General features: G+C 59.2%; 48 protein-coding genes, 6 tRNA genes, 3 rRNA genes and 3 pseudogenes (2 of these 60 running past the window's edge). 48 read left to right on the top strand and 12 right to left on the bottom strand.

The window, feature by feature from the left end:
- The 3 genes from pdxA to P5704_009910 all read right to left on the bottom strand — a co-directional run.
- Nucleotides 1–289: the 5' portion of a 4-hydroxythreonine-4-phosphate dehydrogenase PdxA gene (gene pdxA, locus P5704_009920; protein WOF80762.1), read on the bottom strand. 704 nt of this gene lie to the left of the window's left edge; the window shows 289 of its 993 coding nt (coding positions 1–289); the start codon lies at nt 287–289; its stop codon lies beyond the left edge, outside the window.
- Nucleotides 290–397: 108 nt separating this feature from the next.
- On the bottom strand, nt 398–1,705 hold the full coding sequence (locus tag P5704_009915; GenBank protein WOF80761.1) for a peptidylprolyl isomerase: 1,308 nt from the start codon (nt 1,703–1,705) through the stop codon (nt 398–400).
- Complete coding sequence (locus tag P5704_009910) at nt 1,686–4,460, bottom strand: LPS-assembly protein LptD (GenBank protein WOF80760.1); 2,775 nt, start codon at nt 4,458–4,460, stop codon at nt 1,686–1,688. Before P5704_009910 ends, P5704_009915 begins: the two co-directional genes overlap by 20 nt.
- Nucleotides 4,461–4,589: 129 nt before the next feature.
- Here P5704_009910 and P5704_009905 point away from each other — a divergent pair, with 129 nt between their 5' ends.
- Genes P5704_009905 through P5704_009895 form a run of 3 tightly spaced genes read left to right on the top strand, consistent with a single transcriptional unit; the run spans nt 4,590 to nt 7,046 of the window.
- The gene (locus P5704_009905; GenBank protein WOF81199.1) at nt 4,590–5,609 is read left to right on the top strand and encodes a phosphotransferase; all 1,020 of its coding nucleotides are present in this window, start codon (nt 4,590–4,592) and stop codon (nt 5,607–5,609) included.
- The gene (locus P5704_009900; GenBank protein WOF80759.1) at nt 5,606–6,277 is read left to right on the top strand and encodes a nucleotidyltransferase family protein; all 672 of its coding nucleotides are present in this window, start codon (nt 5,606–5,608) and stop codon (nt 6,275–6,277) included. The genes P5704_009905 and P5704_009900 overlap by 4 nt, the downstream gene beginning before the upstream one ends.
- A gap of 1 nt (nt 6,278) precedes the next feature.
- Nucleotides 6,279–7,046, top strand: a complete 768-nt coding sequence (locus P5704_009895; protein ID WOF80758.1) for a TerB family tellurite resistance protein — start codon at nt 6,279–6,281, stop codon at nt 7,044–7,046.
- 7 nt (nt 7,047–7,053) lie between these two features.
- On the opposite strand, the gene P5704_009890 is transcribed toward P5704_009895, so the two are convergent.
- Nucleotides 7,054–8,079: an alpha/beta hydrolase family protein gene (locus tag P5704_009890; protein WOF80757.1), complete on the bottom strand. Its 1,026-nt coding sequence runs from the start codon at nt 8,077–8,079 to the stop codon at nt 7,054–7,056.
- 96 nt (nt 8,080–8,175) lie between these two features.
- Between P5704_009890 and P5704_009885 the strand changes: the two are divergent.
- From P5704_009885 to trpC, 8 genes and pseudogenes are all read left to right on the top strand, one after another.
- Nucleotides 8,176–8,916: pseudogene (locus tag P5704_009885) on the top strand (transporter substrate-binding domain-containing protein).
- Between the two features lie 277 nt (nt 8,917–9,193).
- Entirely contained in the window at nt 9,194–10,474 is a 1,281-nt protein-coding gene (gene gabT, locus P5704_009880; GenBank protein ID WOF80756.1) for a 4-aminobutyrate--2-oxoglutarate transaminase, read from the top strand.
- Between the two features lie 102 nt (nt 10,475–10,576).
- Nucleotides 10,577–11,251: a ribulose-phosphate 3-epimerase gene (rpe, locus tag P5704_009875; GenBank protein WOF80755.1), complete on the top strand. Its 675-nt coding sequence runs from the start codon at nt 10,577–10,579 to the stop codon at nt 11,249–11,251.
- Nucleotides 11,248–12,058: pseudogene (locus P5704_009870) on the top strand (phosphoglycolate phosphatase). The gene rpe and the pseudogene P5704_009870 overlap by 4 nt, the downstream one beginning before the upstream one ends.
- 70 nt (nt 12,059–12,128) lie before the next feature.
- A complete protein-coding gene (trpE, locus tag P5704_009865) occupies nt 12,129–13,613 on the top strand; it encodes an anthranilate synthase component I (protein ID WOF80754.1) in 1,485 nt (494 codons plus the stop codon).
- A 2-nt stretch (nt 13,614–13,615) separates the two neighbouring features.
- Nucleotides 13,616–14,209: an aminodeoxychorismate/anthranilate synthase component II gene (locus tag P5704_009860; GenBank protein WOF80753.1), complete on the top strand. Its 594-nt coding sequence runs from the start codon at nt 13,616–13,618 to the stop codon at nt 14,207–14,209.
- Nucleotides 14,209–15,255 (top strand): anthranilate phosphoribosyltransferase, encoded by a 1,047-nt coding sequence (trpD, locus tag P5704_009855; GenBank protein WOF80752.1) that lies wholly within the window; start codon nt 14,209–14,211, stop codon nt 15,253–15,255. Before P5704_009860 ends, trpD begins: the two co-directional genes overlap by 1 nt.
- On the top strand, nt 15,252–16,094 hold the full coding sequence (gene trpC / locus P5704_009850; GenBank protein WOF80751.1) for an indole-3-glycerol phosphate synthase TrpC: 843 nt from the start codon (nt 15,252–15,254) through the stop codon (nt 16,092–16,094). Before trpD ends, trpC begins: the two co-directional genes overlap by 4 nt.
- Before the next feature lie 45 nt (nt 16,095–16,139).
- Here the strand turns inward: trpC and crp are convergent.
- A pseudogene (crp, locus tag P5704_009845) lies at nt 16,140–16,783 on the bottom strand (cAMP-activated global transcriptional regulator CRP).
- A 212-nt stretch (nt 16,784–16,995) separates the two neighbouring features.
- On the opposite strand from crp, the gene P5704_009840 reads away from it, so the two are divergent.
- A complete protein-coding gene (locus P5704_009840) occupies nt 16,996–17,418 on the top strand; it encodes an OsmC family protein (GenBank protein ID WOF80750.1) in 423 nt (140 codons plus the stop codon).
- 205 nt (nt 17,419–17,623) lie between these two features.
- Nucleotides 17,624–18,424 carry an adenosylmethionine decarboxylase gene (gene speD / locus P5704_009835; GenBank protein ID WOF81198.1) on the top strand — a complete coding sequence of 267 codons (801 nt, stop codon included), beginning with the start codon at nt 17,624–17,626 and terminating at the stop codon, nt 18,422–18,424.
- 57 nt (nt 18,425–18,481) lie between these two features.
- Here speD and coq7 read toward each other — a convergent pair whose 3' ends face one another.
- Nucleotides 18,482–19,129 (bottom strand): 2-polyprenyl-3-methyl-6-methoxy-1,4-benzoquinone monooxygenase, encoded by a 648-nt coding sequence (gene coq7 / locus P5704_009830; protein ID WOF80749.1) that lies wholly within the window; start codon nt 19,127–19,129, stop codon nt 18,482–18,484.
- Between the two features lie 64 nt (nt 19,130–19,193).
- The gene (locus P5704_009825; GenBank protein ID WOF80748.1) at nt 19,194–19,535 is read right to left on the bottom strand and encodes a histidine triad nucleotide-binding protein; all 342 of its coding nucleotides are present in this window, start codon (nt 19,533–19,535) and stop codon (nt 19,194–19,196) included.
- A gap of 78 nt (nt 19,536–19,613) precedes the next feature.
- Between P5704_009825 and P5704_009820 the strand changes: the two genes are divergently transcribed.
- Nucleotides 19,614–21,092 carry an AAA family ATPase gene (locus P5704_009820; protein ID WOF80747.1) on the top strand — a complete coding sequence of 493 codons (1,479 nt, stop codon included), beginning with the start codon at nt 19,614–19,616 and terminating at the stop codon, nt 21,090–21,092.
- A 16-nt stretch (nt 21,093–21,108) separates the two neighbouring features.
- Here the strand turns inward: P5704_009820 and P5704_009815 are convergent, their stop codons facing one another.
- Entirely contained in the window at nt 21,109–22,065 is a 957-nt protein-coding gene (locus P5704_009815) for a DUF805 domain-containing protein (protein WOF80746.1), read from the bottom strand.
- 131 nt (nt 22,066–22,196) lie between these two features.
- The gene (hemJ, locus tag P5704_009810; protein ID WOF80745.1) at nt 22,197–22,625 is read right to left on the bottom strand and encodes a protoporphyrinogen oxidase HemJ; all 429 of its coding nucleotides are present in this window, start codon (nt 22,623–22,625) and stop codon (nt 22,197–22,199) included.
- A 128-nt stretch (nt 22,626–22,753) separates the two neighbouring features.
- Here hemJ and argC point away from each other — a divergent pair, with 128 nt between their 5' ends.
- On the top strand, nt 22,754–23,788 hold the full coding sequence (gene argC, locus P5704_009805; protein WOF80744.1) for an N-acetyl-gamma-glutamyl-phosphate reductase: 1,035 nt from the start codon (nt 22,754–22,756) through the stop codon (nt 23,786–23,788).
- 115 nt (nt 23,789–23,903) lie between these two features.
- Entirely contained in the window at nt 23,904–24,254 is a 351-nt protein-coding gene (gene erpA / locus P5704_009800; protein ID WOF80743.1) for an iron-sulfur cluster insertion protein ErpA, read from the top strand.
- Between the two features lie 51 nt (nt 24,255–24,305).
- Here the strand turns inward: erpA and P5704_009795 are convergent, their stop codons facing one another.
- Both P5704_009795 and P5704_009790 read right to left on the bottom strand, forming a co-directional pair.
- On the bottom strand, nt 24,306–25,397 hold the full coding sequence (locus P5704_009795) for an anhydro-N-acetylmuramic acid kinase (GenBank protein ID WOF80742.1): 1,092 nt from the start codon (nt 25,395–25,397) through the stop codon (nt 24,306–24,308).
- 3 nt (nt 25,398–25,400) lie between these two features.
- Nucleotides 25,401–26,813, bottom strand: coding sequence for a peptidoglycan DD-metalloendopeptidase family protein (locus P5704_009790; protein ID WOF80741.1), 1,413 nt, complete (start codon nt 26,811–26,813; stop codon nt 25,401–25,403).
- Between the two features lie 170 nt (nt 26,814–26,983).
- On the opposite strand from P5704_009790, the gene tyrS reads away from it, so the two are divergent.
- Complete coding sequence (tyrS, locus tag P5704_009785; protein WOF80740.1) at nt 26,984–28,183, top strand: tyrosine--tRNA ligase; 1,200 nt, start codon at nt 26,984–26,986, stop codon at nt 28,181–28,183.
- 95 nt (nt 28,184–28,278) lie between these two features.
- On the opposite strand, the gene P5704_009780 is transcribed toward tyrS, so the two are convergent.
- Nucleotides 28,279–28,656: a hypothetical protein gene (locus P5704_009780; protein WOF80739.1), complete on the bottom strand. Its 378-nt coding sequence runs from the start codon at nt 28,654–28,656 to the stop codon at nt 28,279–28,281.
- A gap of 97 nt (nt 28,657–28,753) precedes the next feature.
- On the opposite strand from P5704_009780, the gene P5704_009775 reads away from it, so the two are divergent.
- The 31 genes from P5704_009775 to rpsS form a co-directional block, all read left to right on the top strand.
- A 16S ribosomal RNA gene (locus P5704_009775) occupies nt 28,754–30,288 on the top strand.
- A gap of 90 nt (nt 30,289–30,378) precedes the next feature.
- Nucleotides 30,379–30,455, top strand: a tRNA-Ile gene (locus P5704_009770).
- Between the two features lie 30 nt (nt 30,456–30,485).
- A tRNA-Ala gene (locus tag P5704_009765) sits at nt 30,486–30,561 on the top strand.
- Nucleotides 30,562–30,814: 253 nt separating this feature from the next.
- Nucleotides 30,815–33,698: ribosomal RNA gene (locus P5704_009760) — 23S ribosomal RNA — on the top strand.
- A gap of 134 nt (nt 33,699–33,832) precedes the next feature.
- Nucleotides 33,833–33,948 (top strand): 5S ribosomal RNA (gene rrf / locus P5704_009755).
- The 16S, 23S and 5S rRNA genes sit together here with 2 tRNA genes alongside, the layout of an rRNA operon.
- A 121-nt stretch (nt 33,949–34,069) precedes the next feature.
- Nucleotides 34,070–35,017: a bifunctional biotin--[acetyl-CoA-carboxylase] ligase/biotin operon repressor BirA gene (birA, locus tag P5704_009750; protein ID WOF81197.1), complete on the top strand. Its 948-nt coding sequence runs from the start codon at nt 34,070–34,072 to the stop codon at nt 35,015–35,017.
- Entirely contained in the window at nt 35,014–35,751 is a 738-nt protein-coding gene (locus P5704_009745; GenBank protein ID WOF80738.1) for a type III pantothenate kinase, read from the top strand. Before birA ends, P5704_009745 begins: the two co-directional genes overlap by 4 nt.
- A 24-nt stretch (nt 35,752–35,775) precedes the next feature.
- A complete protein-coding gene (locus tag P5704_009740; protein WOF80737.1) occupies nt 35,776–36,447 on the top strand; it encodes an SPOR domain-containing protein in 672 nt (223 codons plus the stop codon).
- Nucleotides 36,448–36,587: 140 nt separating this feature from the next.
- A tRNA-Tyr gene (locus P5704_009735) sits at nt 36,588–36,672 on the top strand.
- Between the two features lie 25 nt (nt 36,673–36,697).
- A tRNA-Gly gene (locus P5704_009730) sits at nt 36,698–36,771 on the top strand.
- A gap of 26 nt (nt 36,772–36,797) precedes the next feature.
- Nucleotides 36,798–36,873 (top strand) — tRNA-Thr (locus P5704_009725).
- Nucleotides 36,874–36,957: 84 nt separating this feature from the next.
- Nucleotides 36,958–38,151 carry an elongation factor Tu gene (gene tuf / locus P5704_009720; protein WOF80736.1) on the top strand — a complete coding sequence of 398 codons (1,194 nt, stop codon included), beginning with the start codon at nt 36,958–36,960 and terminating at the stop codon, nt 38,149–38,151.
- Nucleotides 38,152–38,202: 51 nt separating this feature from the next.
- Nucleotides 38,203–38,278: transfer RNA gene (locus P5704_009715), tRNA-Trp, on the top strand.
- 42 nt (nt 38,279–38,320) lie between these two features.
- Nucleotides 38,321–38,689 carry a preprotein translocase subunit SecE gene (gene secE / locus P5704_009710; protein WOF80735.1) on the top strand — a complete coding sequence of 123 codons (369 nt, stop codon included), beginning with the start codon at nt 38,321–38,323 and terminating at the stop codon, nt 38,687–38,689.
- A 9-nt stretch (nt 38,690–38,698) separates the two neighbouring features.
- Nucleotides 38,699–39,232 carry a transcription termination/antitermination protein NusG gene (nusG, locus tag P5704_009705; protein WOF80734.1) on the top strand — a complete coding sequence of 178 codons (534 nt, stop codon included), beginning with the start codon at nt 38,699–38,701 and terminating at the stop codon, nt 39,230–39,232.
- Nucleotides 39,233–39,342: 110 nt separating this feature from the next.
- Complete coding sequence (gene rplK / locus P5704_009700; GenBank protein WOF80733.1) at nt 39,343–39,774, top strand: 50S ribosomal protein L11; 432 nt, start codon at nt 39,343–39,345, stop codon at nt 39,772–39,774.
- A complete protein-coding gene (gene rplA / locus P5704_009695; GenBank protein WOF80732.1) occupies nt 39,774–40,469 on the top strand; it encodes a 50S ribosomal protein L1 in 696 nt (231 codons plus the stop codon). Before rplK ends, rplA begins: the two co-directional genes overlap by 1 nt.
- Nucleotides 40,470–40,657: 188 nt before the next feature.
- A complete protein-coding gene (rplJ, locus tag P5704_009690; protein ID WOF80731.1) occupies nt 40,658–41,158 on the top strand; it encodes a 50S ribosomal protein L10 in 501 nt (166 codons plus the stop codon).
- A 74-nt stretch (nt 41,159–41,232) separates the two neighbouring features.
- Nucleotides 41,233–41,601, top strand: coding sequence for a 50S ribosomal protein L7/L12 (rplL, locus tag P5704_009685; protein WOF80730.1), 369 nt, complete (start codon nt 41,233–41,235; stop codon nt 41,599–41,601).
- 213 nt (nt 41,602–41,814) lie between these two features.
- Nucleotides 41,815–45,885: a DNA-directed RNA polymerase subunit beta gene (gene rpoB / locus P5704_009680; GenBank protein WOF80729.1), complete on the top strand. Its 4,071-nt coding sequence runs from the start codon at nt 41,815–41,817 to the stop codon at nt 45,883–45,885.
- A 65-nt stretch (nt 45,886–45,950) separates the two neighbouring features.
- Complete coding sequence (rpoC, locus tag P5704_009675) at nt 45,951–50,150, top strand: DNA-directed RNA polymerase subunit beta' (GenBank protein WOF80728.1); 4,200 nt, start codon at nt 45,951–45,953, stop codon at nt 50,148–50,150.
- A 140-nt stretch (nt 50,151–50,290) separates the two neighbouring features.
- Nucleotides 50,291–50,662 (top strand): 30S ribosomal protein S12, encoded by a 372-nt coding sequence (rpsL, locus tag P5704_009670; GenBank protein ID WOF80727.1) that lies wholly within the window; start codon nt 50,291–50,293, stop codon nt 50,660–50,662.
- A 98-nt stretch (nt 50,663–50,760) separates the two neighbouring features.
- Nucleotides 50,761–51,231: a 30S ribosomal protein S7 gene (gene rpsG, locus P5704_009665; protein WOF80726.1), complete on the top strand. Its 471-nt coding sequence runs from the start codon at nt 50,761–50,763 to the stop codon at nt 51,229–51,231.
- Nucleotides 51,232–51,261: 30 nt separating this feature from the next.
- Complete coding sequence (gene fusA, locus P5704_009660; protein WOF80725.1) at nt 51,262–53,382, top strand: elongation factor G; 2,121 nt, start codon at nt 51,262–51,264, stop codon at nt 53,380–53,382.
- 30 nt (nt 53,383–53,412) lie between these two features.
- On the top strand, nt 53,413–54,606 hold the full coding sequence (tuf, locus tag P5704_009655; protein WOF80724.1) for an elongation factor Tu: 1,194 nt from the start codon (nt 53,413–53,415) through the stop codon (nt 54,604–54,606).
- Nucleotides 54,607–54,756: 150 nt separating this feature from the next.
- Nucleotides 54,757–55,068: a 30S ribosomal protein S10 gene (gene rpsJ, locus P5704_009650; GenBank protein WOF80723.1), complete on the top strand. Its 312-nt coding sequence runs from the start codon at nt 54,757–54,759 to the stop codon at nt 55,066–55,068.
- Between the two features lie 82 nt (nt 55,069–55,150).
- On the top strand, nt 55,151–55,786 hold the full coding sequence (gene rplC / locus P5704_009645; protein ID WOF80722.1) for a 50S ribosomal protein L3: 636 nt from the start codon (nt 55,151–55,153) through the stop codon (nt 55,784–55,786).
- A 12-nt stretch (nt 55,787–55,798) separates the two neighbouring features.
- On the top strand, nt 55,799–56,401 hold the full coding sequence (rplD, locus tag P5704_009640; protein WOF80721.1) for a 50S ribosomal protein L4: 603 nt from the start codon (nt 55,799–55,801) through the stop codon (nt 56,399–56,401).
- Nucleotides 56,398–56,697: a 50S ribosomal protein L23 gene (gene rplW, locus P5704_009635; GenBank protein WOF80720.1), complete on the top strand. Its 300-nt coding sequence runs from the start codon at nt 56,398–56,400 to the stop codon at nt 56,695–56,697. Before rplD ends, rplW begins: the two co-directional genes overlap by 4 nt.
- Nucleotides 56,698–56,711: 14 nt before the next feature.
- Nucleotides 56,712–57,533, top strand: coding sequence for a 50S ribosomal protein L2 (gene rplB, locus P5704_009630; GenBank protein WOF80719.1), 822 nt, complete (start codon nt 56,712–56,714; stop codon nt 57,531–57,533).
- A gap of 16 nt (nt 57,534–57,549) precedes the next feature.
- Nucleotides 57,550–57,671 carry the 5' end (the start) of a 30S ribosomal protein S19 gene (gene rpsS, locus P5704_009625; protein ID WOF80718.1) on the top strand. 154 nt of this gene lie beyond the right edge of the window, so only the first 122 of its 276 coding nucleotides appear in the window; the start codon lies at nt 57,550–57,552; its stop codon lies off the right edge, out of view.

Genomic DNA, 57,671 nt, shown 5'->3' with positions numbered 1-57,671 from the left:
AGTGGCCGTTGCGCGCGTCGAGCTGGCCTGCGGTCACCGGGGCATCCAGCGGAGTATCCCAGACATATAGACAGTTGGCCGGCGCCGGTTGGCTTGGCCAGTCATGTGGTCCGACGTCCCGCAGCTCGATCGTCAGCCCCAGTTGCGAGGCGCGCTCTGCCAGCAGCGAGCGGCTGGCGATGGCTACCAGAATCCGAGGTTGGGCCTCGCGTGCCAGCAGCAGACACAGATCCGGGCCGATGCCGGCCGGTTCGCCGGGGGTGAGAACGAAGGGGCGGGGAGCGGTCATCAGGCTTCTCTCTTGGCGTGTGGCGTTCAACCGCCTGAAATGAAAACGGGGTGGCGACCCTTCGGCCATCACCCCGCGTTCCTGTTGCTTGTAGATACAGCGTGAAGCTTAGAGCTTGATCTCGACGTAGGCTTCGTCGCGGATCTGGCGTAACCACGCCTGCAGCTCTTCGTCATACTTGCGGTTGCGCAGCAAACTCAGCGCCTGTTGCTCGCGGAACTGCTCGCTGGCGTCGGTCGCGCGGCGGCCGAGCACCTCGAGGATGTGCCAGCCGTAGGGCGACTTGAACACCGGGGACAGTTCGCCGCTCGCCGTATTGGCCATGACTTCGCGGAACTCGGGCACCAGAGAAGCTGGGTCGATCCAGTTCAGGTCGCCGCCGTTGAGCGCCGAACCGGGGTCTTCGGAAAAGCTCTTGGCCAGCTCGGCGAAGTTTTCGCCAGCACTGATGCGATCACGCAGGCGCTGCACCAGCAGGCGTGCTTCTTCCTCGCTACGGATCGCACTCGGCTTGATCAGGATGTGGCGGACATGCACTTCGTCGCGCACCTGGGTTTCGCCACCACGCTTGTCCAGCAGTTTGACCATGATGAAGCCTGGCGGCGTGCGGACCGGCTCGGTGACCTCGCCAACCGACAGCTCGCGCACGGCGGTATCGAACGGCGGTGGCAGCTGAGCTGCTTTGCGCCAGCCCATGTCGCCGCCTTCCAGCGCGTTCTCGCTACCGGAGCGCGAGACGGCCAGGCGAGCGAAGTCTGCGCCCTGCTGAAGCTGCTGGTAGGTATCCATGGCGGTGCGTTCGGCGGCCTGGATGGTCGCGGAATCTGCCGCTTCCGGTACCGGGATGAGGATATTGGCCAGGTGGTATTCCTCGGACAACTGCAGCTTGCCGAGGTCGGAGGCCAGGAAGTTCTGCACTTCCTGATTGGACACCTGGATGCGTTCCGCCACTCGGCGCTGCCGCACGCGGCTGATGATCATCTCGCGGCGGATCTGCTCGCGGGCCGTCTCCAGACTCAGGCCGTCGCGCACCAGGGCTTCACGAAACTGTTCCGGTGACATGTTGTTGCGCTGGGCAATGGTGCCCATGGCCTGATTGAGTTCTTCATCGGAAATGCGAATGCCGGAGCGCTCACCGATCTGCAGCTGCAGGTTCTCGGTGATCAGGCGCTCCAGCACCTGCTGTTGCAGCACATCCATCGGCGGCGCATCGGCGTCACGCTTTTGGATGGTTTGCTGCACTTCACGAATCCGTTGTTCGAGCTGGCTCTGCATGATGACGTCGTTATCGACGATCGCCACCACGCGGTCGAGGGGTTGAACCTGGGCGAGGGCTGCAGGCGCGAGGCTCGCGCCGCTCAGCAGCAGAGCGCCGAGCGCGAGCGGGCGCAGTACTTCAGAAAGCTTGATCTTCACGTTCACGGTAGCCTTGGATGCCTTCGTCGAGGAAAGTTTCGGTCGCATTGCCGACTACGCCGCCGAGCCCCTTGAGCACGATCTGCAGGAAGATGCCGTTATCCGGCTCGTCGTTGCGATCAGGGTTGAGGCTGGTCTCGTCGTAGTCGATCCAGTAGCGATTGATCAGGCGCAGTTTCCAGCAGCAGCTGTCGTACTCGAAGCCACCGAAGGCTTCCAGGGTGCGACTGCGGCTGTAGTCATGCTGCCAGCGGGCGATGACGCTCCATTGCGGGACGATCGGCCAGATGACGGAGAAGTCGTGCTGGTTGATCTTGTAGTAGTCCTTGATGCAGTTAGCCGGGTCGGTTTCGCAGTTGCCGTAGTCCCCGCCGTAGGTCCACTCGCCAGTTGCCTGGTCGAAGCGCATGGTGTCGTTACGATAGCGATAGCCAACGTTGACGATCTTGCCGGGATTGTCCGCTGGCTGGTAATGCCACATGGCACTGCCAGAGCGGGTGCTGTGGCTGTCCGGATCCCAGTTGAACGTCGAGGTGAAGCGCCAGTCGCGGTTGTAGCGATACATATACTCCAGCGCATACGGCGATACGTCGGCGGTGGCATTGGAGCGGGTGCGGTAGTCGATGCCACGCAGCTGCACCTTGCGGTCTTCGAAGTAGAACGCCTGGCCGATGCTCAGGCGCTGGCGCTCGAAGCCGTTGGGCTCGACCCAGCGGCTGGTGACGCCGAGCGATACCTGGTTGGCATCGCCGATGCGGTCCTTGCCGGAGAAGCGGTTCTCGCGCCACAGCGAGGAGTAGCTGAAGCTGCTTTCGCCGGTATCGAAGATCGGAATGTCGTCCTGATCCTCCTCCGGAACATAGAGATAGAACAGGCGCGGTTCCAGTGTCTGGCGATAGTCCTTGCCGAACCATTGGGTGTCGCGGTCGAAGTACAGGCCGCTATCGACGCTGAAGATCGGCACGCTGCGATTCTGGCTGCTGTCGAACGATTCGTAGCTGGCCAGCGTGCTCTGGCCGCGATCATCCAGGTCCAGGTCGTACTGTGTATAGGCATATTTCAGCGAAGGCTTGAGGAAGCCCCAGGACCAGTTCAGCGGCAGGCTGACGCCTGGCTCGAGATGTATGCGCTCGCCTTCGGCGCGAGTCAGGCCACGCAGGCGATCGTCGTACCACTGCTCCGGATTGCCGTCTTCGTTGATGAAGTTGCCGTTGCGCAGGCTGCGCTGGAAGCTGACGAACTCGGTGTTGTAGGTGAAATTCAGGCCGCCCGGCTGGAAGGGCAGGCGTCCATCCAGGGTCAGCTGCGGGAGCCGCTCATACGGGGTGATGTCGGCGACGGTGGCGCGCTCGTAGGCATGCACGTTGAGGCGGGCGGTGTAGCTGTCGCCGCGGTAGGTAAGCGTGCCGCGCTGATCGAGGTGATCCGGCTGATCGATATCCAGGTTGGTGTTCAGGTCCTGGAAGTAGTACGGATCGCTGAGATCGGTGTAGTCCACTTCGGCGAGCCAGCGCGAGTCCAGCCCGGTACGGTTCTGCCAGCTGTACATCCAGCGTTGGTCTTCATACTCGGATTGCCGCTCGCGGTCGTCGTTGCTGTCATCCAGATAGGCCGCGCCGAATTGTCCCTCGCTGCTGCGCGTGAGGTAGCGGAACTCGCCTTCCATCAGCAGGCCGCGGTCGGTCATCAGGTGCGGATACAGGGTCGCGTCGAAGTTCGGCGCCAGGTTGAAGTAATAGGGCGTCTGCAGCGAAAAACCGGTATCACTGGACGAGCCGATGCTCGGCGCGAGAAAACCCGACTGGCGACGGTCGTCGATGGGGAAATGGATGTAGGGGGTGTAGAACACCGGAACATCCTTGACCCGTAGCGTGACGTTGGTGGCCGAGCCAAAGCCGGTGGCTGGGTTCAGCGTGACGTTGTTGCCTTGCAGGTGCCAGCTGTTTTCGCCGGGCTCGCAGCTGGTGTAAGTACCGTCCTTGAGGCGAATGATCGCGGTTTCTTCACGCTTGGCGTATTGCGCGCTGCCACGCACCTTGCCGGAGTGCACGACGTACTCGGCGTTTTCCACCTTGGCTTCGCCGCTGTCGAGGAAGATCTCGGCGCGGTCGCCGACCAGCAATGCGTCGCGGTCGCGGAAGCGGACATTGCCGGTCAGCTCGCCGCGATTTTCCAGCTGGTGCAGGCTGGCTTCGTCTGCCTCCACCTGAATGCTGCCCTGACGCAGCAGCACGTCACCGGCGAGGGTGGCGACTTCCTGTTCCTGCTCGTAGCGGGTGGCTTTGGCCGATACATAGGTCGGCGCTTCGCTCATCGGAGTGGTGTCGAACTTGCCGGGACGGTCGGGCTCGACATAGGTGCCGGTGCAATAAGGGCCGGTTTCGGCGAGCTGAGCCGGGGTCAGCTGCTCGCGCGGAACCCAGTCGAGATGGCTGTAATCGGCGCTGCGCGAGGCGAGGGCACGGCCCTTGCTTTCGGTGACCAGCTTGGTCGTCGCCGTTGGCGCTTGCACTTTGCTGCTCGTCGATTTGGCGGTGCTCGATGTGCTCACGGCGCTGCCGCTGTGTACCGGGCGCGGTGGCAGGGTCTGACTGGCTTCGTTGGACGCACAGTTCCAGCCGCCGGAAGCGTCGGGCTGGCAGGCGAACTGCTCGGCTGCAAAGGCAAAAGGTACAGCTACCGGTTGCAATGCAAGCAGACCGCCAGTAACCAATAGAGGGAATTTTTTACGAAACGCGGGGTATTTGACTGCCATCTTGTTTTTTGGTCCGTGCTTGCGGCGAGCCATCGGCCGGCTGGGCCGCACGCCTCTCGATGGGCTGAGAAAGATGCAGGATAATAAAGCATGACCCGCCTATCGGCTAGCGCCGTGGAGACCCCCTGGATGCCGCATCAAGATCAACGTCTGCTGGACCTGAGCGCCTGGCTGGAACAGCAATTACCCGAAGTCTTCGCCCGTTGCGGCTGGGGCGAAGTGCCGGTTGCACAGCTTACTGCCGCCAGCAGCGATGCCAGCTTTCGGCGTTACTTTCGCTGGCAAGGGGCTGAGCGCAGTCTGATCGTGATGGATGCGCCGCCGCCCCAGGAAGACTGCCGGCCCTTCGTCAAGGTCGCGCAGATGCTGGGTGACGCCGGTGTCCATGTGCCGCAGATACTGGCCTCCGATCTCGAGCGTGGCTTCCTGCTGCTGAGCGATCTGGGCCGCCAGACCTATCTGGATGTCATCGATCAGAGCAATGCCGAGCAGCTGTTCGAAGACGCCATGGAGGCCTTGCTGAAGTTCCAGCTGCATCCAGTGACGCAGCCGATGCCAGCCTATGACGAGGCGCTGCTGCGCCGTGAACTGCAGCTGTTCCCCGACTGGTACGTGCAGCGCCACCTTGGCCACAGCTTCAGTGAGAAGCAGCAGGCCGCGTGGGAGCGTATCTGCCGGCAGCTGATCGACTCGGCGCTGGCGCAGCCGCGGGTGCTGGTGCATCGTGATTACATGCCGCGCAATCTGATGATCAGCGAGCCCAACCCAGGTGTGCTGGACTTTCAGGATGCGGTGCTCGGCCCGGTCAGCTACGACATCACCTCGCTGTTCAAGGACGCCTTTCTCAGCTGGCCCGAAGCGCAGGTGCAGGCCTGGCTCGAAGGCTATTGGCACAAGGCGCGCGCTGCTGGCGTGACGCTGCCCGAATCGCTTGACGAGTTCCTGCGTGCCAGTGACCTGATGGGACTGCAGCGCCACCTCAAGGTGATCGGCATTTTCGCGCGCATCTGCCATCGCGACGGCAAGCCGCGTTACCTCGCCGATGTGCCGCGCTTCTTTGCCTATATCGAGGCCGTGTTGGCACGGCGGCCAGAGCTGGCCGAGCTGCAGCAGCTGCTGGTCGAACTGCCGCAGGCGCCGCAAGCATGAAGGCGATGATTCTGGCTGCCGGTAAGGGCGAGCGGTTGCGGCCACTGACGCTGCACACGCCCAAGCCATTGGTTCGTGCCGCGGGCGTGCCGCTGATCGAGTACCACGTTCGTGCCCTGGCCGCCGCGGGTTTCCAGGAACTGGTGATCAACCATGCCTGGCTCGGCCAGCAGATCGAAGACTATCTCGGCGACGGCAGCCGTTTCGGCGTGGCCATCCATTATTCGGCCGAAGGCGAACCCCTCGAGACCGGCGGCGGCATTCACCGGGCGTTGGGGCTACTCGGCGATGAGCCGTTCCTGGTGGTCAATGGCGATATCTGGACCGACTACGATTTCGCCCAGCTGAGACGGCCGCTTCACGGGCTCGCGCACCTGGTGCTGGTGAGCAATCCGCCGCACCACCCAAAGGGTGATTTCAGCCTGGTCGGATCGGCCGTCACGGAGCCCGAGACCAATGGCGACGCGCTGACCTACAGTGGCATTTCCGTTTTGCACCCTGCGCTGTTCGAAGGCTGCCAGCCGGGAGCGTTCAAGCTGGCGCCGTTGTTACGCCGCGCCATGGCTGGTGGGCAGGTGTCCGGCGAGTGCTTTGGCGGGGCCTGGATCGACGTGGGTACCCACGAGCGCCTGGCGGAAGTCGAGCAAACACTGGAGGCGCGGCGCTGACATGTTCTGGCCCATCACGCTGTTGGGGCTGTTGATCGGCTGGTTGCTGGCGAGCATTCCGGGTGCTTTGCTCGGCGCACTGCTGGGGCAGGTGCTGGATCGTCGCCTGGGGCTCGATTCCTGGGCCAGCCTGCGTGCGCGCCTGGCCGGCAAGTCGGTGCTGCAAGGCCAGGATTTGCTGTTCTTCCTGTTGGGGCGTCTGGCCAAGAGTGGCGGGCGCGTGAGTCCGGTGCACATCCAGGTCGCACGTGACGAGATGCGCCGGCTGGGGCTCGATGCCGCCGCGCAGCAGCAGGCCATCGCCGCTTTCAACCGCGGCAAGGCCAGCGGTGATGGCCTGCGCGATACCCTGCAACGGCTGCGCAGCCAGCGCGAAGAAAGCCGCCGCCTGATCCAGGCCTGCTGGCGTATGGCGCGGGCGCAGGGAAGCATGGGCGCACGCGAGCACGAACTGGTGCTGCTCTGGGGCAAGTGGCTGGGTTGGGATGTCGCCGAGGTGGCAGCGCTCGATCCGGGCGCGACCCGGCGCAAGGAGGCCCCGGCCGGTCGGGGTGGTGCATACGAGCAGGCCATGCAGCTGCTGGGTGTGCGTCCGGACAGCGACCCGCAGCTGATCAAGCGCGCCTATCGGCGCCTGCTGAGCAAACACCATCCGGACAAGCAGGCGGGGGCGGGTGCGAATGCCGCCCAGGTTCGCGACGCCACCGAGCGCACCCGCGAGTTGCACAGTGCCTACGCATTGATTCGTGAGCGCCGCGGCTTTCGCTGACGTGTCGTCACTGCGCTGGCTTGCGCTCCAGCCAGCCCCGCACGCGCCGCACCAGTTGTTCCTGTTCGGCATTGCGGTCACCCGTCAGACCTGGCAGCACGACCAGGCGGTAGTCCGGGTGCCCGCCACGGCGCGCCGCGTTGCGGCGTTGCAGCGCCTGCTGTTTCGCCGCTGCACGGGTGTCGGTATAGAAGTCGCCGATGGCCGCTGGTAGCGTCGCGAGATAGCTCTCCAGCGGTTGTTCCGCCTGCAACGGCGCTCGTGGATCGATCATCACCATTTGCCCGACATCCTTTGGCTGAAACTGCGCCAGATACTGGCTCGCCCAGTAGGCGCCGGTGCCATGGCCGAGCAGAACGATCATGGGCACCTGCAGTGTGCGCGCATGCTCGATGGTTGCATCCAGGCGCGCCAGCATGCGTTCGGCATCCGTTGGCGGCGGCGTGTCCTGCTCGACTTGTGGCGGCATCGATTCGTCGTTGTCCGTGGCTGCCGTCTGCTCAGGCAGGTAGCCCGCCGAAGTCGTTTGCGTCGCGGCCGGCTGGGCATCGGTGGCGTCAGGCTCAGCGCCTTCATCCGTTTCGGACTTTTCTTCCGCAGCCGGGGCTTCTGCCGCTGGCAGGCGCGGGCCAGGGCTCAACGTCGAGTCAGCGGGCGTCAGGCTCAGGGTATGCCAGCCATGCTCGGGCAGGCCGCGCCGTAGCGGGCCGATTGCGCGTGGCCAATCGGCGGTTTCGCCTTCGCTTGGCACGATGACGAGCACGCCGCGGGCCTTTGGAGTGTTGGCCGGCTGCCAGAGCGCGAGAAACTTGTCTTCGTCGCCCAGTTGCAGTTGGGCTGCGGCATCGAGCTGCCGTTGCAGCCCTTCTGCCAGCGCCTCGCTGCGTGTTTGTGGCGATGGTCGTGGTGTCGCTGCGGGCTCGTCCGCCGGTGCTTGCTGAGGCGCCTCCGGCTCCTGCGCCGCTGCCATGTACGGCACGCCGCCGCCAAGCGCGACGCCGAACAAAAGCACTAGAGCAGGCAAGCGACGCATGGTTTGTCTCCGCTATGGGTGTCGGCGCCACGCTGGCGCCGGCAGGGGTTATGCATTACAACAGCGTGTCGGCACGCCCATCAATTGCGTGAATATATGCTCGCGTTATCCCTGCGCCTCCTGCTTCTACTTGGCCTGACGCTGCCGTTCGCGGCCGGCGCCGTGACGCTCGACGACGACAGCCGGGCCTGGCTGGAGCGGCATCCCGAGTGGCGCGTCGGCGTGGTGATGGGCGCGCCCTACGCTGAGTATGACCAGCGCCAGCGGCGCCTGTCAGGCTTTCATGTGCAGCTGATGGCGCATCTGGCGGACGACCTCGGCGTGCGCCTGCAATGGCGCCGCTTCGCTGACGAAGACGCGCTGGTGAAGGCCGCGCGCGAAGGCCTCATCGATGTGGCGCCGGGGTTGCGCCAGACGCCTGCCGGTTTGCGACTGTGGCGCTACAGCGATCCCTTCCTGCGCATCCCGCGCTTGCTCGTCGGTGACCGTGGCGGTCCGCGTGCCATCGACCTGGAGTACCTGCACCCGAGCGAACTGGTTTCCGCTGTCGGGCCGGGCCCGATCACCGAATTCCTCGCCAGCAACTATCCCAATATCACCGTGCTGACCGCGACCAGCCAGGCCGAGGCGCTGCGTCAGGTGCTGGAAGCCAAGGCCAGTTATGCCGTCATCGACGAGCCGGTGTTCGGCCGCTTGTCGCAGCAGGTGGAGTACGACTCGCTGGCGGTGGTCGGTGATCTGGGCAACCCGCAGCTGCTGCGTATCGCCTCGCGGCGTGACAGTCCCGAACTCGCCGCCGTGCTCGAGGCGGCGATACGGCAGTTTCCGGCGCGGGAATTATCTGGTGGTATTTCTTGCTGACATCACCGAGCGGCGTCGGGCCTCGGCCGTGAAGGCTCGAAGTACGGCCTGGATGAATACGTGGAAATCAAATACCTGTGCCTGGGCGGCATCTGACCAGACCATTTAAATCAGGCGTGCAAAATAATGCACGGAGTTTTACTGTAATCCGAACGCTCTGGATGGCGCGGCAGTCGATCATCGTATGCTGCCGCGCCCGCTTCCTGGCGTTCTTTCCGACCCGTGCCGACGATGAGCGGCTACCGAGGAGCTTATGAGCAAGACCAACGAATCCCTGATGCAACGCCGTGTCGCCGCCGTTCCCCGTGGCGTCGGCCAGATCCACCCGATCTTTGCCGACCACGCCAAGAACAGCAGCGTGGTCGATGTGGAGGGCCGCGAGTTCATCGATTTCGCCGGTGGCATCGCCGTGCTGAATACCGGTCACCTGCACCCGAAGATCGTCAAGGCGGTGGAAGACCAGCTGCACAAGTTGACCCACACCTGCTTCCAGGTGCTGGCCTACGAGCCCTATGTCGAGCTGTGCGAGAAGATCAACGCGCGGGTGCCGGGTGATTTCGCCAAGAAGACCCTGCTGGTCACCACAGGCTCCGAGGCCGTGGAAAACGCGGTGAAGATCGCCCGCGCCGCCACCGGCCGCGCCGGCGTGATCGCCTTCACCGGCGCCTATCACGGTCGCACCATGATGACCCTCGGCCTGACCGGCAAGGTCGCGCCTTATTCGGCGGGTATGGGCCTGATGCCGGGCGGCATCTTCCGTGCGCTGTACCCCTGCGCGATCCATGGCGTCGGCGTCGATGAATCGATCGCCAGCATCGAGCGCATCTTCAAGAACGATGCCGAGCCGCGCGATATCGCCGCGATCATCATCGAGCCGGTGCAGGGTGAGGGCGGCTTCAATGTCGCGCCGAAGGACTTCATGGTCCGCCTGCGTGCACTCTGCGACGAGCACGGCATCCTCTTGATCGCCGATGAGGTGCAGACCGGCGCCGGGCGCACCGGCACCTTCTTCGCCATGGAGCAGATGGGCGTGGTCGCCGACCTGACCACTTTCGCCAAATCCGTCGGCGGTGGCTTCCCGATCGCCGGCGTCTGCGGCAAGGCCGAGATCATGGATGCCATCGCGCCCGGCGGCCTTGGCGGCACCTACGCTGGCAACCCGCTGTCCTGTGCGGCGGCGCTGGCGGTCATGGAAATCTTCGAGGAGGAGCATCTGCTCGATCGCTGCAAGGCGGTGGCGGAGAAGCTCACCACCGGCCTCAAGGCGATCCAGGCCAAGCACAAGGAGATCGGCGAGGTGCGCGGCCTCGGCGCGATGATCGCCATCGAGCTGTTCGAGGACGGCGCCCATGCGCGCCCAGCCGCGGCGCTGACGTCGCAGATCGTCGCCCGGGCGCGGGAGAAGGGGCTGATCCTGCTGTCCTGCGGTACCTACTACAACGTGCTGCGCGTGCTGGTGCCGCTGACCGTCGAGGACGAGCTGCTCGAGCGCGGCCTGGCCATCCTCGGCGAGTGTTTCGACGAGCTGACCTGATCCGACCTGGCGCGCCGGCATCCGTGGCGGATGTCAGGCGCGCCGCAACCCTGACCCCTCGGGTACAATGCGCGGCATCTTGCCGTGCTACCCGAGGTCGTCATGCAGCCGTTCGCCATCGCCCCTTCGATTCTTTCCGCCAATTTCGCCCGCCTGGGCGAGGAAGTGGACAATGTGCTGGCCGCCGGCGCCGACATCGTCCATTTCGACGTGATGGACAACCACTACGTACCCAACCTGACCATCGGCCCGATGGTCTGCTCGGCCCTGCGCAAGCACGGCGTCACCGCACCCATCGACGTGCACCTGATGGTCAAGCCGGTGGACCGCATGATCGGCGACTTCCTCGAGGCCGGCGCCACTTACATCACCTTCCATCCGGAAGCCTCCGAGCACATCGATCGTTCACTGCAGCTGATCAAGGACGGCGGCGCCAAGGCCGGCCTGGTGTTCAATCCGGCCACGCCGCTGGACGTGCTCAAGTACGTCATGGACAAGGTCGACATGGTCTTGCTGATGAGCGTCAACCCCGGCTTCGGCGGGCAGAAGTTCATCTCCGGCACGCTGGACAAGCTGCGCGAGGCCCGGGCGCTGATCGATGCCAGCGGCCGCGAAATTCGCTTGGAGATCGATGGCGGCGTCAATCCGAAGAACATCCGCGAGATCGCCGCAGCAGGCGCCGACACCTTCGTCGCCGGCTCGGCCATCTTCAATCAGCCGGACTACAAGGCGGTGATCGACCAGATGCGCGCCGAGCTGGCGCTGGCCCGCCCATGACGCGCCTGGAACAACTGTTCGACGGCACGCTGCCACGGCTGGTGATGTTCGATCTCGACGGCACCCTGATGGATTCGGTACCCGATCTGGCCGCTGCGGTGGACAAGATGCTGATGCTGCTCGGTCGTGAGCCTGCAGGCATCGCACGGGTGCGCGACTGGGTCGGCAATGGCTCGCGTGTGCTGGTGCGCCGCGCATTGGCCGGTGGGCTGGAGCACGAGGGTGTAGCGGACGAGCTGGCCGATGAGGCGCTGGCGCTGTTCATGCAGGCGTACGCCGGCGGCCACGGGCTGACGGCTGTCTATCCGGGCGTTCGTGAATGCCTGGATTGGCTGCGCGAGCGCGAGGTGAAGCTGGCGATCATCACCAACAAGCCGGCGCAGTTCATCGAACCGCTGCTGGAGGAAAAGGGCCTGGGCGGTTACTTCGATTGGCTGGTCGGCGGCGATACCTTGCCGCAGCAGAAGCCCGATCCGGCGGCGTTGTTCTGGGTGATGGACAAGGCGGGCGTTGCGGCCGGCGAATCGCTGTTCGTGGGTGACTCGCGCAACGACGTGCGGGCTGCCAAGGCCGCGACAGTTCGCTGTGTCGCACTCACCTATGGCTACAACCACGGCGAGCCCATAGCCGATGAGCAGCCAGCGCTGGTGCTCGACGACCTGCGCGAGCTGGTTGCTTCGGCTCCGGGGCTGCGCTAGTGTGGCCGGACTCTTTTTGACCCACCGAAGAGATCAGCTCGTGGTGCTCACCCGCAGACAATGGATGAAAGTCATCAAGGCCCTGGCCCGTTGGCGCTGGCGCGCCTGACTTTTCCTGCCGGCCCGGCCGGCGCGTTTGCCGTTGTTCGTTCGAACCCTCCTCAGACCACGAGGCTGACATGACCCGCGAAGAATTCCTGCGTTTGGCCGGCGAAGGCCATAACCGCATCCCCCTGTCGTTCGAAACCCTTGCCGACTTCGACACGCCGCTGTCGCTGTACCTGAAACTGGCCGATGCGCCGAACTCCTATCTGCTCGAATCCGTTCAGGGCGGCGAGAAGTGGGGACGCTACTCGATCATCGGCCTGCCGTGTCGCACCGTACTGCGCATACAGGGCCACCGCATCAGCGTGACTACCGATGGCATCGAGACCGAGGCCTGCGAGGTCGAGGATCCGCTGGCCTTCGTCGAATCCTTCCAGCAGCGCTACCGCGTCGCGCCGGTCGAAGGCCTGCCGCGCTTCAATGGCGGGCTGGTCGGCTATTTCGGCTACGACAGCGTGCGTTATGTCGAGCGCAAGCTGGGCAATTGCCCCAACCCGGATCCACTGGGCACACCGGATATCCTGCTGATGGTTTCCGACGCCGTGGTGGTATTCGACAACCTCGCCGGCAAGCTGCACTGCATCGTGCTGGTCGACCCGTCGCAGCCGGAAGCCTACGAGGCAGGTCAGGCCCGCCTGCAGGCGCTGCGGGCGAAGCTGCGTCAATCGATCACCCCGCGCCTAGGCCTGGATTTCGAAAAGAGCAACGGCGCCGAGCCGACCTTCCGCTCCAGCTTCAGCCGCGAGGATTACGAGCAGGCGGTCAACCGCATCAAGGACTACATCCTCGCTGGCGACTGCATGCAGGTGGTGATTTCCCAGCGCATGTCGATCCCGTTCAAGGCCGCGCCGATCGATCTCTACCGCGCGCTGCGCTGCTTCAACCCGACGCCCTACATGTACTTCTTCAATTTCGGCGACTTCCATGTGGTGGGTTCGTCGCCGGAAGTGCTGGTGCGGGTCGAGGAAGGCCTGGTCACGGTCCGCCCCATCGCCGGCACGCGTCCACGCGGCGCCAACGAGGAAGCTGATCTGGCGCTGGAGCAGGACTTGCTCAGCGATGCCAAGGAGCTGGCCGAACACCTGATGCTGATCGACTTGGGCCGCAACGATGTCGGGCGTGTCGCCGAGACCGGCACGGTGCGGCTGACCGAGAAGATGGTCATCGAGCGCTATTCGAATGTCATGCACATCGTTTCCAACGTCACCGGCCAGCTCAAGGCGCCACTGACGGCGATGGATGCGCTACGTGCAATCCTGCCGGCCGGCACTCTGTCCGGCGCGCCGAAGATCCGCGCCATGGAAATCATCGATGAGCTGGAGCCGGTCAAACGTGGTGTCTACGGCGGCGCCGTCGGCTATCTCGCCTGGAACGGCAACATGGATACCGCTATCGCCATCCGTACCGCGGTGATCAAGGACGGCGAACTGCATGTGCAGGCCGGTGCCGGCATCGTCGCCGACTCGCAGCCGGCGCTCGAATGGGAAGAGACGCTGAACAAGCGCCGCGCCATGTTCCGCGCGGTGGCCCTGGCCGAACGCGACCAGGAGGAGAACTGATCATGCTGTTGATGCTGGATAACTACGATTCCTTTACCTACAACGTCGTGCAGTACCTCGGCGAGCTTGGTGCCGACGTCAAGGTGGTGCGCAACGACGAACTGAGCGTGGCCGAAATCGAAGCGCTGAATCCGGAGCGGATCGTCGTCTCGCCGGGCCCTTGTACGCCGAACGAGGCGGGTGTGTCGCTGGAGCTGATTCGTCATTTCGCCGGCAAGTTGCCGATTCTCGGCGTTTGCCTCGGTCACCAGAGCATCGGTCAGGCCTTCGGTGGCAATGTGGTGCGCGCCCGTCAGGCCATGCACGGCAAGACCAGCCCGGTGTTTCACCAGGATCAGGGTGTGTTCGCCGGGCTCAATAATCCGCTGACCGTCACCCGTTACCACTCTCTGGTGGTCAAGCGCGAGACGTTGCCCGAATGCCTGGAAATCACCGCCTGGACCCAGCTGGACGATGGTTCGGTCGACGAGATCATGGGCGTGCGACACAAGACGCTGAACATCGAGGGCGTGCAGTTCCACCCCGAATCGATCCTCACCGAACAGGGCCATGAGCTGTTCGCGAATTTTCTGAAGCAGACCGGAGGTGTGCGCTGATGGACATCAAGGAAGCCCTCAACCGCATCGTCGGTCAGCTCGACCTGACCACCGAAGAGATGCAGGCGGTGATGCGCCAGATCATGACCGGACAGTGCACCGATGCGCAGGTGGGTGCGTTCCTCATGGGCATGCGCATGAAGAGCGAAACCATCGACGAGATCGTCGGCGCCGTGCAGGTCATGCGCGAGCTGGCCGCTCCGGTGCGTTTCGATACGGACAAGCTGGTCGACACCTGTGGCACCGGTGGCGACGGGATGAATATCTTCAACGTGTCCACTGCTGCCTCGTTCGTCGTTGCGGCCGCTGGCGGCAAGGTCGCCAAGCACGGTAACCGCGCAGTATCCGGCAAGAGCGGCAGCGCCGATCTGCTCGAAGCGGCCGGGGTCTTCCTCGACCTGACGCCCGAGCAGGTGGCGCGCAGTGTCGATACGGTCGGCGTCGGCTTCATGTTCGCCCCGGCCCATCATGGCGCCATGAAGTACGCGGCCGGACCTCGCCGCGAACTCGGGTTGCGCACGCTGTTCAACATTCTCGGACCGATGGCGAACCCGGCCGGCGTCCGCCATCAGGTGCTTGGCGTGTTCAGCAAGGCCTTGTGCCGGCCCATGGCGGAGGTGCTGGCGCGCCTGGGCAGCAAGCATGTGCTGGTCGTCCATGCGCAGGATGGGCTGGACGAGATCAGCCTGGCCGCGCCGACGCATATTGCCGAGCTGAAGGATGGTGAGATCCGCGAATACAGCGTTCAGCCCGAGGACTTTGGCATCAAAAGCCAGAGTCTGATTGGCCTGAACGTCGAAGACGCCCAGGGTTCGCTGGCGTTGATCCGTGATGCGTTGGGGCGTCGGCAGAGCGAAAGCGGGCAGAAGGCTGCCGACATGATCGTGCTCAACGCTGGCGCTGCGCTCTACGCAGCCGATCTGGCGAGCAGCCTGAAACAGGGTGTCGAGATAGCGCATGATGCCCTTAGCACCGGTTTGGCGCGTGACAAGCTGGAGGAGCTGGTCTCCTTCACCGCGGTGTTCAAGCAGGAGAACCAGAAATGAGCGTGCCGACCGTGCTGGAGAAAATCATCACCCGCAAGTTCGAGGAGGTCGCGCAGCGCCGCCGCCAGGTTGGGCTAGGCGAGCTGGAGCAGCGTGCCGCGGCTGCCGATCCTGTGCGTGGCTTCGCTGCCGCGTTGGAGCGGCGTGTACGCAGCAAGGAACCTGCGGTTATCGCTGAGGTGAAGAAGGCATCGCCGAGCAAGGGCGTCATTCGTGATCCGTTCCTGCCCGCCGAGATTGCCGCCAGCTACGAAGCGGGCGGCGCGGCTTGCCTATCGGTATTGACCGACATCGATTTCTTTCAGGGCGCCGATGAGTATCTGCAGCAGGCGCGTGCGGCTTGCTCGCTGCCGGTTATCCGCAAGGATTTCATGATCGACCCGTATCAGGTGGTCGAGGCGCGCGCGCTTGGCGCCGACTGCATTCTGCTGATCGTCGCGGCACTGGACGATGCGCGTATGCATGAGCTGGCAGCGGTGGCCAAGGAGCAGGGGCTGGATGTGCTGGTAGAGGTGCACGACGCTGCCGAACTCGAGCGTGCGCTGCGTCTGGAAACACCGCTGGTGGGCATCAACAACCGTAACCTGCATACCTTCGAGGTCAATCTGGAAACCACGCTGGATCTGCTGCCGCGGATTCCGAAGGATCGTCTGGTGGTGACCGAGAGCGGGATCTTCAATCGTGCCGATGTCGAGCTGATGGAGATAAACCAGGTGTATGCATTCCTGGTGGGTGAGGCGTTCATGCGTGCCGAACAGCCTGGAGTAGAACTGCAGCGCCTGTTCTACCCTGATCGTTCTCGCGGTCGCGTGGCCCCTGTCGCTGCCGCTCCGGAGTGACCGCCTGCCTGCGCATTGCGCGCCGGCAGGTAGCGGTCTGAAGGATCAGCGAGTGCCGAATACCACCATGGTCTTGCCTTTGACATAGACGAGACCCTGGGCTTCCAGGCTCTTGAGCACCCGACCGACCATCTCGCGGGAGCAGCCGACAATACGGCCGATTTCCTGGCGGGTGATCTTGATCTGCATGCCGTCCGGATGAGTCATGGCGTCGGGCTGTTTGCACAGGTCGAGCAAGGTACGCGCGACACGGCCGGTAACGTCCAGGAAGGCCAGGTCGCCGACTTTGCGTGTAGTGTTGCGCAGGCGCTCGGCCATCTGACTGCCGAGGGCGTAGAGAATGTCCGGGTCCTGCTGGGTCAGCTCGCGAAACTTCGCATAGCTCAGTTCGGCGACTTCGCATTCGGTCTTCGCGCGGACCCAGGCGCTGCGTTCCTTCTCCGCCCCTTCCTTCTCGAAAAGCCCCATCTCTCCGAAGAAGTCGCCTGCATTCAAATAGGCGATGATCATCTCGCGCCCGTCGTCATCCTCGATAAGAATGGTGACCGAGCCTTTGACGATGAAAAAAGCGACTCGCAACGGTCGCCTGCGTAGATGATCGTGCTCTTCGCCGTGTACCGCCGTCTATGGCAATGCGCGAGCAACTTGTCGATATTCTTTATCTTGGGCGTAAGAGTGATAGCTACCATGCTGTGGGTCCCGGATAAGTATTCAATAAAGACTGATTATTCTTATATGTGGCTGTCGTTCAGCTTTCGTGAGCTTAACAGACCAAGGCCGAGCAGTTGCAAAGTTGCGACAGGCGAAACGCGTGGGTCAACGCACCTTTAGTCGCGTATGTGACGCTGTCGATTTAAAGGCCCATGCTAAGCTACCCGCCCTGTTTTTATTGGAGTTGGCGATGAAAGCGCGCATTCAATGGGTCGACGGTGCGATGTTCCTTGGCGAGTCCGGCAGCGGGCATGTCGTTGTGATGGATGGTCCACCCGAGAACGGCGGACGTAACCTCGGCGTGCGCCCCATGGAGATGCTGCTACTTGGCTTGGGTGGCTGCAGTAACTTCGATGTCGTGACCATCCTGAAAAAGTCGCGGCAGGCAGTGGATAGTTGCGAAGCCTTCGTTGAGGCCGAGCGCGCATCCGAAGACCCAAAGGTGTTTACCAAGATTCACCTGCGTTTCGTCGTCAAGGGTCGCTCGCTGAAGGAGGCTCAGGTCAAGCGCGCGGTCGAGCTTTCGGCGGAGAAGTACTGCTCGGCCTCCATCATGCTTGGTCGTGCCGGCGTCGAGATCAGCCATGCTTACGAGATTGTCGAACTCGACTGACAGCTATCGGCTACGTCCAACGATAGAAGTGGGTCTGGAGGCTTTCGAAAAGCCTCCCGCTCTGCATCATGCGCCGCCCGATTGATTCGGGGTCATTCCGCAGCAATAACGGCCTTCACCGGCGCGAAGAGGTGTTGTTTACCGTCCTGCGCAGATGCTTCGGTGTCCGACGAGCATGAGCCCCGACAAGAGAATGGTTCCAATGGTGAAAAGCAAACTCAAGCTTCACGGGTTCAACAACCTGACCAAGACCTTGAGCTTCAACATCTACGACATCTGCTATGCCGAGACGCCTGAAGACCAGCAGGCATATGTGCAGTACATCGATGAAGAATACGACGCCGAGCGGCTTACACAGATTCTGACCGATGTTGTAGACATCATTGGCGCAAACATACTCAACATCGCCCGCCAGGATTACGAGCCACAGGGCGCCAGCGTGACGATTCTGATCTCCGAACAGCCAGTGACGCCAACTGACAGTCAGATCGAGGAGTCGCCTGGCCCGCTGCCCGAAACCATCCTTGCGCACCTCGACAAGAGCCACATCACCGTGCATACCTATCCGGAAATACATCCGGTGGACGGCATTGCCACGTTCCGCGTCGATATCGATGTTTCAACCTGCGGCGTCATCTCGCCGCTGAAGGCGCTCAACTATCTGATCCATCAGTTCGATTCGGACATCGTTACCGTGGATTATCGCGTGCGCGGTTTTACCCGCGATGTCGAGGGCAAGAAGCACTTCATCGATCACGAAATCAACTCGATCCAGAACTATCTGTCTGCTGACACGCGCTCGGCCTATCAGATGACCGATGTAAATGTGTACCAGGAGAATCTGTTTCACACCAAGATGCTGCTCAAGGACTTCGAACTGGAGAATTATCTGTTCGGCGATGCGACCAGCAACCTTTCTCCGGAGCAGCGCAAGCAGGTCGAGAAGCGGTTGCGTCACGAGATGCTGGAAATATTCTATGCGCGCAACATGCCGCGTCATGCGTAGAGTTCAGCGGCATTGTCATTGATGAGGGCGCTTCGGCGCCCTTTTTCGTGGCAAACGTCAGATGCGGTAAGTCGCCTTGGTCATGACCTTGGATACCAGGCTCATGCCGAACTTGACCGGGGCTGGAAATCGCAGGCCGCCGGCCTCGATGGCAGCGGTGGCGTGTTGCTGCTCATCCTCACGCATCTGCTCGAGAATGACGCGGGATTTGTCGTCGTTTGCCGGCAACTGGCCCAGATGTTCGTCCAGGTGCTTGCAGACCTGATCTTCAGTGGCAGCGACGAAGCCCAGACTGATGCGGTCGCTGATCAGGCCAGCCGTTGCGCCAATCCCGAACGACAGCCCGTAGAAAAGCGGATTGAGCACGCTGGTGTGGCTGCCCAGCTGGCGGATGCGTTGTTCACACCAGGCCAGGTGGTCGATTTCCTCATCCGCCGCCTGCTCCATCGCCCGCCGCACCTGCGGGAGGCGAGCCGTCAGGGCCTGGCCCTGGTACAACGCCTGGGCACAGACTTCGCCGGTGTGGTTGATGCGCATCAGGCCGGCAACGTGGCGGGTCTCGCTCTCGCTCAGTTCGGTCTCGTTCTTCAGTACGGCTGGCGACGGGCGTGCTGGCTGGCCACTGAAAGGCAACAGCGTGCGCAGTGCCGAATCGGCCTGCATCAGCAAGCGGTCGGCTGGGGAGTAGTGGCGTTGGCTGGTCATATGTCCTCCGGAACAGGTTGGAGCCACGGGCAGTGGATGAGGCTGCAGGTTGGGCGCTTGGCTGTCAGCCTGGCGGCCAATGCATCTGCCGCTGACCGAGTACGTGCATGTGAATATGGTTGACCGTCTGCCCGCCTAGGTCGTTGCAGTTCATCACCACGCGAAAACCGTCCTGGCACCCTTGCTCTGTGGCCAGGCGTTGTGCAGTCAAGAGGATATGCCCGGCGAGCGCCTTATCGTGCTCCTCGCTCAGGTCGTGCAAGGTGGCGATATGTTTCTTCGGAATCACCAGGAAGTGCACCTGGGCCTGAGCCGCGATGTCGTGGAAGGCGATAATCTGATCGTCCTCGTAAAGCTTGCGTGCGGGAATTTCCCCGTCCACGATCTTGCAAAACAGACAATCCATGGCGGTTCTCCGGGAGAGCATCGGCCAAACAGTGTATCAGGGCATATGAGCCGTGGTGAGGCTATACAGGGAGGTGATGTGAAGAACGATATTCATGATCTGGGTTTGGTTCTGGATTCGAGAGTACGGTTGGTGCTGATCGAGTCCTGGGACGAGCGCAGAGTGCTCGAGACGCTGACGGGACTTGCCGTGCGGCAGGGGTTGGGCCTCTACCTGTGGTCAGCGACCGAGGGGCTGCGCCATCTGTCCTTTGGCGGCGAGCTACAGGGCGGTGAGGAAAGCTGCGCGCCGGAGGTGGCGCTGAAGCTGGTGAAGCACGACCCCCGGGCGAACCTGTACGTCTTCTGCGATTTGCACCCGTTTCTCGATGAGCCGAAGCTGGTGCGGCTGCTGAAGGACATTGCGATACGTGAAGCGCCTGTGGCGCCGACCCTCGTGCTGGTGTCGCATGCGCTCAAGCTGCCGCCTGAAGTGCAACGCTACGCGGCACGTTTCAGTCTTTCGCTGCCAGCCGAGGAAGAGCTGCTTGCCATCGTCCGCGAGGAAGCCACCCGCTGGAGCGAGCGTAATCGAGGTGCTCGTGTTCGCACCGACAACCGCACGTTGCAGCAGGTGGTGAAGAATCTGCGCGGCCTGAGTCATGCAGAGGCGCGGGCGCTGGCACGCAATGTCATCTGCGATGACGGTGCGATCACCCAGGAGGATCTTCCCGAGCTCAATCGCAGCAAGTTTCAGCTGCTGGATCTCGATGGGGTGCTGGGGTTCGAATATGAGACGGCCCGCTTCGCGGAGGTGGGTGGGCTGGCCAATTTCAAACGTTGGCTGGCGGAGCGGCAGAGCGCGTTTCTGGATGGCCAGGGCGATGATCTGCCGCGTGGCGTGATGCTGGTAGGGGTGCAAGGTGGCGGCAAGAGCCTCGCCGCCAAGGCGGTCGCCGGTCTGTGGGGGTTACCTTTGCTGCGACTGGATTTCGCCTGCTTGTATAACAAGTATTTCGGTGAAACCGAGCGTAATTTGCGTGAAGCACTGATCCTCGCGGAACAGATGGCGCCTTGCGTACTGTGGATGGATGAGATCGAAAAAGGTTTGGCGAGCGGCGATATGGATGGCGGCGTAAGCCAGCGGGTACTGGGCACGCTGCTGACATGGATGGCCGAGCGTACCGCGCCGGTATTCATGGTTGCTACGGCGAACGCCATCGATCGGCTGCCTGCAGAGCTGCTGCGCAAGGGGCGATTCGATGAGCTTTTCTTCGTGGATTTGCCAGATCTCGCGACGCGCGCGGAGATCTTCCGCATCCATCTCGCGCGACGCGAGCTGCAGCCTGATGATCTGGGGCTGATGGTACTGGCCGGAGCCAGTGATGGTTTCTCCGGCGCCGAGATCGAGCAGGTCGTGGTCAGTGCGGTCTATGCCGGCCAGGCCCAACAACGACATGTCGATCAAGCAATGCTGCTCGACAGCATTCGCGCAACATCACCATTGTCGGTGGTCATGGCCGAGCGCCTCGACGCACTGCGGGAGTGGGCAAGGGGGCGCACGGTACAAGCCGATTGAGGGTTGGCTCCAGCAGCTAGAAGCCGGCTCCATGACGCATCTCCACCAGTGCGGGGATGGTCAGCGCCGCCACCAGGCCGCAGATGATCAACACCAGCCATAGTGCGGCGAGAATCTTCACCGACCGACTGTTGGGCGGTGGTGGCGAACCATAGCGGTTGACTTGCCGATTGCCTGGCATCAACAGCATGACGAAGGGGAACAGGCTGCCCAGCACCGGTACCAGATTGAGCAGGATCAGCCAGCCGGACCAGCCGAAGTCATGCAAGCGCTGAACGCCGATCTGCACGTTGACCACGAGCATGCCGATGCCGATCAAGCCCATGCAGATGAGCCCCAACGTGCTGGAGATTGCCATGATGATCGCGGCGACGCCGAACAAGCCCGCGGCTGCAAACATGATCACCAGGGTCCACGCCAGATAACGCAGACGGCCGATCCGGCCAGTGACGGAAAAAGGCTTGAGTTCGCCATGTTGCGGCATGGCTTCGCTGACGTTTGCGGAAGGCGGCGCGTAAGGTGACATGGTTGCGCTGGCGCCCTGAAGCGCAGCGCTCTCACGAAGCTGCGCCTGACGCGCCAGATACTTCTCGATGATGATGCCGCATGCACTGCACTCACTGGCGTGGTTTTGTGCGTGCCCGCATTTAGGACATGTCATGAGTGCAGCAGGCGGGTTGTCGGCTTGGGCCGCCGCCAGTTCTTCGTCCGTCTGCACAAGGCTCAGGGTGGGGCTGGTGCGCTCGGGCTCTTTGTATGCCTTGGCGCCAGCGCGGTGCAGTGCGCCGAGATACTTGTCGGCTTCCTGGCTGTTCAGCTTGCTTTTGATCACGGCGGCCTGGCCGCTGAACAACCGCTCGACCTTGCTTGGGTCGGTCTTGAACAGGACGGCCAGGTTTGCCTTTACCGCCTCGAGCGGCATGTCGGGCATAAGTTCGCCGGTGAAGACGATTTTGAATTGAGCTTGTTGCATGTGGCGTCCGTGTCACAAGGATGGTGGCGGCAGATTAGAGGGGTGGAACAGCCGATACAACAACGTTTGCTCCGGTTTCTGAGTCAGGTAGCACAATGCTCACGAGCTCAATTGATCAGCTGTCGGCCAGCTCAGAAGGGCCTGACGACGACAAGAATCACGATGGCCAGCAGAAAGAGTACCGGGATCTCATTGAACCAGCGATAGAACACGTGCCCGCGGATGTTCTCGTCACGAGCGAACCGCTTCAGTTGTGCACCGCATACATGGTGATAGCCGACCAGTACGAGGACCAGCGTCAGCTTGGCATGGAGCCATCCGCCTGTACTGAACAAGCCGGGATTGAGAATGACCATCCATATGCCAAATACCAACGTGGCGATCATCGAAGGAAGCATGATGCCGCGGTAAAGCTTGCGCTCCATGACCTTGAAGCGCTCCCGGCTGGGTTGATCCTCACTCATCGCGTGATAGACGAACAGGCGGGGAAGATAGAACAGTCCGGCGAACCAGCAGACGATGGCGATGATGTGTAGTGCTTTGAGCCAAAGGTAGAGCATCTATGGAATCCTGCGCAGGCGAATGCGTCGATAGTAGTGGCTGCGTTCGCCCCCGTCATCCCGGCGGTTGGCCCGCGATCAAAGCAGCTTTATCATCGCGCTTTTACGTTTCCAGTTGAGGGCAGGTCATGATCAAGGTCGGTATCGTTGGCGGCACAGGCTATACGGGCGTCGAATTGCTGCGCCTGCTTGCCCAGCATCCGCAAGCCGAAGTGGCTGTCATCACCTCGCGCTCCGAGGACGGGGTGAAGGTCACCGATATGTACCCCAATCTGCGGGGCCACTACGACGACCTCGCTTTCAGTGTTCCGGACGCAGCAACATTGGGTGGATGCGACGTCGTGTTCTTCGCGACTCCCCATGGCGTCGCTCATGCACTTGCTGGTGAGTTGCTGGCAGCCGGAACTCGAGTCATCGACCTGTCCGCCGATTTCCGCCTGCAGGACGCCGAAGAGTGGGCGAAATGGTATGGGCAGGCTCATGGTGCACCTGAGCTGCTCCCGGAGGCGGTGTACGGATTGCCTGAAGTCAATCGCGAGCAGATCAGAAAGGCACGCCTGATTGCCGTTCCTGGTTGTTACCCGACGGCTACTCAGCTGGGCTTTCTACCGTTGCTTGAAAACGGTCTTGCTGATGCCTCGCGATTGATTGCGGACTGCAAGTCCGGTGTCAGTGGTGCCGGGCGCGCAGCGAAAATCGGCTCCCTTTTCACCGAGGCTGGCGAAAGCATGATGGCGTATGCGGTCAAAGGGCACCGACACCTGCCGGAAATCAGCCAAGGTCTGCGCAGAGCTGTGCGAGGTGACGTCGGGCTGACTTTCGTTCCGCACCTGACACCGATGATTCGTGGTATCCACGCGACGCTGTATGCCAGCGTTGCCGATACGTCCGTGGATTTGCAGCGCCTTTATGAGCAGCGTTATGCCAACGAGCCTTTCGTCGACGTGATGCCGGCCGGCAGTCATCCGGAGACACGTAGCGTGCGTGGCGCTAACGTTTGCCGTATCGCCGTACATCGTCCGCAGGGCGGTGACTTGGTGGTCGTACTGTCGGTGATCGACAACTTGGTGAAAGGCGCGTCCGGCCAGGCTATCCAGAACATGAATATCCTGTTCGACCTGAACGAAAAACTGGGGCTCGAGAATGTGGCGCTGCTGCCATAAACCAGTTTTCTACTTCGGGCCGTTGTGGTCGGTCGAATAGTTGACCGCTTTTGTCAGGAAAGCCGATAATGCACCGTCAATAATGCAGTAGGGCGTTTCACGCCAGGAGAAACCAATGAGTGTCGAATCCTTCACGCCCACCGCCATCCAGTTCAGTCAGGGGGCGGCAAGCAAGGTGAAGAGCTTGGTCGATGAGGAAGGCAACCCGCGCTTGAAGCTGCGAGTCTTCGTCACTGGAGGCGGCTGCTCGGGTTTCCAGTACGGCTTTACCTTCGATGAAGATATAGCCGACGACGACACGATCATCGAGCGGGAGGGCGTGAGTCTGGTGGTCGATCCCATGAGCTACCAGTACCTGGCCGGTGCAGAAGTTGATTATCAGGAAGGGCTGGAGGGTTCTCGTTTCGTGATCAAGAATCCGAACGCTACGACTACCTGTGGTTGCGGCCAGTCATTTTCTATCTGAGGCCTGTTGACCCGCAGCGCCGTGCATTGCACGGCGTTTTCGTTTCAGGCATCAAGCGGGGTAGATAGCGCCAAGGACGCGAGAGCCCTTGGCGCCGGTAACCGCGGGGCGATTTGCAGGGATACCTTCCAGGCAGCAGTGGGCCAGCCATGCAAATGCCATCGCTTCCACCCAGTCTGGCGGCACGCCCTCGCTGTCTGTACTTTTGACTTCACAGCTCGGAAGCTGTCCTTGCAACCTTTGCATCAGCGCAGCGTTATGTGCTCCCCCGCCGCAAACAAGCAATTCCTCAACGTCCAGCCGAGTGTCGATGAGCGACTCGACTATGCTCCTAGCAGTAAGCTCAAGCAGCGTCGCCTGTACGTTTTCGGGCTGCAGGTCCTCTCGTTCTGCGAGAAGTCTATCCAGCCAGGTCAGGTTGAAGAGTTCACGACCAGTGCTTTTCGGTCCCTGAGCCTTGAAAAAGGCTTCGTTGAGCATTGAGGTGAGTAAGTCCTCATCCACGATGCCGGTCGTGGCCCAATAGCCGTTGCGGTCGTATGCCATGCCTTTGTGACGTCCGATCCAGGCGTCCATCAGAACGTTGCCGGGGCCGCAATCGAAACCATGGGTAGGATTGCCTGGATACAGAATGCTGAGATTGCTGAATCCCCCGATGTTTAGAACCGCGCGGGCTCGCTGGGGGCTGGCAAAGACGAATTCGTGGAAAGCAGGTACGAGCGGTGCGCCATGTCCGCCTGCAGCAACATCGCGGCGGCGAAAATCACCAACGACAGTTATACCGGTCAGTTCCGCTAATAGGGCTGGGTTGCCAATCTGAATCGTGAATCCTAGATGGGGCTCATGCCGAACGGTTTGACCATGGCTGCCAATGGCTCGAATTGACTGTGGGGTCAGCTGCTGCTCCATGAGCAGCTGACCAATCGTTTCAGCTGCCAACTCCGCCCATTGGTTTTCAGCGATAGCGGCGCGTGCCAGTTCGTCTTGTCCAGAAGAGCACAGGGCAAGCAGTTCTTGCCGCAGTTGGGCGGGCATTTCCTGGAAGCGGGTGGCTATCAGCCGAGTGCGAGTGGTTTGCTCGATGAGCGCGATGTCCAGGCCATCAAGGCTGGTGCCGGACATCACCCCAAGATAAAGAGCCACGATTTACTGCTGGTTGAGGGCCAGTACGGTGGCCTTCTCTTCGTCCATCCGCGCCATCAGGGGCTGGCTCAACTGCATGAAACGCTGCTTTTCGTTGCGAGCGATCGGGTCTGCCATCGGTAGCTTCAGGCCTAGCGGATCGACATGGACGCCGTCGACCTGAAACTCATAATGCAGGTGCGGGCCTGTTGAAAGGCCGGTAGTGCCGATGTAACCGATGATCTGACCTTGCTTCACTGAGGAGCCGTTACGCACGCCTTTGGCAAATCCCTGCATGTGCGCGTAAAGGGTGCGGTAGCGCTGGCCGTGCTGGATGATCACTGTGTTGCCATAGCCACCCTTGCGCCCTGCAAGCAGTACTTTGCCATCGCCAGCGCTTTTGATTGGTGTTCCATGCGGGGCGGCATAATCGACCCCTTTGTGCGCTCGGATCTTGTTCAGGATCGGATGCTTGCGACCATTCGAGAAGCGAGAGCTGATACGTGCAAAATCCACCGGCGTTCGGATGAATGCCTTGCGCATGCTGGTTCCGTCAGCATTGTAATAGCTGGTGGCACCATCCTTATTGGTGTAGCGAACGGCGGAATAGGTTTTGCCCCTATTGGTAAAACGTGCCGCGAGAATATTGCCGGTACCGACGCTCTGTCCCTCTACGGTCTTTTCTTCATAGATGACCTCGAAGCTGTCACCTTTGCGAATGTCGAGTGCAAAGTCGATGTCGTAGCCAAATACGTTAGCCAGATCCATCGTCAGGTTATGGCTGAGGCCCGCGCGCTTCGCGGCAAGAAATAGACTGCTATCAATCTCGCCACGAGCATATACGGAGCTGACTTCGGGTTTGATCTGTTCTTTCTTGAATGAGTAACCGTCAGACGTCTTCTCTAGCGCCAGCGTCTCCAAGCTATTGAGTTTGCTGCGCAGGACAGCTAGATCGCCCTGTTCGGTCAGTTGAAACTCAAGGGACTGGCCGATCTTCAAGCGGGAAAATTGTTTGGCATCCTTGCTGCTCGACAGGACGGCATGCATGACTGATGGGGAAAGGCCCACTTTGGAAAATACCGTCGATAGCGTATCCCCATTGGCCACGACCACGGTCTTCGTCAGAGAGTCTGACTCTGGAGCGGGAGCCTGGGTGAGCTCCTTTTCTTCCGGTAGCTCAGCATTCTTCGCGTCGGATGATGTGTCCGGCGTGACAGTTGCGAAGGGGGGCTCGACCAGGCCTGGTTGGTCGCCGCCGGGCTCGACAACAATTTGTCCAGAGGAGGACTCGAGCTTCAGGTCAATGAAGGTCTTCTTGGCCTCGACTTCACGTGATGGGAATACAAGCAGCGCCAGGCTCAGCAGCGCAGCTACACCACTGGCAGCCAGAAGATGGCTCTTGGGGTAGTTCGGAGCTTTTGATTTGGAAGGCATCATTGGGCTTCTGGCATGTTTTTGCACGGGAAATAACTGTCTAAAATATAAGCAAAGCCCATCGGAGGCAACCCTTGTGGCAGCTGAACTGCTGATCGGCACAAGCGCGCGGCTTGTAATCGGCCGTCGATCTTGTAAGGTTGTCGCCCTTTAATAATGGTACGGGGCTTGCCATGAAGTCGGTTGAAGAGCAACTGTCGGTGATCAAACGGGGCGCTGATGAGGTGCTCGTCGAATCGGAGCTGATCGCCAAGCTTGAGCGAGGCGAGCCGCTGCGCGTCAAGGCAGGATTCGACCCCACCGCTCCCGATCTTCATCTCGGGCATACCGTGCTCATTAATAAGATGCGCCAGCTTCAGGACCTGGGGCACCAAGTGATCTTCCTTATAGGGGATTTCACCGGAATGATTGGTGATCCAAGTGGCAAAAGCGCCACACGGCCCCCGTTGACCAGAGAGCAGGTCCTCGAGAACGCGGAGACTTACAAGGCCCAGGTTTTTAAGATCCTGGATCCCGCAAAGACCGAGGTGGCATTCAATTCAGCCTGGATGGACAAGCTGACTCCGGCCGACTTCATTCGTCTGGCCTCTCAATATACTGTCGCTCGTATGCTTGAGCGTGACGACTTCAGCAAGCGCTACTCCACGAATCAGCCGATAGCCATCCATGAGTTCCTCTATCCGCTCGTCCAGGGATATGACTCGGTTGCGTTGAGAGCTGACATAGAGCTCGGTGGGACTGACCAGAAATTCAATCTGCTCATGGGGCGCGAGCTTCAGCGCTCGTACGGTCAGGCCTCGCAGTGCGTAGTGACCATGCCGTTGCTTGAAGGGCTGGATGGCGTGAAGAAGATGTCCAAGTCCCTTGGCAATTACGTCGGGATTCAAGAGGCTCCTGGGGTCATGTACAGCAAGTTGGTCTCCATCCCGGATTCGCTCATGTGGCGGTACTTCGAATTGCTCAGCTTTCGGTCGCAAGATGAGATCAATGGCTTCCGGGTGGATGTCAATCGAGGTGCGAATCCCCGCGATATCAAGATCAAGCTGGCCGAGGAGATCGTTGCGCGTTTCCATGGTGGCGAGGCGGCTGCGGCTGCGCATCGTTCGGCGGGTAATCGGATGAAGGAGGGCGAACTGCCTGAAGACCTGCCGGAGATCGAATTGATCTCTGATCAGGATATGCCTATCGCGTCGGTCCTTAATAAAGCAGCGCTGGTCAAGAATGCAGCCATGGCGCGTGATCTGTTGGGCTCTAGTGGTGTCCGTGTTGATGGTCAAGTGGTGGATCGTGGTTTTGTCTTCAGGCTCGGTGCGACCCATGTCTGCCAGGCTGGAAAGAAGTCGTTTGCACGTATTTCCCTCAAGGCGGAATAAAACTGAAATAAACGGTTGACGGCTGTTTTCAGGTGCCTATAATGCGCACCACTTCCGGCGCAGTCCTTAAGCAAAACCTCTTGTAAATCAAAAGGTTAGCGAAATAAAAGGGTTGCACCGGTGGCGGATTCGAGTAGAATGCGCCGGGCTGGCAGGGTGGTGGTTGAGTCCTGTTGGCGGCTTCGGTCAGGTTGATCGGAAGCGGTTGAAAGAGGTGGTTGACAGCGGATTTGAACGCTGTATGATTCGCCTCCCGCTGATGAGAGACGCTGGGTTGATCTGAAGCGCAAGCGGTTGAGAAGAAAGAAAAACTTCTTCAAAAACAGCTTGACAGGTAACAAGGCTGCTGTAGAATGCGCGGCCTCGGTTGAGACGAAAGGCTTGATCGAAACGCTCTTTAACAACTGAATCAAGCAATTCGTGTGGGTGCTTGTGAATGTAAGACTGATGGTCAGATAGATTATCAGCATCACAAAGCAACACTCGTTTATTCGAGAGTTACTCTTTCTTGTAAAGAGATTTGCGATTGCTGAGCCAAGTTTAGGGTTTTCTCAAAACCCAAGCAGTATTGAACTGAAGAGTTTGATCATGGCTCAGATTGAACGCTGGCGGCAGGCCTAACACATGCAAGTCGAGCGGATGAAGGGAGCTTGCTCTCTGATTCAGCGGCGGACGGGTGAGTAATGCCTAGGAATCTGCCTGGTAGTGGGGGACAACGTTTCGAAAGGAACGCTAATACCGCATACGTCCTACGGGAGAAAGCAGGGGACCTTCGGGCCTTGCGCTATCAGATGAGCCTAGGTCGGATTAGCTAGTTGGTGAGGTAATGGCTCACCAAGGCGACGATCCGTAACTGGTCTGAGAGGATGATCAGTCACACTGGAACTGAGACACGGTCCAGACTCCTACGGGAGGCAGCAGTGGGGAATATTGGACAATGGGCGAAAGCCTGATCCAGCCATGCCGCGTGTGTGAAGAAGGTCTTCGGATTGTAAAGCACTTTAAGTTGGGAGGAAGGGCAGTAAGTTAATACCTTGCTGTTTTGACGTTACCGACAGAATAAGCACCGGCTAACTTCGTGCCAGCAGCCGCGGTAATACGAAGGGTGCAAGCGTTAATCGGAATTACTGGGCGTAAAGCGCGCGTAGGTGGTTTGTTAAGTTGGATGTGAAAGCCCCGGGCTCAACCTGGGAACTGCATCCAAAACTGGCAAGCTAGAGTATGGCAGAGGGTGGTGGAATTTCCTGTGTAGCGGTGAAATGCGTAGATATAGGAAGGAACACCAGTGGCGAAGGCGACCACCTGGGCTAATACTGACACTGAGGTGCGAAAGCGTGGGGAGCAAACAGGATTAGATACCCTGGTAGTCCACGCCGTAAACGATGTCGACTAGCCGTTGGGATCCTTGAGATCTTAGTGGCGCAGCTAACGCATTAAGTCGACCGCCTGGGGAGTACGGCCGCAAGGTTAAAACTCAAATGAATTGACGGGGCCCGCACAAGCGGTGGAGCATGTGGTTTAATTCGAAGCAACGCGAAGAACCTTACCAGGCCTTGACATGCAGAGAACTTTCCAGAGATGGATAGGTGCCTTCGGGAGCTCTGACACAGGTGCTGCATGGCTGTCGTCAGCTCGTGTCGTGAGATGTTGGGTTAAGTCCCGTAACGAGCGCAACCCTTGTCCTTAGTTACCAGCACGTTAAGGTGGGCACTCTAAGGAGACTGCCGGTGACAAACCGGAGGAAGGTGGGGATGACGTCAAGTCATCATGGCCCTTACGGCCTGGGCTACACACGTGCTACAATGGTCGGTACAAAGGGTTGCCAAGCCGCGAGGTGGAGCTAATCCCATAAAACCGATCGTAGTCCGGATCGCAGTCTGCAACTCGACTGCGTGAAGTCGGAATCGCTAGTAATCGTGAATCAGAATGTCACGGTGAATACGTTCCCGGGCCTTGTACACACCGCCCGTCACACCATGGGAGTGGGTTGCTCCAGAAGTAGCTAGTCTAACCTTCGGGGGACGGTTACCACGGAGTGATTCATGACTGGGGTGAAGTCGTAACAAGGTAGCCGTAGGGGAACCTGCGGCTGGATCACCTCCTTAATCGAAGACTTCAGCTTCTTCATAAGCTCCCACACGAATTGCTTGATTCACTAGCGAAAAGCGATTGGGTTTCGACCCAGAGAGACGATTGGGTCTGTAGCTCAGTTGGTTAGAGCGCACCCCTGATAAGGGTGAGGTCGGCAGTTCGAATCTGCCCAGACCCACCAATTGTCATGGGATGTGGCCGATCTGTAGATGGGGCCATAGCTCAGCTGGGAGAGCGCCTGCTTTGCACGCAGGAGGTCAGCGGTTCGATCCCGCTTGGCTCCACCATTAACTCGAAAATCGCTGAAAGCTCAGAAATGAGTGCTGCTTGCGCATCTGATGATGGGTGAGGGTATTGATTTCTGGTCTTTGCGCCAGAACTGTTCTTTAAAAATTTGGGTATGTGATAGAAGTAGATTTGAGTGATCACTTTCACTGGTGATTATTCAAGTCAAGGTAAAATTTGCGTGTTCTCTATGCAAATTTTCGGCGAATGTCGTCTTCACGTTATAGACAGTAACCAGATTGCTTGGGGTTATATGGTCAAGTGAAGAAGCGCATACGGTGGATGCCTTGGCAGTCAGAGGCGATGAAAGACGTGGTAGCCTGCGAAAAGCTTCGGGAGTCGGCAAACAGACTGTGATCCGGAGATGTCTGAATGGGGAACCCAGCCATCATAAGATGGTTATCACACACTGAATACATAGGTGTGTGAGGCGAACCAGGGAACTGAAACATCTAAGTACCCTGAGGAAAAGAAATCAACCGAGATTCCCTTAGTAGTGGCGAGCGAACGGGGACTAGCCCTTAAGTTGATTTGAGATTAGCGGAACGCTCTGGAAAGTGCGGCCATAGTGGGTGATAGCCCTGTACGCGAAAATCTCTTATCAATGAAATCGAGTAGGACGGAGCACGAGAAACTTTGTCTGAATATGGGGGACCATCCTCCAAGGCTAAATACTACTGACTGACCGATAGTGAACCAGTACCGTGAGGGAAAGGCGAAAAGAACCCCGGAGAGGGGAGTGAAATAGAACCTGAAACCGTATGCGTACAAGCAGTGGGAGCCTACTTTGTTAGGTGACTGCGTACCTTTTGTATAATGGGTCAGCGACTTATTTTCAGTGGCGAGCTTAACCGAATAGGGGAGGCGTAGCGAAAGCGAGTCTTAATAGGGCGTCTAGTCGCTGGGAATAGACCCGAAACCGGGCGATCTATCCATGGGCAGGTTGAAGGTTAGGTAACACTGACTGGAGGACCGAACCGACTACCGTTGAAAAGTTAGCGGATGACCTGTGGATCGGAGTGAAAGGCTAATCAAGCTCGGAGATAGCTGGTTCTCCTCGAAAGCTATTTAGGTAGCGCCTCGTGTATCACTGCTGGGGGTAGAGCACTGTTTCGGCTAGGGGTCATCCCGACTTACCAAACCGATGCAAACTCCGAATACCAGCAAGTGTCAGCACGGGAGACACACGGCGGGTGCTAACGTCCGTCGTGAAAAGGGAAACAACCCAGACCGTCAGCTAAGGTCCCAAAATCCTGGTTAAGTGGGAAACGATGTGGGAAGGCTTAGACAGCTAGGAGGTTGGCTTAGAAGCAGCCATCCTTTAAAGAAAGCGTAATAGCTCACTAGTCGAGTCGGCCTGCGCGGAAGATGTAACGGGGCTCAAACCAGGTACCGAAGCTACGGGTTCAACGCAAGTTGAGCGGTAGAGGAGCGTTCTGTAAGCCTGTGAAGGTCAGTTGAGAAGCTGGCTGGAGGTATCAGAAGTGCGAATGCTGACATGAGTAACGACAATGCGAGTGAAAAACTCGCACGCCGAAAGACCAAGGGTTCCTGCGCAACGTTAATCGACGCAGGGTGAGTCGGTCCCTAAGGCGAGGCTGAAGAGCGTAGTCGATGGGAAACGGGTTAATATTCCCGTACTTCTAGTTACTGCGATGGGGGGACGGAGAAGGCTAGGCCAGCAAGGCGTTGGTTGTCCTTGTTTAAGGTGGTAGGCAGAGATCTTAGGTAAATCCGGGGCTTAATGCCGAGAGCTGATGACGAGCTTTCTTTTAGAAAGCGAAGTGGTTGATGCCATGCTTCCAGGAAAAGCCTCTAAGCTTCAGGTAACTAGGAACCGTACCCCAAACCGACACAGGTGGTTGGGTAGAGAATACCAAGGCGCTTGAGAGAACTCGGGTGAAGGAACTAGGCAAAATGGCACCGTAACTTCGGGAGAAGGTGCGCCGGTGAGGGTGAAGTATTTACTACGTAAGCCCATGCCGGTCGAAGATACCAGGCCGCTGCGACTGTTTATTAAAAACACAGCACTCTGCAAACACGAAAGTGGACGTATAGGGTGTGACGCCTGCCCGGTGCCGGAAGGTTAATTGATGGGGTTAGCGCAAGCGAAGCTCTTGATCGAAGCCCCGGTAAACGGCGGCCGTAACTATAACGGTCCTAAGGTAGCGAAATTCCTTGTCGGGTAAGTTCCGACCTGCACGAATGGCGTAACGATGGCGGCGCTGTCTCCACCCGAGACTCAGTGAAATTGAAATCGCTGTGAAGATGCAGTGTATCCGCGGCTAGACGGAAAGACCCCGTGAACCTTTACTATAGCTTTGCACTGGACTTTGAATTTGCTTGTGTAGGATAGGTGGGAGGCTTTGAAGCGTGGACGCCAGTTCGCGTGGAGCCATCCTTGAAATACCACCCTGGCAACTTTGAGGTTCTAACTCTGGTCCGTTATCCGGATCGAGGACAGTGTATGGTGGGTAGTTTGACTGGGGCGGTCTCCTCCTAAAGAGTAACGGAGGAGTACGAAGGTGCGCTCAGACCGGTCGGAAATCGGTCGTAGAGTATAAAGGCAAAAGCGCGCTTGACTGCGAGACAGACACGTCGAGCAGGTACGAAAGTAGGTCTTAGTGATCCGGTGGTTCTGTATGGAAGGGCCATCGCTCAACGGATAAAAGGTACTCCGGGGATAACAGGCTGATACCGCCCAAGAGTTCATATCGACGGCGGTGTTTGGCACCTCGATGTCGGCTCATCACATCCTGGGCTGAAGCCGGTCCCAAGGGTATGGCTGTTCGCCATTTAAAGTGGTACGCGAGCTGGGTTTAGAACGTCGTGAGACAGTTCGGTCCCTATCTGCCGTGGACGTTTGAGATTTGAGAGGGGCTGCTCCTAGTACGAGAGGACCGGAGTGGACGAACCTCTGGTGTTCCGGTTGTCACGCCAGTGGCATTGCCGGGTAGCTACGTTCGGAAGAGATAACCGCTGAAAGCATCTAAGCGGGAAACTTGCCTCAAGATGAGATCTCACTGGAGCCTTGAGCTCCCTGAAGGGCCGTCGAAGACTACGACGTTGATAGGTGGGGTGTGTAAGCGCTGTGAGGCGTTGAGCTAACCCATACTAATTGCCCGTGAGGCTTGACCATATAACACCCAAACAATTTGGCTGTTAGACGGTAAGTCGACAAACAAACCGAAAATCTGCACGAACACGCAATACCCGTTCGATCACATACCCAATTCGCTGCAGCGGCTAAACCCCGAGGCAGCAACTGAATTGCTTGACGACCATAGAGCGTTGGAACCACCTGATCCCTTCCCGAACTCAGTAGTGAAACGACGCATCGCCGATGGTAGTGTGGGGTCTCCCCATGTGAGAGTAGGTCATCGTCAAGCTCCTTTCCCAAACCCCCGACCCGCGCAAGCTGGCCGGGGGTTTGCTTTTGTGCGATCTAAAAACTGCGATAGGCACCAGTTGTTGGTGTCGTTATTATTCGACCTCTCTTTTGGGGGTGGCATGTATAGGTTGTTAACGTTGCTTCAGGACGGGCGCTTTCATTCGGGGCGGGAGCTGGGAGAGGCGCTCGGTATGAGTCGCAGTGCGGTCTGGAAGCACCTGCAACGTATTCAGGCTGACGCAGCGCTTAACCTCTATAAAGTCCCCGGGCGTGGGTACCGCTTGGCGGAGCCTCTTTCGCTACTCAATCATGAGGTGCTCGCGCCGCAACTGGCGCAGCTTGGGTGGTCTCTGCATCTTTACGACTCGATTGACTCGACTAATGCCCAGGCCTTGCGGCTCCTGCAGATCGTGCCAGCTCCTTTTTTGGTTCTTGCAGAGGCTCAATCTGCTGGTAGAGGGCGGCGCGGTCGCAGTTGGGTGAGCCCTTTCGGGCAGAACCTTTATTGCAGCTTGGCTGTAAAGGTGCAGGGTGGCGCTGCTCAGCTTTCTGGCATGAGCTTGGTGGTCGGGCTGGCCGTAATGCAGGTGCTACATCAAATAGGCATTTCGCAGGCGGGCGTCAAGTGGCCTAACGACGTATACGTCGATGGCCGCAAGATCGCGGGTATTCTGCTTGAGCTGACTGGCGATCCGGCAGATGTATGTCATGTGATCATTGGCATCGGCATCAATGTCAATATGATTGAGGCAGCGGGTATAGATCAGCTTTGGACATCCGTTAAAGAACATGCAGGTATGGTTGATCGCAATGAGTTGCTGCTGACATTGGCCACTAGCCTAAAACAAAATTTGGAACGGCATGCCCAGGTCGGATTTGCTGCGATGAAGGGCGAGTGGGAATCTAATCATGTCTGGCAAGGCCTGAAATGCACGCTGAGTACCGGGCCTCAAGATTACTCGGGCACTGTCTTGGGCGTGGATGATCAGGGTGGGCTCAGAATGATGATTGATGAGGGCGAGCACTCCTTCAGTGGTGGTGAGCTAAGTTTGAGGCTTGATCAATGATTCTTGAGCTCGACTGTGGCAATAGCTTGATCAAGTGGCGGGTGCTGCAAATAGGTGGTGATGTTGCGGCTCAGGGCGCGTCTCTATCGGTCATGGATCTGCTTGGTGCGCTTTCCGGCTTGACTGGCGGCAAGATCGAGCGTGCGCGGCTAGTCAGCGTTCGTAGCGATCTCGAAACTGATGAGTTGTGTTCGTGCATCTCCAGCGCATTGCTTATTGATGTACAGCGCGCTCTACCAGCGCCCCGGCTTGGTGGCGTAGTGAATGGGTACCTCGAGTACGATCGCTTAGGGATGGATCGTTGGTTGGCCATGGTTGGTGCGTTCCAGTTGGAGCGTCGGGCTATGGTGGTGATCGACCTGGGGACCGCGCTCACGGTTGACTTCGTTGATGCAAAAGGCGGTCATCTGGGAGGTTACATTTGCCCTGGGTTTTCTCTTCTTAGGCAGCAGTTGACTACCCATACGCGACGCATTAGCTATGCGGCAGGTGAAATGCCAATGTTGCAAGGTGAGCCTGCGCCTGGGCGAAACACCGTCCAGGCGGTTGAGCGAGGCTGCTTTTTGATGCTGCGTAGCTTTGTTGCGTCGCAAATCCTGGCGGCTGGCGACTATCTGGGGGCTGACTTTGTAATCTACTCCACTGGCGGCGACGCAGCGCTGATCGACGATATGGTCGGGGTTAGGCGGGTTCCGGATCTGGTCTTTCGCGGGCTGGCGATTGCTTGTCCCTAGCGTCACATAAAAGGTCGAGCCTGCATGCGTTGGTTATTTTTCCTTTTGGTGCTGTTGAACATCTTCTTCTGGGTGCAGCATCAGTATCAGGCGCCCGTACGCATCAAAGAGGTGGTGCCTCTTGATGCTTATGACCGGCCGAGGTCCAATATCACTCTGCTTAGTGAGTCCTCTCCTCCGAGCCGGAAAAGCGCTGGGCCGACCGCGTCGTCCGACAGCGGATGCCTGTTTCTGGGGGGCTTCGATGAGGAGTCGCTTGCGCTATCCCTGGAGCAGCGACTTTTGAGCTTGGATATCCAGTCCGAGATACAGCGGGTAGATGCCGAGGTTGGCGTGGATTATTGGGTGTATCTGCCGCCACTCGCTTCCAGGCAGGCGTCCCTGAGGCAATTGCGCGAGTTACAAAGCCGGAACATTGATAGCTACATCATTACTGTTGGTGATTTGGCGAATGGTATTTCGCTGGGTATTTTCTCCCGCAAGGACTCGGCAGAGGGCGTGGTGGCGCGCTTGAGCGAGGTTGATTATTCGGCGTTGGTGCGTGAGCTGCCGCGTAAACACACCAAGTACTGGGTGCAAGTAGGCGCCGGTAGCCCTGATCAGTTGGGTGATGAGGTCATAGAAGGTTTGAAGGCAGATATGCCTGCCCTACAACTGCGTCACATGCCCTGCACAGGCATTGCATCTTCTTCATAGTTTAAATAGAATGGCGCCCGCTTCGCCTTGGGGCCAAAAGATTCCTAGGCATAGCAGCTGTCGGTAAAGCTAACCTCAAGATTTATATGAGAAAAAGCTTGACAGTAGGGTGGCAAGTGATGAAAATGCCGCCTCACTTTGGAGGGGTTCCCGAGCGGCCAAAGGGATCAGACTGTAAATCTGACGTCATAGACTTCGAAGGTTCGAATCCTTCCCCCTCCACCAGATTCAAGCGTAAGCTTAGGCGTTCGCGGGTATAGTTTAGTGGTAGAACCTCAGCCTTCCAAGCTGATGATGCGGGTTCGATTCCCGCTACCCGCTCCAGCTTCGATGGTTGCGCAATGTGATTCGCTCATGTAGCTCAGTTGGTAGAGCACACCCTTGGTAAGGGTGAGGTCAGCGGTTCAAATCCGCTCATGAGCTCCAAACTCCAAAGGCAGATATGTATATATCTGCCTTTGTTTTAATGGTGGCGTGACTAGCTCAATTCAACGATGGGAGACGGTCTCGATGGCTAAAGAAAAGTTCGAACGTAACAAACCGCACGTCAACGTCGGCACCATTGGTCACGTCGACCATGGCAAGACCACTCTGACTGCAGCTCTGACTCGTGTGTGCTCCGAGGTTTTCGGTTCCGCTCGTGTCGACTTCGACAAGATCGATAGCGCTCCGGAAGAGAAGGCTCGCGGTATCACCATCAACACCGCTCACGTAGAGTACGACTCCAATGTCCGTCACTACGCGCACGTTGATTGCCCGGGTCACGCTGACTATGTGAAGAACATGATCACCGGTGCTGCCCAGATGGACGGCGCGATCCTGGTTTGCTCCGCTGCTGACGGCCCCATGCCGCAGACCCGTGAGCACATCCTGCTGTCGCGTCAGGTTGGTGTTCCGTACATCGTCGTGTTCCTGAACAAGGCTGACATGGTCGACGACGCCGAGCTGCTCGAGCTGGTCGAAATGGAAGTTCGTGATCTGCTGTCCACCTATGATTTCCCGGGTGACGACACTCCGATCATCATCGGCTCCGCGCTGATGGCGCTGAATGGCGAAGACGACAACGAGCTGGGCACTTCTGCGGTCAAGAAGCTGGTCGAGACTCTGGATACCTATATTCCTGAGCCGGTTCGCGCCATCGACAAGCCGTTCCTGATGCCGATCGAAGACGTGTTCTCCATTTCCGGTCGCGGTACCGTTGTGACCGGTCGTGTTGAGCGTGGCATCGTCAAGGTCCAGGAAGAAATCGAGATCGTTGGTCTGCGTGACACCACCAAGACCACCTGTACCGGCGTCGAGATGTTCCGCAAGCTGCTCGACGAAGGTCGTGCTGGCGAGAACTGCGGTGTTCTGCTGCGTGGTACCAAGCGTGATGACGTCGAGCGTGGCCAGGTACTGGCCAAGCCGGGCACCATCAAGCCGCACACCAAGTTCGAGGCTGAAGTGTACGTGCTGTCCAAGGAAGAAGGTGGTCGTCATACCCCGTTCTTCAAGGGCTATCGTCCGCAGTTCTACTTCCGTACCACCGACGTGACCGGTTCGTGCGAACTGCCGGAAGGCGTTGAGATGGTAATGCCGGGCGACAACGTGAAAATGGTTGTTACCCTGATCAAGCCGATCGCCATGGAAGACGGCCTGCGCTTCGCAATTCGCGAAGGTGGTCGTACCGTTGGTGCCGGCGTGGTTGCCAGGATCGTCGAATAACGATTGATCTGTTTGAAGCAGGTCGGCATAATAGTCGGCCTGACTCTTTCTAGGCCAGTAGCTCAATTGGCAGAGCGGCGGTCTCCAAAACCGCAGGTTGGGGGTTCGATTCCCTCCTGGCCTGCCATTTTCAATATCGAATTTGGCAGTCTTTACAAGGTTCTAGCAGATGAATATCAAAGCTGAAGCCAATGACGCGCGCTTCGATCTGGTGAAGTGGCTTGTTGTCGCTGCTTTGGTGGTGGTTGCCGTCGTCGGTAACCAATACTACTCCGCTGAGCCGATTCTCTATCGTGTGCTTGCGGTCCTGGCAATAGGCATAGTTGCTGCGTTTGTTGCTCTGCAGACGTCCAAGGGGCGTTCGTTCGCTGTGTTGCTGAAAGAGGCGCGTGGCGAGATTCGCAAGGTCGTCTGGCCGACCCGTCAAGAAACCACGCAGACAACGCTGATCGTTGTTGTTGTTGTATTGGTGATGGCGTTGCTGTTGTGGGGGCTTGATTCCCTGCTCGGTTGGTTGGTCTCCATGGTTGTTGGTTAAGGGTGTCTCGTGGCTAAGCGTTGGTATGTTGTGCATGCTTACTCGGGTTACGAGAAGCACGTCATGCGTTCTCTGATTGAGCGCGTCAAGCTTGCCGGCATGGAAGATGAGTTCGGCGAGATTCTCGTTCCCACTGAAGAGGTGGTCGAGATGCGTAACGGGCAGAAGCGCAAGAGTGAGCGAAAATTCTTCCCCGGTTACGTTTTGGTTCAGATGGAAATGAATGAGGGTACTTGGCACCTCGTCAAGGATACCCCGCGTGTAATGGGCTTCATTGGTGGTACGGCGGATAAGCCGGCACCCATCACCGATAAGGAAGCTGAGGCGATCCTGCGTCGTGTCGCCGACAGTGGTGATAAACCGAAGCCAAAGACGCTCTTCGAACCGGGTGAAGTCGTGCGGGTGGCTGATGGTCCCTTCGCTGATTTCAATGGTGTGGTCGAAGAGGTTAACTACGAGAAGAGTCGGATCCAGGTTGCGGTCCTGATCTTCGGTCGCTCTACCCCGGTAGAGCTGGAGTTCAGTCAGGTCGAGAAGGTTTAACTGAACGAAGCATCCCTCACCCCGCAGCTCCAGGCTGCGGGGTTTTGTCGTCACTGGGATAAATCAGTAATGGGGAGCCGAAAGGCGTTATAACCCGTAATGGAGTAACTATGGCTAAGAAGATTCAAGCTTACATCAAGCTTCAGGTAAAGGCCGGTCAGGCTAATCCATCGCCGCCGGTCGGCCCTGCACTGGGTCAGCATGGCGTGAACATCATGGAGTTCTGCAAGGCGTTCAACGCCAGGACCCAGGGCCAGGAGCCCGGTCTGCCGACTCCGGTGATCATCACCGTCTACAGCGACCGCAGCTTCACTTTTGAAACCAAGAGCACCCCGGCAGCCGTGCTGCTGAAGAAGGCCGCCGGTATCACAAGCGGCTCCGCCCGTCCCAACACCCAGAAGGTCGGCACCGTTACTCGTGCCCAGCTGGAAGAGATCGCCAAGACCAAGCAGGCCGATCTGACCGCTGCCGAAATGGAAGCTGCAGTTCGGACCATCGCTGGTTCCGCTCGCAGCATGGGCCTGAACGTGGAGGGTGTGTAATGGCTAAGTTGACCAAGCGCCAGAAGGCTATCGCCGAGAAAATCGAAGCTGGTAAGCAGTACGCTTTCGAGGATGCCGCCAAGCTGTTGGCTGAGGTGTCGGCAGTAAAGTTTACCGAGTCGTTCGATATCGCGATCAACCTAGGTGTCGATCCGCGTAAATCCGATCAGGTTGTTCGTGGTGCAACCGTTCTGCCGAATGGTACTGGCAAGAGCGTTCGTGTTGCCGTGTTCACTCAGGGCGCGGGTGCTGAAGCGGCACTGGCCGCTGGCGCAGATCGCGTTGGTATGGACGAGCTGGCTGCCGAAATGAAGGGTGGTGATCTGAACTACGACGTGGTGATCGCTTCGCCGGACGCCATGCGTGTTGTTGGTCAGTTGGGCCAGATTCTCGGTCCGCGTGGTCTGATGCCGAACCCGAAGGTAGGCACCGTAACTCCAGATGTCGCTACCGCAGTCAAGAATGCCAAGGCTGGTCAGGTGCGTTTCCGTACCGACAAGAACGGCATCATCCACACGTCCGTGGGTAAGGTTGGTTTCGAGGCTGGCCAGCTGAAGCAGAACGTCGAAGCACTGCTTTCGGATCTGAAGCGTCTGAAGCCGTCGACTTCCAAGGGTATTTACGTCAAGCGCGTGACCCTGAGCACCACCATGGGTCCGGGGCTGGTCATCGATCAGGCTTCCCTGGAAGCGTAAGGCGACGACGCCCCTTGGGGGCGTCTCAAGATTGGGGTCCCTGCCTGGCGGGGGCTATCCAAGACCGTAGGCGGCGCAAGCCTTAAACCACAAGCCTACGCAGAGGTGCTCCCGATTCGTACCGAATCAGACACCAAAACCCGTCCGGTCCCGACCGGATGAAACGGTAACATCCAGGAGTGTAACCCGTGGCAATCAAACTCGAAGACAAGAAGGCCATCGTCGCTGAAGTCAACGAGGCTGCCAAAACCGCCCTGTCCGCTGTCGTGGCCGATGCCCGTGGCGTGACCGTGGGGGCCATGACCGGACTCCGTAAAGAGGCCCGCGAAGCTGGCGTTTACGTACGTGTTGTACGTAATACCCTGCTGCGCCGCGCAGTTGATGGCACTCAGTTCGAAGTGCTCAACGACGTGTTCAAAGGCCCGACCCTGATTGCGTTCTCCAACGAACATCCGGGCGCTGCTGCTCGTATCTTCAAGGAGTTCTCCAAGGGTCAGGACAAGTTCGAGATCAAGGCCGCTGCGTTCGAGGGGCAGTTCCTCGCAGCCAACCAGATCGACGTACTGGCAACTCTGCCGACCTACGACGAAGCCATTTCCCAGCTGATGAGCGTTATCCAAGGCGCCACCAGCAAGCTGGCTCGTACACTGGCGGCCGTTCGCGACCAGAAAGAAGCTGCTGCCGCTTAAGCGTGTAGGTTCTTTCGCAATCACTTTTTGAATTGGATGGCCGCAGGCCGTCACCTAATACAGGAACTAGAGTCATGGCTCTGACCAACGAAGATATCATCAACGCCGTTTCCGAAATGTCCGTGATGCAGGTTGTTGAACTGATCAAGGCAATGGAAGAGAAGTTCGGCGTGACCGCTGCTGCCGCCACTGTTGCCGCTGCTGGCCCGGCTGCTGCTGCTGTCGAAGAGCAGACCGAATTCACCATCGTTCTGGCTGAAGCTGGCGACAAGAAAGTCAACGTGATCAAGGCTGTTCGCGAGCTGACCGGTCTGGGCCTGAAAGAAGCCAAGGCTGTTGTTGACGGCGCCCCGGGCGTGGTCAAGGAAGGCGTTTCGAAAGAAGAAGCCGAAGCAGCCAAGAAGGCTCTGGAAGAAGCTGGCGCCAAAGTCGAGCTCAAGTAAGCGACGACCTTGCGTCTACAGCCCGAGCGACTCGCGAAAGGCTGATGGCTGGTGGCTTTTGCCACCGGCCTTTTTCCGTTATGGAAAGCCAGCCATGCTGGCTCTTCCTCGGAAAGCCACCTTCGGGTGCTGCGAATCAAGGGATTCGCAAGATTTTCTGGCTGCTCCCGTCGGGAGAAGCCAACAAGCAGGTGACCAAGCTGGGGAACGCTGATGGCTTACTCATACACTGAGAAAAAACGTATCCGCAAGGACTTTAGCAAGTTACCGCACGTGATGGACGTGCCGTATCTTTTGGCCATCCAGCTGGATTCGTACCGCGAATTCCTGCAGGCGGGAGCGACCAAAGATCAGTTCCGCGACATTGGCTTGCATGCAGCCTTCAAATCCGTTTTCCCGATTATCAGCTATTCCGGCAATGCAGCGCTGGAATACGTCGGCTATCGCCTGGGCGAACCGGCTTTCGATGTCAAGGAATGTGTCCTGCGTGGCGTGACCTTCGCCGTCCCGCTGCGCGTCAAGGTGCGCCTGATCATTTTCGACAAAGAATCGTCGAACAAGGCCATCAAGGACATCAAGGAGCAGGAAGTCTACATGGGGGAAATCCCCCTGATGACGGAGAACGGTACCTTTATTATCAATGGTACCGAGCGCGTTATCGTCTCCCAGTTGCATCGCTCGCCGGGCGTGTTCTTCGATCACGACCGTGGCAAGACCCACAGCTCCGGTAAGCTGCTGTACTCCGCGCGTATCATTCCCTACCGCGGCTCTTGGCTGGACTTCGAGTTCGATCCGAAGGACGCCGTTTTCGTCCGTATCGACCGTCGCCGCAAGCTGCCCGCGTCAGTACTTCTGCGGGCTCTGAACTACAGCACCGAAGAAATTCTCGATGCCTTCTACGACACCAACATCTTCCATGTGAAGGGCGAGACCCTGGCACTTGAGCTGGTGCCGCAGCGTCTGCGTGGCGAGATCGCGACCTTCGACATCAAGGACGAGAACGGCAAGGTGATCGTCGAGCAGGGCCGTCGCATTACCGCCCGCCACATCAATCAGCTCGACAAATCCGGCATCAAGGAACTCGAGATGCCGATGGAGTACGTGCTGGGTCGCACCGTGGCCAAGGCGATCGTGCATCCGGCCACCGGCGAGATCATCGCCGAGTGCAACACCGAGCTGACCGTCGATGTGATGGCGAAGATCGTCAAGGCTCAGGTCGTTCGTTTCGAGACCCTGTATACCAACGATATCGACTGTGGTCCGTTCATTTCCGATACGCTGAAGATCGACTCGACCACCAACCAGCTTGAAGCTCTGGTCGAGATCTATCGCATGATGCGTCCTGGCGAGCCGCCAACCAAGGATGCCGCCGAGACGTTGTTCAACAATCTGTTCTTCGCTTCGGAGCGCTACGACCTGTCCGCCGTCGGCCGGATGAAGTTCAACCGCCGCATCGGTCGTACCGAGATCGAGGGTTCGGGCGTTCTGAGCCGCGAAGACATCGTCGCCGTCCTCAAGACCCTGGTCGATATCCGTAACGGCAAGGGTATCGTCGACGATATCGACCACCTGGGTAACCGTCGTGTGCGCTGCGTCGGCGAGATGGCTGAGAACCAGTTCCGCGTTGGTCTGGTCCGTGTCGAGCGTGCCGTCAAGGAACGTCTGTCGATGGCCGAAAGCGAAGGCCTGATGCCGCAGGACCTGATCAATGCCAAGCCGGTTGCGGCGGCGGTCAAGGAATTCTTCGGTTCCAGCCAGCTCTCGCAGTTCATGGACCAGAACAACCCGCTCTCCGAGATCACCCACAAGCGCCGCGTCTCCGCACTCGGCCCGGGCGGTCTGACCCGCGAACGGGCCGGCTTCGAAGTCCGCGACGTACACCCAACCCACTACGGTCGCGTGTGCCCGATCGAAACCCCTGAAGGTCCGAACATCGGTCTGATCAACTCCCTGGCCGCCTACGCGCGCACCAACCAGTACGGTTTCCTCGAGAGCCCGTACCGCGTGGTCAAGGAAGGCGAAGTCACCGACGAGATCGTGTTCCTCTCGGCGATCGAGGAAGCCGACCACGTCATCGCCCAGGCCAGCGCCAAGCTGGAAGGCCGCAAGCTGGTCGACGAGCTGGTGGCCGTGCGTCACCTGAACGAGTTCACCGTCAAGGCGCCGGAAGACGTGACGCTGATGGACGTGTCGCCGAAGCAGGTCGTTTCCGTCGCTGCCTCGCTGATTCCGTTCCTCGAGCACGACGACGCCAACCGTGCACTGATGGGCTCGAACATGCAGCGTCAGGCGGTGCCGACTTTGCGTTCGGACAAGCCGCTGGTCGGTACTGGTATGGAGCGCAACGTTGCGCGCGACTCCGGCGTGTGCGTCGTGGCTCGCCGTGGCGGCGTGATCGACTCGGTCGACGCCAGTCGCGTGGTCGTGCGTGTGCACGATGACGAAGTCGAGACCGGCGAGGCGGGTGTCGACATCTACAACCTGACCAAATACACCCGTTCCAACCAGAACACCTGCATCAACCAGCGTCCGCTGGTGCGCAAGGGCGACGTGGTGGCGCGTGGCGACATCATGGCCGACGGTCCGTCCACCGACATGGGCGAGCTGGCCCTGGGGCAGAACATGCGCGTCGCGTTCATGCCCTGGAACGGCTACAACTTCGAAGACTCCATCCTCCTCTCGGAGCGCGTGGTCCAGGAAGATCGCTTCACCACCATCCACATCCAGGAACTGACCTGCGTGTCGCGCGACACCAAGCTCGGCCCGGAGGAGATCACCGCGGACATCCCGAACGTGGGTGAGGCGGCGCTGAACAAGCTGGACGAGGCGGGCATCGTATACGTCGGTGCCGAAGTCGGCCCGGGCGACATCCTGGTCGGCAAGGTCACGCCGAAGGGCGAGACCCAACTGACCCCGGAAGAGAAGCTGCTGCGCGCGATCTTCGGTGAGAAGGCGTCCGACGTGAAGGACACCTCCCTGCGCGTGCCGACGGGCACCAAGGGTACCGTTATCGACGTTCAGGTGTTCATCCGTGACGGCGTCGAGCGCGACTCCCGTGCGCTGGCCATCGAGAAGATGCAGCTCGACGAGATCCGCAAGGACCTCAACGAGGAATTCCGCATCGTCGAGGGCGCGACCTTCGAGCGTCTGCGTTCGGCCCTGGTCGGCGCGACCGCCGAGGGTGGTGCCGGCCTGAAGAAGGGCGCGGTGATCAGCGACGAGATTCTCGACGGCCTCGAGCATGGTCAGTGGTTCAAGCTGCGCATGTCCGACGATGCACTGAACGAGCAGCTGGAGAAGGCCCAGGCCTATCTCTCCGACCGCCGTCAGCTGCTCGACGACAAGTTCGAAGACAAGAAGCGCAAGCTGCAGCAAGGCGACGACCTGGCGCCGGGCGTGCTGAAGATCGTCAAGGTCTACCTGGCGATCAAGCGCCGCATCCAGCCGGGCGACAAGATGGCCGGTCGTCACGGTAACAAGGGTGTGGTCTCGGTGATCATGCCGGTCGAAGACATGCCGCACGACGCCAACGGCACGCCGGTGGACATCGTGCTCAACCCGCTGGGCGTCCCCTCGCGGATGAACGTCGGGCAGATCCTCGAAACCCACCTGGGTCTCGCGGCCAAGGGCCTGGGCGAGAAGATCAACCTGATGCTCGAGGAGCAGCGCAAGGTCGCAGAGCTGCGCAAGTTCCTGCACGAAATCTATAACGAGATCGGCGGTCGTCAGGAAAGCCTGGACGACCTGAGCGATCAGGAAGTGCTCGATCTGGCCAACAACCTGCGCAAGGGCGTGCCGATGGCCACCCCGGTGTTCGACGGTGCCAAGGAGCGCGAGATCAAGGCCATGCTGAAACTGGCCGATCTGCCGGAAAGCGGCCAGATGCAGCTGTTCGACGGTCGTACCGGCAATGCCTTCGAGCGCACCACCACCGTCGGCTACATGTACATGTTGAAGCTGAACCACCTGGTCGACGACAAGATGCACGCGCGTTCCACCGGCTCCTACAGCCTGGTCACCCAGCAGCCGCTGGGCGGCAAGGCGCAGTTCGGTGGTCAGCGCTTCGGGGAGATGGAGGTCTGGGCCCTGGAGGCCTACGGCGCCGCCTATACCCTGCAGGAAATGCTCACGGTCAAGTCGGACGACGTGAACGGGCGGACCAAGATGTACAAGAACATCGTGGACGGCGATCACCGCATGGAGGCCGGCATGCCGGAATCCTTCAACGTGTTGATCAAAGAGATCCGCTCGCTCGGTATCGATATCGATCTGGAAACCGAATAACCACGCACCGCCTGCGCGGCACCCGGCCTTAGCCGGCTGCCGCAGGTCCGTGAGGAGGAAAGGCCTTGAAAGACTTGCTGAATCTGTTGAAAAACCAGGGTCAAATCGAAGAGTTCGATGCCATCAAGATTGCCCTGGCGTCGCCCGAGATGATCCGTTCCTGGTCCTTCGGTGAAGTGAAGAAGCCGGAAACCATCAACTACCGTACCTTCAAGCCGGAGCGTGACGGCCTGTTCTGCGCCAAGATCTTCGGCCCGGTGAAGGACTACGAGTGCCTGTGCGGCAAGTACAAGCGCCTCAAGCACCGCGGCGTGATCTGCGAGAAGTGTGGCGTGGAAGTCGCGCTGGCCAAGGTCCGTCGCGAGCGCATGGCGCACATCGAACTGGCCTCGCCGGTCGCCCACATCTGGTTCCTGAAGTCGCTGCCGTCGCGTATCGGCCTGCTGCTGGACATGACCCTGCGTGACATCGAGCGCGTGCTCTACTTCGAGAGCTACGTGGTGATCGATCCGGGCATGACCACCCTGGAAAAGGGCCAGCTGCTCAACGACGAACAGTACTTCGAGGCGCTGGAAGAGTTCGGCGACGACTTCGATGCCCGCATGGGCGCCGAGGCCGTGCGCGAACTGCTGATCCAGATCGACCTGGAGCACGAGATCGGCCGCCTGCGCGAAGAGATTCCGCAGACCAACTCGGAAACCAAGATCAAGAAGCTCTCCAAGCGCCTGAAGCTGATGGAGGCCTTCCATGGCTCGGGCAACCTGCCGGAGTGGATGATCCTGACCGTGCTGCCGGTGCTGCCGCCGGACCTGCGTCCGCTGGTACCGCTGGATGGGGGTCGCTTCGCGACCTCGGATCTGAACGATCTGTATCGCCGCGTGATCAACCGCAACAACCGTCTCAAGCGCCTGCTCGACCTGTCGGCGCCGGACATCATCGTGCGCAACGAAAAGCGCATGCTGCAGGAAGCTGTCGACGCCCTGCTGGACAACGGCCGTCGCGGCCGTGCCATCACCGGTTCGAACAAGCGTCCGCTGAAATCCCTGGCCGACATGATCAAGGGCAAGCAGGGCCGCTTCCGTCAGAACCTGCTCGGCAAGCGCGTGGACTATTCCGGTCGTTCCGTGATCACCGTGGGTCCGACCCTGCGTCTGCACCAGTGCGGCCTGCCGAAGAAGATGGCCCTCGAGCTGTTCAAGCCGTTCATCTTCGGCAAGCTGGAAATGCGCGGCATGGCCACCACCATCAAGGCCGCCAAGAAGATGGTCGAACGTGAGCTGCCCGAGGTCTGGGACGTGCTCGCCGAAGTCATCCGCGAACATCCGGTGCTGCTCAACCGCGCGCCGACCCTGCACCGTCTGGGTATCCAGGCCTTCGAGCCGGTACTCATCGAGGGCAAGGCGATCCAGCTGCACCCGCTGGTCTGCGCCGCGTACAACGCCGACTTCGACGGCGACCAGATGGCCGTGCACGTGCCGCTGACGCTGGAAGCCCAGCTGGAAGCGCGCGCGCTGATGATGTCGACCAACAACATCCTCTCGCCGGCCAACGGCGAGCCGATCATCGTGCCGTCGCAGGACGTGGTACTGGGTCTGTACTACATGACCCGCGAAGCGATCAATGCCAAGGGTGAAGGTCGGGTGTTCGCCGACCTGCAGGAAGTCGACCGCGTGTTCCGCGCCGGCGAAGCCTCGCTGCACGCCCGGGTGAAAGTGCGTATCAACGAAACCATCAAGGAGAAGGATGGTTCGATCACCAGGAACACCCGCATCGTCGACACCACCGTCGGCCGTGCGCTGCTGTTCCAGATCGTTCCACAAGGCATGTCGTTCGACGTGGTCAACCAGCCGATGAAGAAGAAGGCGATCTCCAGGTTGATCAACCTGTGCTACCGCACGGTGGGCCTGAAGGACACGGTCATCTTCGCCGACCAGCTGATGTACACCGGTTTTGCCTACTCCACCATCTCCGGCGTGTCGATCGGCGTGAACGACTTCGTCATCCCGGACGAAAAGGCGCGCATCATCGATGCCGCCACCGAGGAAGTGAAGGAAATCGAATCGCAGTACGCTTCCGGCTTGGTGACCCAGGGTGAGAAGTACAACAAGGTGATCGACCTCTGGTCCAAGGCCAACGACGAAGTGTCCAAGGCGATGATGGCCAACCTCTCGAAAGAGAAGGTCATCGACCGTGAAGGAAAAGAAGCCGAGCAGGATTCTTTCAACTCGATGTACATGATGGCTGACTCGGGTGCGCGGGGTTCCGCGGCCCAGATTCGCCAGCTCGCCGGTATGCGTGGCCTGATGGCCAAGCCGGACGGCTCCATCATCGAGACGCCGATCACCGCGAACTTCCGTGAAGGTCTGAACGTACTCCAGTACTTCATCTCCACTCACGGTGCTCGTAAAGGTCTGGCGGATACCGCGCTGAAAACTGCGAACTCCGGTTACCTGACCCGTCGTCTGGTCGACGTGGCGCAGGATCTGGTCGTTACCGAAGTCGATTGCGGCACCGAGCAGGGCCTGTTCATGACCCCGCACATCGAAGGCGGCGACGTCGTCGAGCCGCTGGGTGAGCGTGTACTCGGTCGCGTGATCGCGCGTGACGTGCTCAAGCCGGGCACCGATGATGTACTCGTGCCGGCTGGTACGCTGGTCGACGAGCAGTGGGTCGACTTCATCGAGCTGAACAGCATCGACGAAGTGGTCGTGCGCTCGCCGATTTCCTGCGAGACCCGCTACGGCATCTGCGCCAAGTGCTATGGCCGTGACCTGGCTCGCGGGCATCAGGTCAACATCGGTGAGGCCGTCGGCGTTATCGCGGCGCAGTCGATCGGTGAGCCGGGTACCCAGCTGACCATGCGGACGTTCCACATCGGTGGTGCGGCGAGCCGTACCTCGGCTGTCGACAACGTGCTGGTGAAGAACGGTGGCACCATTCGTCTGCATAATCTGAAGCACGTAGAGCGTGCCGACGGCGCGCTGGTGGCGGTATCTCGTTCTGGTGAGCTGGCGGTGGCCGACGACTTCGGTCGTGAGCGCGAGCGCTACAAGCTGCCATACGGTGCCGTGATTTCCGTCAAGGAAGGCGACAAGGTCGATGCTGGCGCCGTGGTTGCCAAGTGGGATCCGCACACCCACCCGATCGTGACCGAAATGAAGGGTGTCGTGACCTTCGTCGGCATGGAAGAGAACATCACCATCAAGCGCCAGACCGACGAGCTGACCGGTCTGACCAACATCGAGGTGATGGATCCGAAGGACCGCCCAGCGTCGGGCAAGGACATCCGTCCGGCGATCAAGATGGTCGACGCCAATGGCAAGGAACTGCTGTTGCCGGGTACCGACGTACCGGCCCAGTACTTCCTGCCGGCTAACGCTCTGGTAGGTGTGGCTGACGGCGCCGAGATCAATGTGGGTGACGTCATCGCACGTATTCCGCAGGAAACCTCGAAGACCCGCGACATTACCGGTGGTCTGCCGCGCGTTGCCGACCTGTTCGAAGCGCGTCGTCCGAAGGAGCCGTCGATCCTCGCGGAAATCAGCGGTACGATTTCCTTCGGCAAGGAAACCAAGGGCAAGCGCCGCCTGGTGATCACCCCTACAGACGGCAGCGATCCTTATGAGGAGCTGATTCCGAAGTGGCGTCACCTGAACGTCTTCGAAGGCGAGCAGGTGAACAAGGGTGAAGTCATCTCCGATGGTCCGAGCAACCCGCACGATATTCTGCGTCTGCTGGGCGTCAGTGCGCTGGCCAAGTACATCGTCAACGAGATTCAGGACGTGTACCGCTTGCAGGGTGTGAAGATCAACGACAAGCACATCGAGACCATCCTGCGGCAGATGCTGCGCAAGGTCGAGATCACTGAGTCCGGCGATTCCAGCTTCATCAAGGGCGACCAGATGGAGCTGACTCAGGTCCTGGAAGAGAACGAGCGTCTGAGCGAAGAGGACAAGTTCGTCGCCAAGTACGTGCGCGTCCTGCTGGGTATCACCAAGGCCTCGCTGTCGACCGAGTCGTTCATTTCCGCTGCGTCCTTCCAGGAGACCACGCGCGTACTGACCGAGGCAGCCGTAACCGGCAAGCGCGACTACCTGCGCGGCCTGAAGGAAAACGTGGTCGTGGGTCGCCTGATCCCGGCCGGTACCGGCCTGGCCTATCACAGCGAGCGTAAACGCAAGCGTGATGCCGAGAAGCCGGTACGGGTGAGCGCCGATGAGGTCGAAGCGGCTCTGACCGAGGCGCTGAACTCCAGCGGCAACTAAAGTGCTGGGTCCCGGCTGTAAGCCGGGACCTGCCTTGACGGTGGGCGAGAAGCTCTTTAGACTCTCGTACCCCTAATTTGGCGGGGCTTTGTGCCCTGCCATTTTTCGTTTGTGTCGAAAGACAACAGTGGAGCTAGTAGATGGCAACTATCAACCAGCTGGTACGTCAGCCGCGTAAGCGGGTCGTCGAGAAAAGCGACGTCCCTGCGCTGCAAAACTGCCCGCAACGTCGTGGCGTGTGCACCCGTGTGTACACCACCACGCCGAAGAAACCGAACTCCGCACTGCGTAAAGTGTGCCGTGTTCGTCTGACCAATGGCTATGAAGTCGCCTCGTACATCGGCGGTGAAGGCCACAACCTGCAAGAGCACAGCGTAGTGCTGATCCGTGGTGGTCGTGTAAAGGACCTTCCGGGTGTGCGTTACCACACCGTGCGCGGCTCGCTGGATACCTCCGGCGTGAAAGACCGTAAGCAGGGTCGTTCCAAGTACGGCGCCAAGCGTCCGAAGTAAGCAGCATTTCTATTTATTTGTGTCGATAAGAGTAAGGTCGGACGTAGCCTGCGAGTTACCGTTCCGAGCTAACCTGAAGACCGTTTGAGGGCTTATCAATGCCAAGACGTCGTGTAGCAGCCAAGCGCGAGATCCTTGACGATCCGAAGTACGGAAGTCTGATCCTGGCCAAGTTCATGAATCACGTGATGGAGAGCGGCAAGAAAGCCGTTGCCGAGCGTATCGTTTATGGTGCCTTGGACAAGGTGAAGGAGCGCAAGAACAGCGATCCCCTGGAAATCTTCGAAAAAGCACTCGATGCCATCGCTCCGCTGGTCGAAGTCAAGTCCCGCCGTGTTGGCGGTGCTACCTATCAGGTTCCGGTCGAAGTTCGTCCTTCCCGTCGCAACGCGCTGGCCATGCGCTGGTTGGTAGATGCCGCGCGTAAGCGTGGCGAGAAATCCATGGCGCTGCGCCTTGCCGGCGAGCTGCTGGATGCTTTCGAAGGTAAAGGCGCTGCAGTCAAGAAGCGCGAAGATGTGCACCGTATGGCCGAAGCCAACAAGGCCTTCTCGCACTACCGCTTCTAAATCAAGCGCAACTTTTACGAGGACCTTATTGTGGCCCGTACTACCCCTATCAACCGCTACCGTAACATCGGTATCTGTGCCCACGTCGATGCGGGCAAGACCACCACGACGGAGCGGATTCTGTTCTACACCGGTCTCAGCCACAAAATGGGTGAGGTGCATGACGGTGCAGCGACCACCGACTGGATGGTTCAGGAGCAGGAGCGCGGTATCACCATTACTTCCGCTGCTGTAACAACCTTCTGGCAAGGCTCGCGCGGTCAATACGACAACTATCGCGTCAACGTCATCGATACTCCCGGTCACGTTGACTTCACCATCGAAGTGGAGCGCTCCCTGCGTGTTCTCGATGGTGCAGTCGTTGTGTTCTGCGGGACGTCCGGCGTCGAGCCGCAGTCCGAAACTGTATGGCGTCAGGCCAACAAGTACGGCGTTCCGCGTATCGTCTACGTCAACAAGATGGACCGTCAGGGTGCCAACTTCCTGCGTGTCGTCGGTCAGATCAAGCAGCGTCTGGGTCACACCCCGGTTCCGGTTCAGCTGGCGATCGGCGCCGAGGAGAACTTCGAAGGTCAGATCGATCTGATCAAGATGAAGGCTATCTACTGGAACGACGACGACAAGGGCACCACCTACCGCGAGGAAGAGATTCCGGCGGAGCTGCAGGCCATGGCCGAAGAGTATCGCTCCAACATGGTCGAGGCGGCTGCTGAGGCCAACGAAGAGCTGATGAACAAGTATCTCGAGGAGGGCGAGCTCTCTGTCGAGGAGATCAAGGCTGGCCTGCGTCAGCGCACCATCGCTTGCGAGATCGTTCCGGCTGTCTGCGGTTCGTCCTTCAAGAACAAGGGTGTGCCGCTGGTTCTCGATGCTGTGATCGACTTCCTGCCTGCGCCGACCGAAATTCCGGCGATCCAGGGCGTCAATCCGGACAACGAAGAGCAGGTTGACGAGCGTCATGCGGACGACGACGAGCCGTTCTCGGCGTTGGCCTTCAAGATCGCCACCGACCCGTTCGTCGGCACCCTGACCTTCACTCGCGTCTACTCGGGCGTGCTTTCTTCCGGCGACTCGGTGGTCAACTCGGTCAAGGGCAAGAAGGAGCGCGTAGGTCGGATGGTGCAGATGCACGCCAACCAGCGTGAAGAGATCAAGGAGTGCCGCGCAGGCGATATCGCCGCGCTGATCGGCATGAAGGACGTCACCACCGGTGACACCCTCTGCTCGATCGAGAAGCCGATCATCCTTGAGCGTATGGACTTCCCGGAGCCGGTGATCTCCGTCGCCGTAGAGCCGAAGACCAAGGCCGACCAGGAGAAGATGGGTATCGCGCTGGGCAAGCTGGCCCAGGAAGATCCGTCGTTCCGCGTCCAGACCGACGAAGAAACCGGCCAGACCATCATCTCGGGTATGGGTGAGCTTCACCTCGATATTCTTGTCGACCGTATGCGTCGCGAGTTCAACGTCGAAGCCAACATCGGTAAGCCGCAGGTTTCCTACCGCGAAACCATCACCAAGGACAACGTCGAGATCGAAGGTAAGTTCGTTCGTCAGTCCGGTGGTCGTGGTCAGTTCGGTCATTGCTGGATCCGTTTCTCCACTCCAGATGTGGACGAAAAGGGCAATATCACTGAAGGCTTGGTGTTCACCAACGAAGTGGTGGGTGGTGTGGTTCCGAAGGAATACATCCCGGCGATCCAGAAGGGTATCGAGGAGCAGATGAAGAACGGCGTTGTCGCCGGCTATCCGCTGATCGGCCTGAAGGCTACCGTGTTCGACGGCTCCTACCATGACGTTGACTCCAACGAGATGGCGTTCAAGGTTGCAGCTTCCATGGCGACCAAGCAGTTGGCCGGTAAAGGCGGCGGTAAAGTGCTTGAGCCGATCATGAAGGTCGAGGTGGTGACCCCTGAAGACTACATGGGCGATGTGATGGGTGACCTGAACCGTCGTCGTGGTCTGATCCAGGGTATGGAAGACTCGGTTTCCGGCAAGGTTATCCGTGCTGAGGTTCCGCTTGGGGAGATGTTCGGTTATGCAACCGATGTTCGTTCCATGTCTCAGGGTCGCGCGAGCTACTCCATGGAATTCTCCAAATACGCTGAGGCGCCGGCGAATATCGTCGAGACGCTCGTCAAAAAACAAGGTTGATTCAGCCCTTTAAGTAAGAGGTTTACTGTCGTGGCTAAGGAAAAGTTCGAACGTAACAAACCGCACGTCAACGTCGGCACCATTGGTCACGTCGACCATGGCAAGACCACTCTGACTGCAGCTCTGACTCGTGTGTGCTCCGAGGTTTTCGGTTCCGCTCGTGTCGACTTCGACAAGATCGATAGCGCTCCGGAAGAGAAGGCTCGCGGTATCACCATCAACACCGCTCACGTAGAGTACGACTCCAATGTCCGTCACTACGCGCACGTTGATTGCCCGGGTCACGCTGACTATGTGAAGAACATGATCACCGGTGCTGCCCAGATGGACGGCGCGATCCTGGTTTGCTCCGCTGCTGACGGCCCCATGCCGCAGACCCGTGAGCACATCCTGCTGTCGCGTCAGGTTGGTGTTCCGTACATCGTCGTGTTCCTGAACAAGGCTGACATGGTCGACGACGCCGAGCTGCTCGAGCTGGTCGAAATGGAAGTTCGTGATCTGCTGTCCACCTATGATTTCCCGGGTGATGACACTCCGATCATCATCGGCTCCGCGCTGATGGCGCTGAATGGCGAAGACGACAACGAGCTGGGCACTTCTGCGGTCAAGAAGCTGGTAGAGACTCTGGATACCTATATTCCTGAGCCGGTTCGCGCCATCGACAAGCCGTTCCTGATGCCGATCGAAGACGTGTTCTCCATTTCCGGTCGCGGTACCGTTGTGACCGGTCGTGTTGAGCGTGGCATCGTCAAGGTCCAGGAAGAAATCGAGATCGTTGGTCTGCGTGACACCACCAAGACCACCTGTACCGGTGTCGAGATGTTCCGCAAGCTGCTCGACGAAGGTCGTGCTGGCGAGAACTGCGGTGTTCTGCTGCGTGGTACCAAGCGTGATGACGTCGAGCGTGGCCAGGTACTGGCCAAGCCGGGCACCATCAAGCCGCACACCAAGTTCGAAGCTGAAGTGTACGTGCTGTCCAAGGAAGAGGGTGGTCGTCATACCCCGTTCTTCAAGGGCTATCGTCCGCAGTTCTACTTCCGTACCACCGACGTGACCGGTTCGTGCGAACTGCCGGAAGGCGTTGAGATGGTAATGCCGGGCGACAACGTGAAAATGGTTGTTACCCTGATCAAGCCGATCGCCATGGAAGACGGCCTGCGCTTCGCAATTCGCGAAGGTGGTCGTACCGTTGGTGCCGGCGTGGTTGCCAAGATCGTCGAGTAATAATTGGCGATGATGAAAAAGGCCCCTTCGGGGGCCTTTTTCTATTGTTGATCATTTATTGACACCCTATGGGCGCATCCGTACAATTGCGCCTCCTTTTACCGGGGGTATTGCGCCTGGTAGGGTGGCTACTTGGAGTCTGAGGTCAAAATGCAAAACCAACAAATCCGTATTCGGTTGAAGGCTTTTGACCATCGCCTGATCGATCAATCAACCCAGGAAATCGTGGAAACCGCGAAACGTACTGGTGCTCAGGTGCGTGGTCCGATTCCGCTGCCAACCCGCAAAGAGCGGTTCACTGTGCTGGTTTCTCCGCACGTCAACAAAGACGCGCGCGATCAGTATGAAATCCGAACCCACAAGCGTGTGCTGGACATTGTTCAGCCGACCGACAAAACCGTCGATGCGCTGATGAAGCTCGATCTTGCGGCTGGTGTGGAAGTGCAGATCAGCCTCGGCTAAAACCTGAGAGTTTTAGTCGTGTAACGCTCTGAAATGGGCGGCCATAGCGGGTGAAAGCCCCGTACACTCAAGAGGTTTCAAAATGACTATTGGTGTAGTCGGTCGTAAATGCGGCATGACCCGCGTTTTCACCGAGGATGGTGTCTCTATTCCGGTTACGGTCATCGAGATCGAACCGAATCGCGTCACTCAGTTCAAGAATGAAGAGAGCGATGGCTATCGTGCAGTGCAGGTCACTGTCGGTGAGCGTCGCGCGTCCCGTGTTACCAAGGCTCAGGCCGGTCACTTCGCTAAGGCGAATGTTGCTGCTGGTCGTGGCGTCTGGGAGTTCCGCCTCGATGGCGAGGAATTCCAGGTTGGTGACCAGATCAATGCCGAGATTTTCCAGGCTGGACAGATGGTGGATGTCACCGGTCAGTCCAAGGGTAAAGGCTTTGCCGGTACCATCAAGCGCTGGAATTTCCGTGGTCAGGACAATACCCACGGTAACTCCGTATCCCACCGCGTCCCGGGCTCTATCGGTCAGTGCCAGACTCCAGGTCGTGTATTCAAGGGCAAGAAGATGTCCGGGCACATGGGCGCCGAGCGCGTAACCGTGCAGTCTCTGGAAATCGTGCGTGTCGATGCTGAGCGGAATCTGCTTTTGGTCAAGGGTGCAGTGCCCGGCGCCACTGGCGGTGACGTGCTCGTGCGTCCGGCCGCCAAGGCTCGCGGTTAAGGGGGAGTTCACATGCAATTGAATGTAAATGGCGCACAGGCCATCGAAGTCTCCGATCGCACCTTTGGTGGTGAGTTCAATGAGACGCTGGTGCACCAGGCAGTCGTCGCCTACATGGCTGGCGGTCGTCAGGGTAGCAAGCAGCAGAAAACTCGCTCCGATGTGTCCGGTGGTGGCAAGCGTCCGTGGCGCCAGAAGGGCACTGGTCGTGCTCGTGCTGGTACCAGTCGTGGCCCGATCTGGCGTGGCGGTGGCGTAACCTTCGCCGCTCGTCCTCAGAATCATGAGCAGAAGCTGAACAAGAAGATGTATCGCGCTGCGCTGCGTTCCATCCTTGCTGAGCTGGTCCGCTCCGAGCGTCTGGTTGTCGTAGAAGATTTCGCCGTCGACGCGCCGAAAACCAAAGTGCTTGCAAGCAAGCTCAATGGCATGGGCCTGAGTGACGTGCTGATCGTTTCCGATGCTGTCGATCAGAACCTGTACCTCGCTGCGCGCAACCTGCCGCATGTCGATGTGCGTGATGTTCAGGGTTCCGATCCGGTCAGCCTGATCGCCTATGACAAGGTGTTGATCACCGTGTCGGCTGTGAAGAAATTCGAGGAGCTGCTGGGATGAACCAGGAACGCGTATTCAAAGTCCTGCTTGGTCCGCACGTCTCTGAGAAGGCTACCGTGCTGGCTGACAGCAAGAAGCAATTCGTTTTCAAGGTTGCTACCGACGCAACCAAGCTGGAAATCAAGAAGGCTGTTGAAAGCCTGTTCGACGTGAAGGTCGCCGCTGTCAATACCCTGAATGTTCAGGGCAAGACCAAGCGTACCGCTCGCGGCCTGGGCAAGCGCAACGACTGGAAGAAGGCTTATATCGCTCTTCAGCCAGGCCAGGATCTCGATTTCTCCGGCAGTGCTGAGTAAGGAAGGGGTGCATCATGGCAATCGTTAAATGCAAACCGACTTCCGCGGGCCGCCGTTTTGTGGTCAAGGTGGTCAATCAGGAGCTGCACAAAGGCGCTCCTTACGCACCGCTGCTCGAGAAGAAGTCGAAGACTGGCGGCCGTAACAACAACGGTCGTATCACCACTCGCCACATTGGCGGTGGTCACAAGCAGCATTACCGTCTGGTCGATTTTCGTCGTAACAAGGATGGCATTCCCGCCATCGTCGAGCGTATCGAATACGACCCGAACCGTACTGCGCACATTGCGCTGCTGAAGTATGCCGACGGTGAGCGTCGCTACATCATCGCGCCGAAGGGTGTGAGCGCTGGTGATCAGCTGGTCTCGGGCATCAATGCTCCGATCAAGGCTGGCAACAGTCTGCCGCTGCGCAACATTCCGCTGGGTTCTACCGTTCACGGCGTCGAGCTCAAGCCGGGTAAGGGTGCTCAGATCGCTCGCTCCGCTGGTGCTTCGGCTCAGCTGGTTGCTCGTGAAGGTTCCTACGTAACGCTGCGTCTGCGCTCCGGCGAGATGCGCAAAGTGCTGGCCGAGTGCCGTGCGACTCTGGGCGAGGTCTCGAACTCCGAGCACAGCCTGCGTTCGCTGGGCAAGGCGGGTGCCAAGCGCTGGAAGGGCATTCGTCCTACCGTTCGTGGTGTCGCGATGAACCCGGTCGATCACCCGCACGGTGGTGGTGAAGGTCGTACCTCCGGTGGTCGTCATCCGGTGTCGCCATGGGGCTTCCCGACTAAGGGCGCGAAGACCCGCACTAACAAGCGCACCGATAACATGATTGTCCGTCGTCGCAAGTAACTAGAGGGATACGACAGTGCCGCGTTCTCTGAAAAAAGGTCCTTTTATCGATCTTCACCTACTGAAGAAGGTCGAAGCGGCGGTGGAAAAGAATGATCGTAAGCCGGTTAAAACCTGGTCGCGTCGTTCGATGATCCT

The organism is Pseudomonas sp. FeN3W (genome assembly GCA_030263805.2).
In the GTDB taxonomy this organism is placed as follows: Bacteria; Pseudomonadota; Gammaproteobacteria; order Pseudomonadales; family Pseudomonadaceae; genus Stutzerimonas; species Stutzerimonas stutzeri_G.
Note: the sequence above shows the minus strand (reverse complement) of the source record. Positions and strands in the feature narration are given on the sequence as shown.

Bases quoted from the DNA above. Each gene is read 5' to 3' on its own strand.
- coq7 (WOF80749.1), bottom strand. From the start codon at position 19,129: ATGACCAGCCAACGCCACTACTCCCCAGCCGACCGCTTGCTGATGCAG.
- P5704_009900 (WOF80759.1), top strand. From the start codon at position 5,606: ATGAAGGCGATGATTCTGGCTGCCGGTAAGGGCGAGCGGTTGCGGCCA.
- P5704_009895 (WOF80758.1), top strand. From the start codon at position 6,279: ATGTTCTGGCCCATCACGCTGTTGGGGCTGTTGATCGGCTGGTTGCTG.
- secE (WOF80735.1), top strand. From the start codon at position 38,321: ATGAATATCAAAGCTGAAGCCAATGACGCGCGCTTCGATCTGGTGAAG.
- rpsG (WOF80726.1), top strand. From the start codon at position 50,761: ATGCCAAGACGTCGTGTAGCAGCCAAGCGCGAGATCCTTGACGATCCG.
- P5704_009905 (WOF81199.1), top strand. From the start codon at position 4,590: ATGCCGCATCAAGATCAACGTCTGCTGGACCTGAGCGCCTGGCTGGAA.
- rplA (WOF80732.1), top strand. From the start codon at position 39,774: ATGGCTAAGTTGACCAAGCGCCAGAAGGCTATCGCCGAGAAAATCGAA.
- rplD (WOF80721.1), top strand. From the start codon at position 55,799: ATGCAATTGAATGTAAATGGCGCACAGGCCATCGAAGTCTCCGATCGC.
- trpC (WOF80751.1), top strand. From the start codon at position 15,252: ATGAGCGTGCCGACCGTGCTGGAGAAAATCATCACCCGCAAGTTCGAG.
- hemJ (WOF80745.1), bottom strand. From the start codon at position 22,625: ATGCTCTACCTTTGGCTCAAAGCACTACACATCATCGCCATCGTCTGC.
- rpsJ (WOF80723.1), top strand. From the start codon at position 54,757: ATGCAAAACCAACAAATCCGTATTCGGTTGAAGGCTTTTGACCATCGC.
- tuf (WOF80736.1), top strand. From the start codon at position 36,958: ATGGCTAAAGAAAAGTTCGAACGTAACAAACCGCACGTCAACGTCGGC.
- P5704_009790 (WOF80741.1), bottom strand. From the start codon at position 26,813: ATGATGCCTTCCAAATCAAAAGCTCCGAACTACCCCAAGAGCCATCTT.
- rpoB (WOF80729.1), top strand. From the start codon at position 41,815: ATGGCTTACTCATACACTGAGAAAAAACGTATCCGCAAGGACTTTAGC.
- rplK (WOF80733.1), top strand. From the start codon at position 39,343: ATGGCTAAGAAGATTCAAGCTTACATCAAGCTTCAGGTAAAGGCCGGT.
- P5704_009860 (WOF80753.1), top strand. From the start codon at position 13,616: ATGCTGTTGATGCTGGATAACTACGATTCCTTTACCTACAACGTCGTG.
- P5704_009815 (WOF80746.1), bottom strand. From the start codon at position 22,065: ATGCAACAAGCTCAATTCAAAATCGTCTTCACCGGCGAACTTATGCCC.
- P5704_009890 (WOF80757.1), bottom strand. From the start codon at position 8,079: ATGCGTCGCTTGCCTGCTCTAGTGCTTTTGTTCGGCGTCGCGCTTGGC.
- birA (WOF81197.1), top strand. From the start codon at position 34,070: ATGTATAGGTTGTTAACGTTGCTTCAGGACGGGCGCTTTCATTCGGGG.
- P5704_009740 (WOF80737.1), top strand. From the start codon at position 35,776: ATGCGTTGGTTATTTTTCCTTTTGGTGCTGTTGAACATCTTCTTCTGG.
- tyrS (WOF80740.1), top strand. From the start codon at position 26,984: ATGAAGTCGGTTGAAGAGCAACTGTCGGTGATCAAACGGGGCGCTGAT.
- P5704_009910 (WOF80760.1), bottom strand. From the start codon at position 4,460: ATGGCAGTCAAATACCCCGCGTTTCGTAAAAAATTCCCTCTATTGGTT.
- erpA (WOF80743.1), top strand. From the start codon at position 23,904: ATGAGTGTCGAATCCTTCACGCCCACCGCCATCCAGTTCAGTCAGGGG.
- rplB (WOF80719.1), top strand. From the start codon at position 56,712: ATGGCAATCGTTAAATGCAAACCGACTTCCGCGGGCCGCCGTTTTGTG.
- rpe (WOF80755.1), top strand. From the start codon at position 10,577: ATGCAGCCGTTCGCCATCGCCCCTTCGATTCTTTCCGCCAATTTCGCC.
- rplC (WOF80722.1), top strand. From the start codon at position 55,151: ATGACTATTGGTGTAGTCGGTCGTAAATGCGGCATGACCCGCGTTTTC.
- trpE (WOF80754.1), top strand. From the start codon at position 12,129: ATGACCCGCGAAGAATTCCTGCGTTTGGCCGGCGAAGGCCATAACCGC.
- rplW (WOF80720.1), top strand. From the start codon at position 56,398: ATGAACCAGGAACGCGTATTCAAAGTCCTGCTTGGTCCGCACGTCTCT.
- rplL (WOF80730.1), top strand. From the start codon at position 41,233: ATGGCTCTGACCAACGAAGATATCATCAACGCCGTTTCCGAAATGTCC.
- argC (WOF80744.1), top strand. From the start codon at position 22,754: ATGATCAAGGTCGGTATCGTTGGCGGCACAGGCTATACGGGCGTCGAA.
- trpD (WOF80752.1), top strand. From the start codon at position 14,209: ATGGACATCAAGGAAGCCCTCAACCGCATCGTCGGTCAGCTCGACCTG.
- P5704_009825 (WOF80748.1), bottom strand. From the start codon at position 19,535: ATGGATTGTCTGTTTTGCAAGATCGTGGACGGGGAAATTCCCGCACGC.
- gabT (WOF80756.1), top strand. From the start codon at position 9,194: ATGAGCAAGACCAACGAATCCCTGATGCAACGCCGTGTCGCCGCCGTT.
- P5704_009840 (WOF80750.1), top strand. From the start codon at position 16,996: ATGAAAGCGCGCATTCAATGGGTCGACGGTGCGATGTTCCTTGGCGAG.
- rpsL (WOF80727.1), top strand. From the start codon at position 50,291: ATGGCAACTATCAACCAGCTGGTACGTCAGCCGCGTAAGCGGGTCGTC.
- P5704_009745 (WOF80738.1), top strand. From the start codon at position 35,014: ATGATTCTTGAGCTCGACTGTGGCAATAGCTTGATCAAGTGGCGGGTG.